Origin of the sequence: Paenibacillus sp. LHD-38, from assembly GCF_031157315.1 — a bacterium.
In the GTDB taxonomy this organism is placed as follows: domain Bacteria; phylum Bacillota; class Bacilli; order Paenibacillales; family Paenibacillaceae; genus Pristimantibacillus.
Map to the genome: position 1 here is coordinate 1 of NZ_JAVIFU010000038.1, position 56,679 is coordinate 56,679.

General features: G+C 46.2%; 69 protein-coding genes, 1 rRNA gene and 1 other annotated feature (1 of these 71 only partly in view). Of the genes, 69 read left to right on the forward strand and 1 reads right to left on the reverse strand.

The genetic code is table 11. From position 1 onward, the window contains the following. From rrf to pssA, 9 genes are all read left to right on the forward strand, one after another. A 5S ribosomal RNA gene (rrf, locus tag RCO25_RS35150) occupies positions 1–82 on the forward strand; the annotation flags it as partial. A 464-nt stretch (positions 83–546) separates the two neighbouring features. After that, a complete protein-coding gene (locus tag RCO25_RS25175) occupies positions 547–1,008 on the forward strand; it encodes a CtsR family transcriptional regulator (protein WP_308998861.1) in 462 nt (153 codons plus the stop codon). 35 nt (positions 1,009–1,043) lie between these two features. After that, positions 1,044–1,565 carry a protein-arginine kinase activator protein McsA gene (mcsA, locus tag RCO25_RS25180; protein ID WP_308998862.1) on the forward strand — a complete coding sequence of 174 codons (522 nt, stop codon included), beginning with the start codon at positions 1,044–1,046 and terminating at the stop codon, positions 1,563–1,565. A 19-nt stretch (positions 1,566–1,584) separates the two neighbouring features. Continuing rightward, positions 1,585–2,673, forward strand: coding sequence for a protein-arginine kinase McsB (gene mcsB, locus RCO25_RS25185; RefSeq protein ID WP_374992162.1), 1,089 nt, complete (start codon positions 1,585–1,587; stop codon positions 2,671–2,673). A 2-nt stretch (positions 2,674–2,675) separates the two neighbouring features. Further along, entirely contained in the window at positions 2,676–5,135 is a 2,460-nt protein-coding gene (gene clpC / locus RCO25_RS25190) for an ATP-dependent protease ATP-binding subunit ClpC (protein WP_308998864.1), read from the forward strand. A gap of 132 nt (positions 5,136–5,267) precedes the next feature. Then, positions 5,268–5,615 carry an antibiotic biosynthesis monooxygenase gene (locus tag RCO25_RS25195; protein WP_308998865.1) on the forward strand — a complete coding sequence of 116 codons (348 nt, stop codon included), beginning with the start codon at positions 5,268–5,270 and terminating at the stop codon, positions 5,613–5,615. 323 nt (positions 5,616–5,938) lie between these two features. Further along, the gene (gene radA, locus RCO25_RS25200; protein WP_308998866.1) at positions 5,939–7,306 is read left to right on the forward strand and encodes a DNA repair protein RadA; all 1,368 of its coding nucleotides are present in this window, start codon (positions 5,939–5,941) and stop codon (positions 7,304–7,306) included. An 11-nt stretch (positions 7,307–7,317) separates the two neighbouring features. Beyond that, a complete protein-coding gene (gene disA / locus RCO25_RS25205; protein ID WP_308998867.1) occupies positions 7,318–8,394 on the forward strand; it encodes a DNA integrity scanning diadenylate cyclase DisA in 1,077 nt (358 codons plus the stop codon). A gap of 88 nt (positions 8,395–8,482) precedes the next feature. Continuing rightward, entirely contained in the window at positions 8,483–9,229 is a 747-nt protein-coding gene (pssA, locus tag RCO25_RS25210; RefSeq protein ID WP_308998868.1) for a CDP-diacylglycerol--serine O-phosphatidyltransferase, read from the forward strand. A gap of 501 nt (positions 9,230–9,730) precedes the next feature. Here pssA and RCO25_RS25215 read toward each other — a convergent pair. Continuing rightward, positions 9,731–10,126: a nucleoside triphosphate pyrophosphohydrolase family protein gene (locus RCO25_RS25215; protein WP_308998869.1), complete on the reverse strand. Its 396-nt coding sequence runs from the start codon at positions 10,124–10,126 to the stop codon at positions 9,731–9,733. A 176-nt stretch (positions 10,127–10,302) separates the two neighbouring features. Between RCO25_RS25215 and RCO25_RS25220 the strand changes: the two genes are divergently transcribed. From RCO25_RS25220 to truA, 60 genes are all read left to right on the forward strand, one after another. Beyond that, a complete protein-coding gene (locus RCO25_RS25220) occupies positions 10,303–11,400 on the forward strand; it encodes a PIN/TRAM domain-containing protein (protein ID WP_308998870.1) in 1,098 nt (365 codons plus the stop codon). Positions 11,401–11,549: 149 nt separating this feature from the next. Beyond that, on the forward strand, positions 11,550–12,269 hold the full coding sequence (gene ispD / locus RCO25_RS25225; protein ID WP_308998871.1) for a 2-C-methyl-D-erythritol 4-phosphate cytidylyltransferase: 720 nt from the start codon (positions 11,550–11,552) through the stop codon (positions 12,267–12,269). Then, positions 12,266–12,748 (forward strand): 2-C-methyl-D-erythritol 2,4-cyclodiphosphate synthase, encoded by a 483-nt coding sequence (ispF, locus tag RCO25_RS25230; RefSeq protein WP_308998872.1) that lies wholly within the window; start codon positions 12,266–12,268, stop codon positions 12,746–12,748. The genes ispD and ispF overlap by 4 nt, the downstream gene beginning before the upstream one ends. 61 nt (positions 12,749–12,809) lie before the next feature. Beyond that, positions 12,810–14,282 (forward strand): glutamate--tRNA ligase, encoded by a 1,473-nt coding sequence (gene gltX / locus RCO25_RS25235; protein WP_308998873.1) that lies wholly within the window; start codon positions 12,810–12,812, stop codon positions 14,280–14,282. A gap of 619 nt (positions 14,283–14,901) precedes the next feature. Beyond that, positions 14,902–15,564, forward strand: a complete 663-nt coding sequence (cysE, locus tag RCO25_RS25240; protein WP_308998874.1) for a serine O-acetyltransferase — start codon at positions 14,902–14,904, stop codon at positions 15,562–15,564. Continuing rightward, entirely contained in the window at positions 15,561–17,000 is a 1,440-nt protein-coding gene (cysS, locus tag RCO25_RS25245; protein WP_308998875.1) for a cysteine--tRNA ligase, read from the forward strand. Before cysE ends, cysS begins: the two co-directional genes overlap by 4 nt. Continuing rightward, on the forward strand, positions 16,997–17,425 hold the full coding sequence (locus RCO25_RS25250) for a Mini-ribonuclease 3 (RefSeq protein WP_308998876.1): 429 nt from the start codon (positions 16,997–16,999) through the stop codon (positions 17,423–17,425). The genes cysS and RCO25_RS25250 overlap by 4 nt, the downstream gene beginning before the upstream one ends. Positions 17,426–17,474: 49 nt before the next feature. Further along, the gene (rlmB, locus tag RCO25_RS25255; RefSeq protein WP_308998877.1) at positions 17,475–18,230 is read left to right on the forward strand and encodes a 23S rRNA (guanosine(2251)-2'-O)-methyltransferase RlmB; all 756 of its coding nucleotides are present in this window, start codon (positions 17,475–17,477) and stop codon (positions 18,228–18,230) included. A 3-nt stretch (positions 18,231–18,233) separates the two neighbouring features. Beyond that, the gene (locus RCO25_RS25260) at positions 18,234–18,758 is read left to right on the forward strand and encodes an NYN domain-containing protein (RefSeq protein ID WP_308998878.1); all 525 of its coding nucleotides are present in this window, start codon (positions 18,234–18,236) and stop codon (positions 18,756–18,758) included. 298 nt (positions 18,759–19,056) lie between these two features. After that, positions 19,057–19,707: an RNA polymerase sporulation sigma factor SigH gene (sigH, locus tag RCO25_RS25265; protein WP_308998879.1), complete on the forward strand. Its 651-nt coding sequence runs from the start codon at positions 19,057–19,059 to the stop codon at positions 19,705–19,707. A 314-nt stretch (positions 19,708–20,021) separates the two neighbouring features. Further along, positions 20,022–20,171 carry a 50S ribosomal protein L33 gene (gene rpmG, locus RCO25_RS25270; protein WP_015847242.1) on the forward strand — a complete coding sequence of 50 codons (150 nt, stop codon included), beginning with the start codon at positions 20,022–20,024 and terminating at the stop codon, positions 20,169–20,171. Positions 20,172–20,189: 18 nt separating this feature from the next. Further along, on the forward strand, positions 20,190–20,399 hold the full coding sequence (gene secE, locus RCO25_RS25275) for a preprotein translocase subunit SecE (RefSeq protein WP_028609673.1): 210 nt from the start codon (positions 20,190–20,192) through the stop codon (positions 20,397–20,399). Between the two features lie 24 nt (positions 20,400–20,423). Then, positions 20,424–20,957: a transcription termination/antitermination protein NusG gene (nusG, locus tag RCO25_RS25280; protein ID WP_053373884.1), complete on the forward strand. Its 534-nt coding sequence runs from the start codon at positions 20,424–20,426 to the stop codon at positions 20,955–20,957. 122 nt (positions 20,958–21,079) lie between these two features. Then, positions 21,080–21,505, forward strand: coding sequence for a 50S ribosomal protein L11 (gene rplK, locus RCO25_RS25285; protein ID WP_028609671.1), 426 nt, complete (start codon positions 21,080–21,082; stop codon positions 21,503–21,505). A gap of 100 nt (positions 21,506–21,605) precedes the next feature. Continuing rightward, positions 21,606–22,298: a 50S ribosomal protein L1 gene (gene rplA, locus RCO25_RS25290; RefSeq protein WP_308998880.1), complete on the forward strand. Its 693-nt coding sequence runs from the start codon at positions 21,606–21,608 to the stop codon at positions 22,296–22,298. Positions 22,299–22,310: 12 nt separating this feature from the next. Continuing rightward, positions 22,311–22,475, forward strand: a sequence feature (ribosomal protein L10 leader region). 57 nt (positions 22,476–22,532) lie between these two features. Then, positions 22,533–23,036, forward strand: a complete 504-nt coding sequence (rplJ, locus tag RCO25_RS25295) for a 50S ribosomal protein L10 (RefSeq protein WP_308998881.1) — start codon at positions 22,533–22,535, stop codon at positions 23,034–23,036. Between the two features lie 91 nt (positions 23,037–23,127). Beyond that, positions 23,128–23,487 carry a 50S ribosomal protein L7/L12 gene (gene rplL / locus RCO25_RS25300; RefSeq protein WP_141503793.1) on the forward strand — a complete coding sequence of 120 codons (360 nt, stop codon included), beginning with the start codon at positions 23,128–23,130 and terminating at the stop codon, positions 23,485–23,487. Between the two features lie 225 nt (positions 23,488–23,712). Further along, complete coding sequence (locus RCO25_RS25305; protein WP_308998882.1) at positions 23,713–24,324, forward strand: class I SAM-dependent methyltransferase; 612 nt, start codon at positions 23,713–23,715, stop codon at positions 24,322–24,324. Positions 24,325–24,696: 372 nt separating this feature from the next. Then, the gene (gene rpoB / locus RCO25_RS25310; RefSeq protein ID WP_308998883.1) at positions 24,697–28,245 is read left to right on the forward strand and encodes a DNA-directed RNA polymerase subunit beta; all 3,549 of its coding nucleotides are present in this window, start codon (positions 24,697–24,699) and stop codon (positions 28,243–28,245) included. 95 nt (positions 28,246–28,340) lie between these two features. After that, positions 28,341–31,967: a DNA-directed RNA polymerase subunit beta' gene (gene rpoC, locus RCO25_RS25315; RefSeq protein ID WP_308998884.1), complete on the forward strand. Its 3,627-nt coding sequence runs from the start codon at positions 28,341–28,343 to the stop codon at positions 31,965–31,967. A 246-nt stretch (positions 31,968–32,213) separates the two neighbouring features. After that, complete coding sequence (locus tag RCO25_RS25320) at positions 32,214–32,444, forward strand: ribosomal L7Ae/L30e/S12e/Gadd45 family protein (RefSeq protein ID WP_308998885.1); 231 nt, start codon at positions 32,214–32,216, stop codon at positions 32,442–32,444. A 257-nt stretch (positions 32,445–32,701) separates the two neighbouring features. Continuing rightward, the gene (gene rpsL / locus RCO25_RS25325) at positions 32,702–33,124 is read left to right on the forward strand and encodes a 30S ribosomal protein S12 (RefSeq protein ID WP_053373892.1); all 423 of its coding nucleotides are present in this window, start codon (positions 32,702–32,704) and stop codon (positions 33,122–33,124) included. A gap of 66 nt (positions 33,125–33,190) precedes the next feature. After that, positions 33,191–33,661: a 30S ribosomal protein S7 gene (gene rpsG, locus RCO25_RS25330; RefSeq protein WP_028609662.1), complete on the forward strand. Its 471-nt coding sequence runs from the start codon at positions 33,191–33,193 to the stop codon at positions 33,659–33,661. 29 nt (positions 33,662–33,690) lie between these two features. Then, positions 33,691–35,766 carry an elongation factor G gene (gene fusA, locus RCO25_RS25335; RefSeq protein ID WP_308998886.1) on the forward strand — a complete coding sequence of 692 codons (2,076 nt, stop codon included), beginning with the start codon at positions 33,691–33,693 and terminating at the stop codon, positions 35,764–35,766. A gap of 113 nt (positions 35,767–35,879) precedes the next feature. Beyond that, the gene (gene tuf / locus RCO25_RS25340; RefSeq protein WP_053373895.1) at positions 35,880–37,070 is read left to right on the forward strand and encodes an elongation factor Tu; all 1,191 of its coding nucleotides are present in this window, start codon (positions 35,880–35,882) and stop codon (positions 37,068–37,070) included. 316 nt (positions 37,071–37,386) lie between these two features. Beyond that, positions 37,387–38,433 (forward strand): ABC transporter substrate-binding protein, encoded by a 1,047-nt coding sequence (locus tag RCO25_RS25345; protein ID WP_308998887.1) that lies wholly within the window; start codon positions 37,387–37,389, stop codon positions 38,431–38,433. Positions 38,434–38,540: 107 nt separating this feature from the next. Continuing rightward, positions 38,541–39,443 (forward strand): ABC transporter permease, encoded by a 903-nt coding sequence (locus RCO25_RS25350; RefSeq protein WP_374992163.1) that lies wholly within the window; start codon positions 38,541–38,543, stop codon positions 39,441–39,443. Then, positions 39,443–40,237: an ABC transporter ATP-binding protein gene (locus tag RCO25_RS25355; protein ID WP_308998889.1), complete on the forward strand. Its 795-nt coding sequence runs from the start codon at positions 39,443–39,445 to the stop codon at positions 40,235–40,237. The genes RCO25_RS25350 and RCO25_RS25355 overlap by 1 nt, the downstream gene beginning before the upstream one ends. Before the next feature lie 547 nt (positions 40,238–40,784). Continuing rightward, on the forward strand, positions 40,785–41,093 hold the full coding sequence (rpsJ, locus tag RCO25_RS25360; RefSeq protein ID WP_017692074.1) for a 30S ribosomal protein S10: 309 nt from the start codon (positions 40,785–40,787) through the stop codon (positions 41,091–41,093). A 41-nt stretch (positions 41,094–41,134) separates the two neighbouring features. After that, entirely contained in the window at positions 41,135–41,758 is a 624-nt protein-coding gene (gene rplC / locus RCO25_RS25365) for a 50S ribosomal protein L3 (protein ID WP_138756286.1), read from the forward strand. 28 nt (positions 41,759–41,786) lie between these two features. Then, positions 41,787–42,410 carry a 50S ribosomal protein L4 gene (gene rplD, locus RCO25_RS25370; RefSeq protein WP_053373899.1) on the forward strand — a complete coding sequence of 208 codons (624 nt, stop codon included), beginning with the start codon at positions 41,787–41,789 and terminating at the stop codon, positions 42,408–42,410. Then, positions 42,410–42,703, forward strand: coding sequence for a 50S ribosomal protein L23 (gene rplW, locus RCO25_RS25375; RefSeq protein WP_053373900.1), 294 nt, complete (start codon positions 42,410–42,412; stop codon positions 42,701–42,703). Before rplD ends, rplW begins: the two co-directional genes overlap by 1 nt. A 17-nt stretch (positions 42,704–42,720) precedes the next feature. Further along, a complete protein-coding gene (rplB, locus tag RCO25_RS25380) occupies positions 42,721–43,551 on the forward strand; it encodes a 50S ribosomal protein L2 (RefSeq protein WP_308998890.1) in 831 nt (276 codons plus the stop codon). Positions 43,552–43,618: 67 nt separating this feature from the next. After that, positions 43,619–43,900, forward strand: coding sequence for a 30S ribosomal protein S19 (gene rpsS / locus RCO25_RS25385; RefSeq protein WP_183571400.1), 282 nt, complete (start codon positions 43,619–43,621; stop codon positions 43,898–43,900). 43 nt (positions 43,901–43,943) lie between these two features. Further along, positions 43,944–44,279, forward strand: a complete 336-nt coding sequence (gene rplV, locus RCO25_RS25390; protein WP_028609649.1) for a 50S ribosomal protein L22 — start codon at positions 43,944–43,946, stop codon at positions 44,277–44,279. A gap of 13 nt (positions 44,280–44,292) precedes the next feature. After that, positions 44,293–44,955 (forward strand): 30S ribosomal protein S3, encoded by a 663-nt coding sequence (gene rpsC, locus RCO25_RS25395; RefSeq protein ID WP_056635969.1) that lies wholly within the window; start codon positions 44,293–44,295, stop codon positions 44,953–44,955. Between the two features lie 2 nt (positions 44,956–44,957). Next, on the forward strand, positions 44,958–45,392 hold the full coding sequence (gene rplP / locus RCO25_RS25400; protein WP_028609647.1) for a 50S ribosomal protein L16: 435 nt from the start codon (positions 44,958–44,960) through the stop codon (positions 45,390–45,392). Then, positions 45,382–45,582 carry a 50S ribosomal protein L29 gene (rpmC, locus tag RCO25_RS25405; protein ID WP_053373905.1) on the forward strand — a complete coding sequence of 67 codons (201 nt, stop codon included), beginning with the start codon at positions 45,382–45,384 and terminating at the stop codon, positions 45,580–45,582. The genes rplP and rpmC overlap by 11 nt, the downstream gene beginning before the upstream one ends. 50 nt (positions 45,583–45,632) lie before the next feature. Continuing rightward, complete coding sequence (rpsQ, locus tag RCO25_RS25410) at positions 45,633–45,896, forward strand: 30S ribosomal protein S17 (protein ID WP_110773989.1); 264 nt, start codon at positions 45,633–45,635, stop codon at positions 45,894–45,896. A 47-nt stretch (positions 45,897–45,943) separates the two neighbouring features. After that, positions 45,944–46,312 carry a 50S ribosomal protein L14 gene (gene rplN / locus RCO25_RS25415; RefSeq protein ID WP_054025318.1) on the forward strand — a complete coding sequence of 123 codons (369 nt, stop codon included), beginning with the start codon at positions 45,944–45,946 and terminating at the stop codon, positions 46,310–46,312. A gap of 46 nt (positions 46,313–46,358) precedes the next feature. After that, complete coding sequence (rplX, locus tag RCO25_RS25420) at positions 46,359–46,712, forward strand: 50S ribosomal protein L24 (protein ID WP_076271424.1); 354 nt, start codon at positions 46,359–46,361, stop codon at positions 46,710–46,712. Positions 46,713–46,743: 31 nt separating this feature from the next. Next, entirely contained in the window at positions 46,744–47,286 is a 543-nt protein-coding gene (gene rplE / locus RCO25_RS25425) for a 50S ribosomal protein L5 (protein ID WP_053373908.1), read from the forward strand. 26 nt (positions 47,287–47,312) lie between these two features. Next, on the forward strand, positions 47,313–47,498 hold the full coding sequence (locus RCO25_RS25430) for a type Z 30S ribosomal protein S14 (RefSeq protein WP_056635963.1): 186 nt from the start codon (positions 47,313–47,315) through the stop codon (positions 47,496–47,498). A 30-nt stretch (positions 47,499–47,528) separates the two neighbouring features. Continuing rightward, positions 47,529–47,927, forward strand: coding sequence for a 30S ribosomal protein S8 (rpsH, locus tag RCO25_RS25435; RefSeq protein WP_053373909.1), 399 nt, complete (start codon positions 47,529–47,531; stop codon positions 47,925–47,927). Positions 47,928–47,958: 31 nt separating this feature from the next. Continuing rightward, complete coding sequence (gene rplF, locus RCO25_RS25440) at positions 47,959–48,501, forward strand: 50S ribosomal protein L6 (RefSeq protein ID WP_308998891.1); 543 nt, start codon at positions 47,959–47,961, stop codon at positions 48,499–48,501. Positions 48,502–48,561: 60 nt separating this feature from the next. Continuing rightward, complete coding sequence (gene rplR / locus RCO25_RS25445; RefSeq protein ID WP_138756279.1) at positions 48,562–48,930, forward strand: 50S ribosomal protein L18; 369 nt, start codon at positions 48,562–48,564, stop codon at positions 48,928–48,930. Between the two features lie 30 nt (positions 48,931–48,960). Further along, on the forward strand, positions 48,961–49,458 hold the full coding sequence (gene rpsE / locus RCO25_RS25450; RefSeq protein WP_054025314.1) for a 30S ribosomal protein S5: 498 nt from the start codon (positions 48,961–48,963) through the stop codon (positions 49,456–49,458). Positions 49,459–49,471: 13 nt separating this feature from the next. Next, entirely contained in the window at positions 49,472–49,651 is a 180-nt protein-coding gene (rpmD, locus tag RCO25_RS25455) for a 50S ribosomal protein L30 (RefSeq protein ID WP_056635953.1), read from the forward strand. A 44-nt stretch (positions 49,652–49,695) separates the two neighbouring features. After that, positions 49,696–50,136, forward strand: a complete 441-nt coding sequence (rplO, locus tag RCO25_RS25460) for a 50S ribosomal protein L15 (RefSeq protein WP_308998892.1) — start codon at positions 49,696–49,698, stop codon at positions 50,134–50,136. Next, complete coding sequence (secY, locus tag RCO25_RS25465; RefSeq protein ID WP_308998893.1) at positions 50,137–51,438, forward strand: preprotein translocase subunit SecY; 1,302 nt, start codon at positions 50,137–50,139, stop codon at positions 51,436–51,438. A 91-nt stretch (positions 51,439–51,529) separates the two neighbouring features. Further along, positions 51,530–52,180 carry an adenylate kinase gene (locus tag RCO25_RS25470; protein ID WP_308998894.1) on the forward strand — a complete coding sequence of 217 codons (651 nt, stop codon included), beginning with the start codon at positions 51,530–51,532 and terminating at the stop codon, positions 52,178–52,180. Continuing rightward, on the forward strand, positions 52,180–52,938 hold the full coding sequence (gene map, locus RCO25_RS25475) for a type I methionyl aminopeptidase (RefSeq protein ID WP_308998895.1): 759 nt from the start codon (positions 52,180–52,182) through the stop codon (positions 52,936–52,938). The genes RCO25_RS25470 and map overlap by 1 nt, the downstream gene beginning before the upstream one ends. An 8-nt stretch (positions 52,939–52,946) precedes the next feature. Then, the gene (locus tag RCO25_RS25480) at positions 52,947–53,228 is read left to right on the forward strand and encodes a KOW domain-containing RNA-binding protein (protein ID WP_308998906.1); all 282 of its coding nucleotides are present in this window, start codon (positions 52,947–52,949) and stop codon (positions 53,226–53,228) included. 3 nt (positions 53,229–53,231) lie between these two features. Next, positions 53,232–53,447 carry a translation initiation factor IF-1 gene (gene infA / locus RCO25_RS25485; RefSeq protein ID WP_053373919.1) on the forward strand — a complete coding sequence of 72 codons (216 nt, stop codon included), beginning with the start codon at positions 53,232–53,234 and terminating at the stop codon, positions 53,445–53,447. Positions 53,448–53,492: 45 nt separating this feature from the next. Next, complete coding sequence (gene rpmJ, locus RCO25_RS25490; RefSeq protein WP_003333770.1) at positions 53,493–53,606, forward strand: 50S ribosomal protein L36; 114 nt, start codon at positions 53,493–53,495, stop codon at positions 53,604–53,606. 19 nt (positions 53,607–53,625) lie between these two features. Further along, a complete protein-coding gene (gene rpsM, locus RCO25_RS25495; protein ID WP_054025308.1) occupies positions 53,626–53,994 on the forward strand; it encodes a 30S ribosomal protein S13 in 369 nt (122 codons plus the stop codon). Positions 53,995–54,013: 19 nt separating this feature from the next. Beyond that, on the forward strand, positions 54,014–54,409 hold the full coding sequence (gene rpsK, locus RCO25_RS25500) for a 30S ribosomal protein S11 (protein ID WP_053373921.1): 396 nt from the start codon (positions 54,014–54,016) through the stop codon (positions 54,407–54,409). A gap of 126 nt (positions 54,410–54,535) precedes the next feature. Further along, entirely contained in the window at positions 54,536–55,480 is a 945-nt protein-coding gene (locus RCO25_RS25505) for a DNA-directed RNA polymerase subunit alpha (protein ID WP_053373922.1), read from the forward strand. 44 nt (positions 55,481–55,524) lie between these two features. Next, complete coding sequence (gene rplQ, locus RCO25_RS25510; RefSeq protein ID WP_308998896.1) at positions 55,525–55,890, forward strand: 50S ribosomal protein L17; 366 nt, start codon at positions 55,525–55,527, stop codon at positions 55,888–55,890. Positions 55,891–56,247: 357 nt separating this feature from the next. Continuing rightward, a protein-coding gene (gene truA / locus RCO25_RS25515; protein WP_308998897.1) for a tRNA pseudouridine(38-40) synthase TruA crosses the window boundary here: on the forward strand, positions 56,248–56,679 show its 5' portion. The gene runs 321 nt beyond the window's last position; the window shows 432 of its 753 coding nt (coding positions 1–432); it begins with the start codon at positions 56,248–56,250; its stop codon lies off the right edge, out of view.

Consider the following 56,679-nt stretch of genomic DNA (forward strand, 5'->3'; position numbering starts at 1 on the left):
CATACCGAACACGACCGTTAAGCCCTCCAGCGCCAATGGTACTTAGACCGCAGGGTCTTGGGAGAGTAGGACGTCGCCAAGCACGAGAGACCTATCGCATGTGATGCGATAGGTTTTTTGTTGTTTTTACAGTCGGTAAACTTAGAGTAAATAGGACTTGAGCTTCATACAATCTCTATAACCTCTTACTATACATAAGACATGCTTCGCCAAAAACTAAGAAATTTTAAAAAAAGGTTTGAGTACAAAAATTATTTATTATTATTCAGCCAAACTTTGGCCTTCGAGCGAAGCGTATCAACGTTTTATCTTCATAATAACGAAGTCCATGTATAAACAGCGGGTTACCGCACCAAGCTAATATAAAAATGAATTTTAATGAGCACTTGACCTTTTTCCAAAATTGCATATAATAAAATCAAAGTCAAAGAAAGTCAAAGTCAGTTGTTCGAATATTCGGTGTATGATGAAATTGGCTGCTTGGACTTCAATGATCTATTGTTTCAACTTTCGTTTTATTGGTTATTTCTCAGGGAGGTTGGTGGTTTGCGTAACATTTCCGATCTCATCGAACAGTATCTTAAGCACATGCTGCAGGACAGTCCAGAGGGCGCAGTAGAAATTCAGCGCAATGACTTGGCTGACAAATTTTCTTGTGTACCTTCGCAAATCAACTATGTCATCAGTACTCGATTTACCATGGAGAAAGGATACATGGTTGAAAGTAAGCGCGGAGGCGGAGGCTATATCCGAATACAACGGATTGATCTTCCGGCACTGAAGGCGATTCAATTCCACATCGAAGAAACGGTAGGAGAATGTGTCGACCAAAGTGCGGCGGAAGGACTTATTTATCAGCTGGAGGAAGCGAGGCTTATCACGAAACGTGAGGGGAACCTGCTTCGAGCAGCGGTACATCGCGATACGATAGCGCTTAAGCTGCCGCTCAGAGATGAACTCCGAGCTCGATTGCTCAGGTCCATGCTTATCTCATTGCTGGTTAAATAACGAGCAGCCGTTTATACCGGGAGGAGGGATCAGGCTTGTTTTGCCAAGAATGCGGTAAAAAGCCCGCTACGCTTCATTTTACAAAAATCATCAATGGCGAGAAAACCGAATTTCACATCTGTGAAAGCTGTGCTCGTGAGAAAGGCGAAGGTATTCCTGGTGCGCCGAATAGTTTTTCCATTCATAGCTTATTGTCAGGACTTCTTGATTTTGAGCAATTAGGCGGTTCGGGAATTGCCGGTATGAAGGAGCCTGCGCTGCGCTGCGAGGAATGCGGACTTACCTATACACAGTTCAGCAAGATTGGTCGATTCGGCTGCAGCTCCTGTTATCAGGCTTTTGAAGCTAAGCTTGATCCGCTTCTCAAACGGGTTCACAGCAGTACTGTACACAGCGGTAAGATACCGAAGCGCTCAGGTGGACAAATCCAGTGCAAGCGCGAAATCGAACAGCTAAGGCGGAATCTGCAAGAGAAGATTGATCAAGAGGAGTTTGAAAGCGCGGCTCAGCTGCGTGATCGAATACGTGAATTAGAACGTAAAATTGCAGACCTGTAGGCTGGTATAGAAGGAGTGAATGTACCTCTTGACTAAGCATCGATTCTCACAGCATGCGCTTAGCGAATGGATGAAGGACACAGGCCCGGAATCCGAAATTGTCATAAGCAGCAGAGTGCGAGTAGCGCGTAATTTACGTCATCAGCCTTTTCCGTTGCTTGCAACGAATCAGCAATCTAAGGATGTCATGGATCAGTTGACTGAAGTGAGCCAAAGCGGTAAGCTGCAGCCCATGGGTTCATTTGAAACCATTGTTTTGTCAGATTTGAGCGAGCTTGATAAAAGGGTGCTTGTTGAAAAGCATTTGATCAGTCCCAATTTAGCGAACGAATCGCGATGCGGGGCCGTTATTTTAAGCGATAATGAATCTGTTAGCATAATGATTAACGAAGAAGATCATTTGCGCATTCAATGTTTGTATCCTGGTTTTCAAATCCAAGAGGCATGGGCATTGGCTAGCGGAATTGACGATATTTTTGAGGAATCTGCCGATTATGCTTTTGATGAAAAACGCGGTTATCTAACGACTTGTCCAACTAATGTTGGCACAGGTATACGGGCTTCGGTTATGATGCATTTACCGGCGCTTGTGCTTACGTCGCAGATCAATCGCATATTATCAGCAGTCACGCAGGTGGGTTTAGCGGTAAGAGGATTGTATGGCGAGGGCAGTGAGGCGCTTGGCAACTTGTTTCAAGTGTCAAACCAAATTACGCTTGGTCAATCCGAGAAAGAAATCATAGACAATTTGTACAGTGTAGCAAGACAAATTATCGAGCATGAGAAAGCAGCGCGTAAGCGCCTCATGCATGATTCAAGGCTGAGAACGGAGGATCGGATAAAGCGATCATACGGGATTTTATCTTATGCACAGATCATGGACTCCAAGGAAGCGGCACAGCGTTTATCGGATGTGCGGCTTGGCGCGGACCTCGGTATTTTATCTGATGTAACGCCGCAAGTGTTGAATGAGCTTTTGGTAATGACTCAGCCTGGATTTTTGCAACAAACCTTCGATGAGAAGATGAGTCCAGAGCAGAGGGATTTTAGGAGAGCAGAACTCATACGCAAGCAATTGCGTGGTGAAAAAGGCCATGGGGGTGCGTAAATATGATGTTTGGAAGATTTACGGAGCGAGCACAGAAGGTGCTTGCATTGGCGCAAGAGGAAGCGGTTCGTCTCGGACATAACAATATAGGAACAGAGCACATTTTGCTTGGCCTTATTCGCGAAGGGGAAGGAATAGCGGCTAAAGCATTGATCGGGTTAGGTCTTGGGCTTGAAAAAATTCAAGATGAGGTTGAAGCTTTAATCGGCCGCGGTCAAGAGCAGCCGAATAACATCGCTTATACGCCTCGTGCAAAAAAAGTGATCGAGCTTTCGATGGATGAAGCCAGAAAGCTAGGACATACGTATGTTGGTACAGAGCATATATTGCTTGGACTGATCCGCGAAGGTGAAGGCGTTGCGGCACGCGTGCTTAACAATCTTGGTATTAGCCTCAATAAGGCGCGCCAACAGGTGCTGCAGCTGCTAGGAAGCAGCGAAGCCGTATCAAGCAACCACGGTTCGCCGACTAATGTAAGTACGCCTACGCTTGACGGTCTTGCAAGAGACTTGACTGCTTATGCGAAAGAAGGAAATCTCGACCCTGTTATTGGACGCAGCAAAGAAATCGAGCGCGTTATTCAAGTGCTAAGCCGTCGGACCAAAAACAATCCCGTGCTAATCGGGGAGCCTGGCGTAGGTAAAACAGCGATTGCCGAAGGCCTTGCTCAAAAAATTATCGAAAATGAAATTCCTGAAACTTTGCGCGATAAACGAGTAATGACGCTGGATATGGGGTCTGTGGTTGCGGGTACGAAATACCGCGGCGAGTTCGAGGACCGTCTGAAAAAGATCATGGATGAGATTCGCCAAGCAGGCAATATCATTCTATTCATTGATGAGCTTCATACACTGATCGGTGCTGGCGGAGCAGAAGGCGCGATTGATGCATCGAATATTTTGAAGCCGTCTTTAGCACGCGGCGAGCTTCAGTGCATCGGGGCTACGACACTGGATGAGTACCGTAAATACATCGAGAAGGATGCAGCGCTTGAGCGCCGCTTTCAGCCGATTACGGTCGATCAACCGTCTCCTGAAGAAGCCATTCAAATTTTGTACGGCTTACGTGATCGTTACGAAGCTCATCACCGTGTGAAAATTACGGATGAAGCAATTGTGCAGGCAGTTAAACTTTCTGATCGTTACATTCCAGATCGGTTCTTGCCGGATAAAGCCATCGATCTTATCGATGAAGCAGGATCGAAGGTACGCTTGCATTCTTACACGGTACCGCCGAATTTGAAGCAGCTTGAGAATCGTCTGGAGGATATCCGCAAGGAGAAGGATGCAGCGGTTCAGAGCCAAGAATTCGAGAAAGCGGCAGCCCTTCGAGACACAGAGCAAAAAATTCGCGAAGAGCTCGACATAACCAAAAACCAGTGGAAAGAAAAACAAGGACGTACGGATTCCGAAGTAACCCCAGAGGATATCGCTCAGGTTGTAGCCAGCTGGACGGGAATTCCGGTAAGTAAAATGGCTGAAGGTGAGACCGAGCGTCTGTTGAAAATGGAAGATATTCTTCATGACCGTATTATCGGACAGGAAGACGCAGTCAAATCGGTATCGAGAGCGATTCGCCGCGCGCGTGCCGGCCTCAAGGATCCGAAGCGTCCAATCGGTTCATTCATTTTCTTAGGGCCAACGGGCGTTGGTAAGACAGAGCTGGCAAGAGCGCTTGCTGAAGCGATGTTTGGCGATGAGAACGCGGTTATCCGCATTGACATGTCGGAATACATGGAGAAGCATTCGACTTCACGTCTAGTCGGAGCGCCTCCGGGCTATGTCGGCTATGAAGAAGGCGGACAACTGACGGAGAAAGTACGCCGCAAGCCTTATTCCGTAGTCCTGCTCGATGAGATCGAGAAAGCACATCCAGAAGTGTTCAATATCTTGCTTCAAGTGCTTGAGGATGGTCGTTTAACCGATTCGAAAGGACGCGTTGTTGATTTCCGCAATACGTTGATCATTATGACTTCCAATGTCGGAGCCGATCAAATCAAAAAGAATTCTTCCCTTGGCTTTACTGCCGTTCAAGATGCAGGGCGCGACTTCCTGCAAATGAAGGACAAAGTTATGGCTGAGCTCAAGAAAAGCTTCCGTCCAGAGTTCTTGAACCGTATTGATGAGAGCATCGTGTTCCATTCGCTTGGCGAAGAGCATATTGCCCGAATCGTTACGTTGATGTCGGAGGAGCTCCGCAAGCGTCTACGTGAGCAGGAGGTTGATTTCGTACTAACGGATGCAGCAAAAGCGTTCCTTGCTAAGGAAGGCTACGATCCGCAATACGGAGCGCGTCCGCTTCGCCGGGCGATCCAAAAGCATATCGAGGACCGTCTGTCCGAAGATTTGCTTATGGGTAAAATCCAAAAAGGCGACACGTTCACCATTGACGAAAAAGATGGCGGCTTAACGGTCAGCAAGTCCATCCCAGAACAAGAGCCTGAAGAATCGACAACGAAATAAACGATAATATCTAACTGTCCCGCAACCAGATAAGCTGTTTGCGGGACAGTTTTTATTATCGCAAATAATTAACAATGAGAATCATTATCGTATAATGAGGGGATAGCATTACATAGAATGGGAGGAACAACGATGATAGTTGTTACTAATACAATTAAGGTGAAAAAGGGTCACGGGGAGACGGTAGCCAAGCGTTTTCAAAACTCGAAAGGTATTGATTTATCTCCAGGCTTTATCCGCATGGAGGTATTGTTTACAGAAGGGTTAGAGGAAATTGACGAGCTTAAGGTCAGCACGACATGGGAAGATAAAGCTTCGTTTGAAGGATGGGTAAACAGTGATTCCTTCCGGCAGGCGCATGCTCATAGAGGCGGACAGCAGCCGGGCGCAGAGGGTCAGCAAACGGAAAGCGTAATGCTCGGCTCGCAGTTGTCCACGCATCGCGTTTTAGTCGCCCGCCAGGCCGGAATAGAAGGGTAAACCGCACGCTCTCTTATCCACAGTGGATAACGGGAGCGTTTTTTTGTTGATTTCGAATAAACAGATTGTGGGGATATGTTGATGACTTGTGGATAATGTTGATAAGTTGTTGGCAAATCTGTGGATAACTATGATGGGAAATGAAATGGATAGGTTTAGCTGTGGGAAACGAATAATAGTAAGGGTATCGTCTTTTTTCATTCACAATGTGGGTTTATAGATGGGGGATAAAATGGTAAACTTTATGTAGTGTCATTTTAAGCATAATCGCTAGGGATGGCTTCATCTATTTTTGCTAGCCCATAACGTTTAAGGAGTACAGAATGGCCAAAATAAAATCGAAGTTTGTTTGTACGGAATGCGGTACCGAATCGGCAAAATGGCTGGGGAAATGCCCTGGTTGCCATGCTTGGAATTCAATGGTGGAAGAGAAAGAAACGGTTGTGAAGACGAAGGGCGTCGGATTGTCTTCGTTTCATGCGAAAGAAAAGCCGCAGTCCATCATACATATAGAAAGTGGGCAAGAGCCTCGTATTGAGACGAGAATGCTTGAGCTTAATCGTGTGCTCGGCGGAGGCGTCGTTCCTGGCTCGCTTATCCTTGTAGGCGGGGACCCCGGTATCGGGAAATCGACGCTGCTGCTTCAAACCTCTCATGCCCTAGCGGTGAAAGGGCTGAAGGTTCTCTATATTTCCGGGGAGGAGTCAGTGCGGCAAACGAGGCTTCGGGCGGACCGCCTCGGCGCTCTGACGGAATCGCTGTATGTATTATGCGAGACCAATATGGAGCAAATTAACGATGCGATTGAATCGGTACAGCCGGATTTTCTCGTCATCGACTCGATTCAAACCGTTTATGATCCTAATGTTCAATCAGCTCCCGGCAGTGTGTCGCAGGTTCGCGAGTGTACGGCGCATTTTATGAGAGTTGCCAAAATTAAAGGGATCGCAACGGTGCTGGTCGGGCATGTCACGAAAGAAGGAGCAATTGCCGGGCCTAGGCTGCTTGAGCATATGGTGGACTGTGTCCTTTATTTTGAAGGGGAGCGTCATCATACGTACCGGATTTTACGCGCAGTAAAAAACCGCTTTGGATCGACGAATGAAATCGGTATTTTTGAGATGGGCGAGGATGGCTTGCGGGAGGTTTCCAATCCTTCTGAATTGTTTTTATCTGAGCGTCCGCTTGGCGTTTCCGGTTCGACGGTTGTCGCTAGCATGGAGGGCACGAGGCCTGTGCTTGTAGAGCTTCAAGCGCTTGTGGCTACAACCAACTTCCCTTCACCAAGAAGAATGTCCACCGGTATTGACCACAACCGGATGGCGCTTATCATTGCGGTATTGGAGAAACGAAACGGCATGTTTCTACAAACGCAGGATGCTTACTTGAACGTAGCGGGAGGCGTGAAGCTTGATGAGCCGGCAGTCGACCTTGCTGCCGCGGTCAGTATTGCCTCCAGCTTTCGGGATGCGCCGACGAAGCCCTACGACGTTATTTTTGGCGAGGTGGGGCTGACAGGAGAGGTTCGTGCGGTGTCGCGAGCGGAGCAGCGGGTGAAAGAAGCGGAGAAATTAGGATTCAAACGAGTTATTATGCCGGAAAAAAGCTTAAAAGGGTGGAAGCCGCCCGCAGGCATAGAAATCATTGGCGTAACCACAGTGTCGGAAGCACTTAAGGCTGCGCTTGGATAGGGGGGCAGACGATGAAGGAACCTACTCAGCTTGAAATTATGAATCAATTATTGCAATTAGTCGCACCAGGTACCCCTTTTCGTGATGGGCTTGAAAATGTGCTTCGGGCGAAAACGGGGGCTTTGCTTGTAGTGGGCTACAGTCCAGAGGTGATGGAGGTTGTGGATGGAGGATTCTCCATTAATTGCGACTTCTCGCCCAACTATTTATATGAGCTTGCAAAAATGGATGGCGCGATTATTTTGAGCGAGGATATGCGCCGGATATTGTATGCGAATACGCAGCTTATTCCGAACAGCTCTATCCCGTCGATTGAAACAGGTATACGTCACCGTACGGCGGAGCGTGTAGCGAAGCAAACCGGAAAGCTGGTCGTTTCCATCTCACAGCGACGCAACATTATCACGCTGTACCAAGGCAACCTTCGTTATTCACTGAAGGATATGGGCGTAATTTTGACGAAAGCGAATCAAGCGATCCAAACGCTCGAGAAATATAAAGCAGTGCTAAGCCAATCGTTTACGAATTTGTCAGCGCTTGAGTTTGAGGAGCTTGTTACCCTTCAGGAAGTAGCCCATGTTATCCAACGTGTTGAGATGGTGCTGCGCATCAAGATGGAAATTAAACGTTATGTGAACGAGCTGGGTACGGAAGGCCGCCTCATCAGCATGCAAATGGATGAATTGGTGGGCGGTGTCGAAGAGGATGCTTGGTACTTACTTAAGGATTATGCAAAAGAGAATTCGGATGAGAAGATTCGGGAAATTCGGGCGGGCCTGAAAAAGCTGAGCTCAGAAGAGCTGCTTGACGCGCCGCCGATCATCCGTCTAATCGGATACCCACATACGAGTAATATGAGCGATGAATCGGTTTCCCCCCGCGGCTACCGTCTGCTTAACAAAATTCCGAGATTGCCGCTAATTATTATGAATAATTTGATCGAGCGTTTTGGACGTTTGCCTCATATTCTGATGGCGACGATCGAAGAATTGGATGAAGTTGAAGGCATTGGCGAGGTACGGGCACGGGCCATTAAGGAAGGTCTCAAACGGATCCAGGAGCAGATGTTCATTGACAGGCAAATCTAAATCCCATACAATGGATTGAATGTGGTCCTTTAACGCGGATATACATTCGTTAAGGGTTTTGGGGCATAGTAGAGAAGAGGTGGAAAAGATGATCGCAAAATCGATACCGAGCCTTCTCACGGTGGGGAACTTATTCTTAGGAGTAATCGCCATCATTCTTGTATTCAACGAAAAACCAGATACAGCGGCTATGATGGTGTTAATCGCCATGCTGCTTGACGGTGTAGACGGACGCGTTGCTCGGGCGCTGAACGTTCAAAGTGAATTCGGTAAGGAGCTTGACTCGTTATCCGATGTGATTTCGTTTGGCGTAGCACCGGCTTTTATTATGTATGTGGTCGCTTTTCAGGATCTTAATCCAGCCTTTGCTTGGATCGTTACGGCGTTGTTTCCCATATGCGGGGCATTACGGCTTGCTCGCTTCAATGTCATTTCAAGTGCACCAGGGTACTTTATCGGTCTTCCGATACCAGCTGCCGGCGGTGTGCTAGCCACGCTCGCATTGTTCAAAGATGATATTTACGTATCGGTGCTGCTTACGAGCACGGTTGTTCTTTCATTGCTAATGGTCAGTACGATCAAATATCCAAACTTTAAGAAAGTCGGTATTCCGAAGAGTGCGATTTGGGTTGTACCAATTGTCATCGTTGTTGCCGTGGTACTTGGCTTATTTTTCAAAAATGAACTTTCCAAAATATTGTTTGTACCGCTGCTGTTATATGCGCTGTACGGCCTAAAAAAAAACGTTGATCGCCGATTGCCAAAGCGGAATCGGAAACGCAAGAAACACGACGAGATTGTGGACGATACAGTTCAATCAGAGAAGCCGGCGTGACATGCTGATATTGAATATGCAATACAAAAATAACGAGTCTAAGCACAACTAAATGTGTTTAGACTCGTTATTTTTTGTTTATTATTTAGATTATTGCTTGTTATAAGCGGTTTTAAATTCAAATAAGAAAACAATATAATATTTATAAAATGAAAGTCGCATAATAACAGTTATACGACAAAATAAGACACAAAAACTAATTTTCCACTTGCTATTATATGACAATAATACCATATTAACAACGTTTGTCGTAGTTGTCCAGGTAAAAAGAACCTTTCGATCTAGTCTGTTAGATATAGCCGATTACGCAGAACTGTATCGAAACCGAAACACACCATTTGACGCTGCTATCGTAGATCTGGTAATGCAATTACCCTAGGATGAAATCGCATTGTACTTCAGCTGCATTCATAACATAACAAAGTGAAATAGGCCTGAAATAAAAGAAGCTTAGAGGAGACGAACTCCTCTAAGCTTCATGTTGATTACAATAGTTTTATTCTACGTTAAATTAAACAGACCTAGAGTCGAGCATTTGTCGTATTCATCCGCAATCACTTCGTCCAGTTGAATATTGAGAAGATTACATAAAGCAGTCATGTAAAACAGGTTGCGGCCCAGATCGTTCTTAAGCGCGTCGCGACAATGCTCGCACACGGCTCCGGTGAGATGACTTTGCAGCGTCGTTTTGGCATTTTCGAGATTCAGGTCATCCGAGTATTGCTGCTTGCGGGCATTTAATTCGATACAGCCGCAATCAGTTACTGCTTTCGTGACTGCGCGATTAACAGAAGCACCCGACTGTCCGAATTTGGACATTACATCTAACAAACTGCGGTGACGAAGCAGCAATTCGGATACTTGCTGCTGAAATTGATCCAGTGTAGGAGCGCTCATCGGTTCCACCTCTTTCACCCACCTCTTTTGTTGTTATCTTAATTTCCATTATAAGCTTCATCCCGTCCGTTTACAAAATGTGAATTATTAAAATTTATAAATGTTTGCAATTAATAGGGTCACCCACGGTTAGCAAGGCAATTATTGGAACATAATTGTAGTGGAGGTGAACCATAATGGTTAGACGAATAATTCAACTAATGGGAATGTTGTTCGGTGGTATGGCAGGCGGTGAAGTATATGGATGGATAAATGGAGCGGCCGTATGGTCAGGCTCATCCTTCGGCATGCTACAGCGATCCGGCACTTATTACATGAATGTAGCAATTGGCGCGGTTTTTGGTGTGGTTGTGGCAACGATGTTAGCAGGACAAATCATCCGTTTTATGCAGAAGGGTGCGGAGCAGACTGCAGCACTGCCGATGCAGCAGCTCATTGCCGGGGCAGGAGGACTTCTTGCAGGTTTATTGCTTACTGTTTTGATCTATCCCGCTGTATCTGGCTTAGAGGGGATAGGGAGCCTTATTCCTGCTGCTATGATGGTATGTTTCGGATATTTGGGCATGCGTATTGGTTTGCATAAGCAGCAAGAGCTGGCAGAAGGCTTTGCTGCCTTGCTGGAGAAGCGCAGAATCGCACCGGCTGCTGATGAAGCGGGCGGCTATGAAGAGCATAAGATACTCGATACGAGCGTTATAATCGATGGACGGATTGCAGACATCTGCAAAACTGGTTTTATTGAAGGTACGCTTGTCATTCCGGAGTTCGTGCTTGAGGAGCTTCAACACATTGCAGATTCATCTGATTTGCTGAAGCGCAATAGGGGACGCCGCGGGCTCGATATTTTGAACAAAATTCAAAAAGAGCTTGATGTGAAGGTTCTTATTTACGAAGGTGATTTCGAAGAAATCGGCGAAGTGGACAGCAAGCTTGTGAAGCTCGCTAAGGCGCTTCACGGCAAGGTTGTTACGAATGATTTTAATTTAAACAAAGTTTGCGAGCTGCAAGGTGTCTCGGTGCTCAATATCAATGACTTGGCAAATGCGGTTAAGCCAGTTGTCTTGCCTGGAGAAGAAATTATCGTACAAGTGATAAAAGACGGCAAAGAGCATGGCCAAGGCGTCGCCTATTTGGATGACGGAACGATGATTGTCGTTGAGGGCGGTCGCGAATATATTGGAACAACAATGGAGGTGCTCGTAACGAGCGTATTACAAACCTCTGCGGGCCGAATGATTTTTGCAAAGCCGAAGCTGTTGGAAAAAGCGCTGTAACAAGGTATGATAGTACTATTGTTCGAGCGCAAACGGCTAACGCCGCTCTGTAGCGGCAAAAGCTCGTTTCGCGGTGAAAAATAAGCCTATAATGAGAGTGAATCTTATAAGCGCTTATTTTTTAACACAGTGTGAGGCGGGTTGAAGGCATGGGAGCAGATTGGGGAGTTATCATCGTAGCGGCCGGACGAGGCACGCGGATGGGGACGAAGGAAAGCAAGCAATATTTGCAGCTGGGGGACAAGCCCATACTTGTTCATACGCTAGAGCTGTTTCAGTCGATGGATTCGGTCAAGGAAGCGGTACTGGTCGTTGGTAGCGACGATGTGGAGCGCTGCCGTAATTGGGTGACGCAATATGGAATTTCAAAGGTAACGGCTGTTGTAGCCGGGGGTAAAGAACGCCAGCATTCCGTATATTGCGGGCTGCAGCAGCTGTCAACAGACTGGGTGATGGTCCATGACGGGGTGCGGCCGCTGGTAACTGCGGATGCTGTACGTGCTTGCTGCAAGCAGGCTGAACAAAGCGGTGCTTCCGTGTTAGCCGTTCCAGTTAAAGATACGATTAAACAAGTAAATGAAGCGGGTGTGATCGTTTCGACACCGGACCGCCGAAGCTTGTGGGCGATACAAACGCCGCAAGCTTTTCGACGTGTCCTGCTGCTGGAAGCGCATGAACGCGCGCTCGAAGAGCAGTTCATCGGAACGGATGACGCGATGGTTGTCGAGCGTTTAGGCGCAAACGTCACTGTTGCGGAAGGCGAATATACCAATATTAAAATTACGACGCCTGAAGATTTACCGTGGGCGGAATTTCTGCTTGCGAAGCGTCGTGCCGACATGGCAGAGGGGAACGGTGAGCAAGGATGATTCGAGTTGGACAAGGATTTGATGTGCATCAGTTGGTAGAAGGACGTCCCTGTATTATCGGGGGGGTAACGATTCCTTATGAGAAGGGCCTGCTCGGTCATTCAGACGCGGATGTGCTGCTGCATGCGATAACAGATGCGATTCTGGGTGCTCTGGGACTTGGTGATATTGGCAAACATTTTCCTGATACGGATGCCGCATATAAGGACGCAGACAGCTTAAAGCTGCTAGAAGAGGTATGGAAGCTTGTACGCGAGCGCGGTTATAAGCTTGGCAACATTGATTCCACTATCATTGCACAGAAACCGAAAATGCTGCCTTATATTCCGCAAATGGCCGAAATCATTGCCAAGGCACTTGAGGCTGACATCACACAGGTGAACGTAAAAGCGACAACCACCGAGCAGCTTGGATTCACGGGACGCGGCGAAGGAATTGCGGCGCAATCCGTTGTTTGTCTAATCATGGATGTGATATGATCGGATTTATTGCTTACGAAGCTAGCTTTTGCTTCGCAAAACTTTTAGGAGGTATATTGAAATGACAGCAGAAGTTCGAGTTCGTTATGCCCCATCTCCGACGGGTCATTTACATATAGGGAATGCAAGAACGGCCTTATTCAATTATTTGTATGCAAGAAATCAAGGCGGTAAATTCATCATTCGAATCGAAGATACAGACGTGAAGCGCAATGTTGCGGGCGGAGAAGAGAGCCAGCTAAAATACTTGAAATGGCTTGGCATCGATTGGGATGAAAGCATCGATATCGGAGGCGGATACGGGCCTTACCGCCAGACCGAGCGTCTTGATATTTACAAAAAATATTGGCAAGAGCTTCTCGACCGTGGTCTTGCTTATCGCTGCTATTGCTCGGAGGAAGAGCTGGAGCAGGAGCGGGAAGAGCAAACAGAGCGTGGAGAAACCCCGCGTTACTCCGGATGGCACCGCGATCTGACAGAGGAGCAGCGTCAAGCTTTCGAAGCAGAAGGACGCGTGCCGAGTATTCGTTTTCGTGTCCCGGAAGGCCGTACTTATGCTTTTGACGATATCGTTAAAGGTTCGATCAGCTTCGATACCGCCGAGATGGGTGATTTCGTAATTGTTAAGAAAGACGGTATCCCAACGTATAACTTTGCGGTTGTGCTGGATGATTATTTGATGAAAATCAGCCATGTATTGCGCGGAGAAGACCATATCTCGAATACGCCTCGCCAGCTGATGATTTATGAAGCACTAGGATGGGAGCCGCCGCAATTTGGCCATATGACGCTGATCGTGAATGAGCAGCGCAAAAAGCTAAGCAAACGCGACGAGTCTATCATCCAGTTCATCTCACAGTACGATGAACTAGGCTATTTGCCAGAAGCCATGTTCAACTTTATTACGCTGCTTGGTTGGTCGCCGGAAGGCGAGCAAGAGATATTTACGCGTGAAGAGCTGGTGTCAGTATTTAATCCGGAGCGCCTAAGTAAAAGTCCTGCTGTATTTGATACGCAGAAGCTGAGCTGGATGAACAATGAATATTTGAAAAAAGCGGATTTGGAGCGGGTGGTTGACCTATGTTTACCGCATTTGCAGCGTGCCGGCCGTACAGCTGGCGACCTTGACGCGGAAGGCAGAGCTTGGGTGACGGATCTTGTGGCGCTGCATCAGGACAAGCTGCGCTCTGCTTCGGATATCGTGCCTATGACTGAGCTTTTCTTCCGAGATACCGTAGTGGATGAGGAAGAGGCTGTCGCAGTGCTTGCCGAGGAGCAGGTTCCAACCGTGCTTCAAGCCTTTTTAACTCTTGTTGAAGCGGGCGAAACGCCGTTTCAGGTTGATGGGATCAAAGAGATGATTAAGGCAGTGCAGAAAGAAACAGGCTTCAAAGGGAAGCAGCTCTTTATGCCGATTCGTGCAGCGCTTACTGGACAAACACATGGTCCGGACCTCAACCAGTCACTTGCTCTGCTCGGCAAAGAAAAAGTGATAAAGCGTCTCCGTGATCGCTTAGCCGGCAAAACGGTGTAGCTTTTCTGCACTCGACTATTTGAGAAACATAATACCCTTGTCACAATTTTGGGTATTCGGTATACTATGACTTATAAGTGAATGAATTGAACGGCCATGAACAGGAGAAGTACGTTTGCTTGTGGATTCGCAGAGAGGACAACCGTCATTCGAATCGGCGTCACATTATGGTGTGGCAAAAGAGACAGAATGGGGCTGAAAGTTGTCTGGTCCGCCGAACGGAAATATGCACCTGGGAGCTTTGTTCCGAGCTGCTTCAGCATGTAATGCACAACCATATGGATTAGGCGGAGACGCTGTATCATTCATGTGACCAAGAGCGTACATTGTGCTGGGCAAGGTAGGCAGCAACGTGTCGTCTGCGTTAAAGACGATGAGATGAACAATCGACAGCTGGTAGCTGCCTGGTTCGTTCAAGCAGAGTGGAACCGCGAGATTACACGCCTCTGCAGCATAATATGCTGCGGAGGCTTTTTTTATATATAAGAATTTATAAGTTAGTTGTCACTAATAAGTGTGCTTATATATTTTCGCGAAACGAGCTTTTTCCGCCAAAGGGCGGCTGCAGCCGTTTACGCTTGTTTAGAAAATTATGAGTGTATGATAAGGAGCATTGCTTATGTTTCGTCATTTTCGATCGGACATCCAGGCGGTATTTGAGAATGATCCGGCTGCACGCAGCCGTTTTGAGGTTGTGTTCACCTATTCAGGTTTGCATGCCATATGGGCACACCGCATTGCTCATCCTTTATACCGCAGAGGCTGGTTTACGGTAGCGCGCATGATCTCTCAGGTGAGCCGGTTTATGACGGGCATTGAGATACACCCGGGCGCACAGATCGGCGATCGGTTGTTTATCGATCACGGCATGGGCGTAGTCATTGGTGAAACCTGCGAAATCGGTGATGACGTCGTTATTTATCAAGGCGTCACTTTAGGCGGTACCGGAAAAGAAAAAGGTAAGCGTCACCCGACAATTGGCAATAATGTTGTTATTGGCTCAGGAGCGAAGGTGCTGGGTTCCTTTCAAGTAGGCGAGTTTTCCAATATTGGATCGAATGCTGTTGTGCTTCGGGAAGTGCCGACGAATTGCACGGTTGTCGGAAATCCGGGTCGTGTCGTGAAACGAAACGGGGAGCGGGTTGGCGACCGGCTGGATCATACGCAGCTTCCTGACCCGGTCATCGAAATGTTTCGCACGATGCAGAAGGAAATTGATGATTTGAAAACCGAACTGAAGCAGCTTCGGAAACCTGTAGCTGGAGGAGAAATAAGAAAATGACAGTATCTATTTATAATACGGTGTCAAGGCTGAAGGAGCCTTTTACAGTGCAAGAGCCGGGCAAAGTGAAAATGTATGTTTGCGGACCAACGGTCTATGATTACATTCATATCGGCAATGCGCGTCCGGTTATTTTCTTTGACGTCGTTCGTCGTTATTTAGAGGATATAGGGAACGAGGTTCAATATGTCGTTAACTTTACGGATGTTGACGATAAGCTTATTCGCAAAGCCGAGCAGCTTGGTACGACCGTACCGGAAGTAGCGGAAACGTTTATTGAGGCATTTTATGCAGATATCGAAGCGCTTGGTGTTCATAAGGCGACGCTGAATCCGCGCGTTACGGAGCATATTCCGCAGATTATTACGTTTATTCAAGGGCTAATAGACAAAGGCTATGCTTATATGAGCGATGGCGATGTTTATTACCGTACGGCTGCATTCTCGGATTACGGTAAGCTCTCTCATCAGAATATCGAAGAGCTGCAGTTCGGTATTCGGGTTGAGATTGGCGACCGCAAAGAGAATCAACAGGACTTTGTCTTATGGAAAGGCGCGAAGCCGGGAGAAATTAAATGGGAAAGCCCTTTTGGCGATGGACGCCCTGGATGGCATATCGAGTGCTCGGCTATGGCCCGCACATATCTTGGCGATACGCTTGATATCCATGGCGGCGGACATGATTTGCAATTTCCGCATCATGAATGCGAAGTGGCACAATCCGAAGCGCTGACAGGCAAGCCGCTTGCGAACTACTGGATGCATAACGGCTATATCCATATCAACAACGAAAAAATGTCTAAATCGCTCGGCAACGGCATTACGGTTCATGAACTGGTGAAGCGGGTTAAGCCGCATGCTATCCGCTACTTTATGCTATCCACTCATTATCGAAGCCCGCTTAATTTCAGCGATGATACGGTTGCCCAAGCGGAGAATAGCGTTGAGCGGATTGCTAACTGCGCGGCCAATCTCAAGCATAGGCTTTCCGCGGCTAAAGCTGATTTTTCTGAAGCCGTTGAAAGCGAGAATGGTCTTGTTTCATCCGGAGATGAGGCGTTGGATGCGAAACTTAAAGCTATACATGAGCAATTTCATGCGAAAATGAGCGATGATTTCAACACGCCGGATGCGATTACCTCTGTATTCGATTTAGTGGGCGAGGCAAATCAATATCTCAACCGTGCCGATGCGGCCCATAGCGGCATTCACGCATTGCTGACGCTTCTAGAGCGTATGGATGCCGTGCTGGGATTGCTTCCGCAGGAAGCCGGCGCTGAGCTGTTGGATGCGGATATTGAACAGCTTATTGTGGAGCGGACAGAAGCGCGGGCGTCCAAAAACTGGGCGAGAGCCGATGAAATACGTGACCTGCTTACGGAATTGAATATCGTGCTCGAGGATACGCCGCAAGGTATCCGTTGGCGGCGCAAATGAGCGAGCGAAACGATACGAACATGCTGCTATTCCATCCTCCCTCCAAATCACCGCAGCTGATGAATCCCGTTATTCTGGCTTATATGGGAGACGCGGTGTTTGAGCTTCTTGTAAGGCAATATTTAATTTCGCTTCCAAACCAGAAGTCCCATCATATCCACCGCGAAGCGACGAAGTTCGTTTCAGCAAAGGGACAAAAAAGAACGCTGGATCTTTGGCAGCCGCATTTGACGGAGGAGGAGGCGGACATTGTCCGCCGCGGACGCAATTCTAAATCAGGCGCTCCTCCCAAAAATGCAGACCTTGCCGATTACCGTCTTGCAACTGCTTTGGAGAGTTTAGTCGGCTATCTCTATTACGAAGGCCGAATAAATCGCATACATGAACTATTTTCGATCGCGATCGGGAAGAAAGAAGATCTATAAGGCTTTAACAGCCATTTTGTATAGGAAAACCATATGAGGAGGGTAACCGATGACTGAAGAAACCGTTCAAGATGAGATGATTGCCGGTAAACACCCGGTGCTGGAAGCGTTGCGTTCCGGCCGTGAAATTAATAAGATTTGGATTGCTGACGGCGCACAGAAGACGTTGACTCAGCCGATTGTCGCAGAAGCCAAAAAATTCGGTATCGTCGTGCAGTTTGTGGATAAGAGAAAACTGGACAGCCTGACTCCGGGAGTTACACATCAGGGGGTTGTTGCTCAGGCGGCGGCCTTCGCTTATGTGGAGGTAGAGGAGATTCTCGAGCGTGCGAAGCAGAAGGACGAGCTCCCTTTTATATTGCTGCTGGATGAGATCGAAGACCCGCATAATCTAGGCTCGATTTTGCGTACGGCTGAATGCACGGGCGTTCATGGCGTTATTATTCCAAAAAGACGTTCCGCCGGATTAACGGCGACCGTTCTTAAGACATCGGCGGGAGCAGCGGAGCATGTGCCTGTTGCACGCGTGACGAACCTCGCGCAAACCATTGATAAGTTAAAGGAAGCGGGCGTATGGGTAGCGGGAACAGACCTAAGTGCTACGCAGGATGTTTATAAAATGAAATTCGATATGCCGCTAGTCGTTGTAATCGGTAATGAAAGTAAAGGAATGGGAAGACTCATTAAGGAAAAATGTGATTTTCTCGTGAAATTGCCGATGCTTGGCCAATTGAACTCACTGAACGCTTCTGTTGCCGCAGGCGTTCTTATGTATGAGGTCGTGCGTCAGCGCCGGAGCATTTAGGTTATGAACCGGCGCGACGATATTTTATTAGTCGACGGTTATAACATGATTGGTGCTTGGCCGGTTCTGGAGAAGCTGAAGGAGTATGATTTGGAGGAAGCCCGGGATAAGCTGCTGGATATGATGGCAGATTATCAAGGTTTCACAGGCATGCAGGTTTACGTCGTGTTTGATGCGCATCAGGTTCCGGGTCTAGGTGCTACTTATCGGCATCATAAGCTGATGATCGTTTACACGAAGGAAAAAGAAACAGCGGATGAATGCATCGAACGCCTTTGCTCGGAGCTTTACGTTCGCCGCAGGAACATATATGTTGCGACATCTGATCTAGTGGAGCAGCATGTTGCCTTCGGCAAGGGCGCACTACGCGTCTCTGCCCGCGAGCTCCTTATTGATATTGGCCAAAACCGTAAAAATATTGAGCAATCACTACGCGAGGATAAGCCTGGAAAACGTAATTCGGTAGACGGGATCGTCAGTCTCGAAGTCCGCAGCCAGCTAGAGAAGCTTCGGCGCGGAGAGAAATAAAGGAAATAGATGTTTTTTATTGCTGCTAGAGTAGGGCATAATGTTTCAGTATGTTCCACAAAGTTACAAAATTGCTAGTAAAACGATAGCTTTCGGACCCCTGATTGGTTGACGGTGGAAGGTTACATAATGTATACTGGCTCTAATATTAGCGATAAGAACGTGTTGATTTTAGACAGTGTACATTCTTATCTTTTGATGCAAATCGCTGTTGAGCCCATGTGTTTGGGAGTAGCAGGATAGGTTTGCTTGAATATGAATCTAGCGGTGTACGCCTTGCAGGCCGGAGGGATAGTTCGTGAGTATCGACCTCAAAGAATGGAGTACGCTCGAGTATGACAGCAGTACGGACGAGGAAATCGTCGAAGCGGTCCGCAATGGCGACAGCATAGCGTTGGAATATTTGATTAATAAGTATAAGAATTTTGTGAGAGCCAAAGCGCGCTCGTATTTTCTTATCGGTGCGGATCGTGAAGATATCGTGCAGGAGGGTATGATTGGTCTATACAAAGCAATTCGTGATTTTAAAGGGGACAAGCTAGCTAGCTTCAAGGCCTTTGCAGAATTGTGTATAACTAGGCAAATTATTACCGCCATCAAAACAGCCACGCGTCAGAAACACATCCCGCTTAATTCCTACGTATCGCTCGATAAGCCTATTTATGATGAAGATTCGGATCGCACGCTGCTTGATGTCATTTGTGGAACGCGAGTATCTGATCCTGAAGAGCTAATTATCAATCAAGAAGAATTCGTTGGCCTAGAAGATAAGATGTCCGAAATATTAAGCGATCTTGAACGTAAGGTTCTTATGCTTTATTTGGACGGAAGATCGTATCAGGAAATTGCCGTCGACTTGGATAGGCATGTGAAATCCATAGACAACGCGCTTCAAAGGGTAAAGCGCAAGCTTGAACGTTACTTGGAAGTCAGAGACATTAGCGGTTAAACGCATTCATACGTAAATCGTCATTAATGAGGGCTGTCTTCCATCTGGCGGTGTCCAGGTGGAATATAGGTCCTTTCTGTTTTAAATGGGCTTAAGTAGACTATAATGGTAGAAACGAGCCCGATGCTCTTGTGATTACCAGTTTTTCGCAGGCTTGACACTTATCTTTTACATTGACATCAAAATTGCTGTATGATAAAGTGTTTAGGTAGGCCTAAAATCGAGGTTTTTTTTCGTTTTGGCGTTGGAATCAATGAACTTCCAAATAGAGCTTCATGATTCGTATTTTGTAGCAGTTCGGGAGGTGTAATTCAATGCGGGTAATTATCACGTTGGCATGCACAAACTGCAAACAGAGAAACTATGCGAGCAGCAAGAACAAACGCAATCACCCCGACCGCATCGAGTTGAAGAAGTTTTGCAAGTTCTGTAACGAGCAGACTCCTCATCGCGAGACGAGATAGTCAATTGGAGGTGTGAACGTGGCATTTTTGGCTAAACTAAAGCAAAGCTTTGGTACAACGTTTAGTTTTTTTGCCGACAGCTGGGCGGAACTTAAGAAGGTTCGCTGGCCAAGCCGTAAAGAGTTGACAAGCTATTCGATCGTAGTTTTGCTCACGATCACGTTTGTAACGATTTACTTCTGGCTTCTTGACATCGGGATCTCGTCTCTGGTTGAACTCATTGTTTAAGAAGGGTCCAAAGGTGGATTTGTGATGGAAAAAAGATGGTACGTCGTGCATACCTACTCAGGTTATGAGAACAAGGTGAAAGCCAATTTGGAACGCCGTGTTGAATCAATGGGCATGGAAGACAAAATCTTTCGTGTGCTTGTTCCTATGGAAGATGAAGTGGTAGAGAAGGACGGTAAGAAGAAGACTGTCCAACGTAAAGTCTATCCCGGCTATGTTCTTGTGGAAATGGTTCAAACCGACGATTCATGGTACGTTGTTCGTAATACGCCTGGCGTAACTGGATTCGTAGGATCAACAGGTTCCGGTTCAAAACCGATTCCTCTTTTGCCTGATGAGGTTGAGCAAATTCTCAAGCACATGGGCATGGAAGAACCAAAACCGAAAATCGAGTTCGATCTGAAGGAAACGGTTCGCGTCAAAGTAGGTCCTTTCGCAGATTTTGTTGGTACAGTAGAAGAAATTTTACTGGACAAAGCGAAGTTGAAGGTTCATGTAAACATGTTTGGCAGGGAGACCCCACTGGAGCTGGATTACACTCAAGTGGAGAAGATATAATATCTGGTTTCTAAAGCCCACCTGGGTTAAACCGGTGGAGGTTTGGACGCGAAGTGGCAATGCCTCTTCTAAAGTGGCATATGCTATTTACGCATGGAATAAAGGGTTAGGAGGTGTCCGTCATGGCAAAGAAAGTCATCAAGATGGTCAAACTGCAAGTTCCTGCAGGTAAAGCAAACCCAGCGCCGCCGATCGGTCCAGCACTTGGTCAAGCAGGCGTTAACATTATGGCGTTTTGTAAAGAGTTTAATGCTCGTACAGCAGATCAAGCAGGCTTGATTATTCCAGTCGTTATTACAGTGTTCGAAGACCGTTCTTTTACTTTCGAAACAAAAACGCCACCGGCAGCAGTATTGCTACGTGTCGCAGCTGGTATCGAAAAAGGTTCAGGCGAACCGAACAAGAAAAAGGTCGCTACTGTGAAACGTGACAAAGTTCGCGAAATCGCTGAGCAAAAAATGCCGGATCTTAACGCGGCTTCTGTTGAAGCAGCAATGCGTATGGTTGAAGGTACTGCTCGCAGCATGGGCGTAACTATTGTTGACTAATACCGCGAGGTAGCTTGCTTTGCGAAGCTTCGGCTTTCGCGAGTGGGAGGATCATCCTTAGGAGGATTTTCCGCTACAACCACATAAGGAGGAAATTACAATGGCTAAACAAGGTAAAAAATATCTAGAAGCTGTTAAGCTTATTGACAGCGAAGCAACATACGAGCCTTTGGAAGCGATCGAGCTTGTGAAAAAGGCAGCGACAGCTAAATTCGACGAGTCCGTTGAAGTAGCAGTTCGTTTGGGTGTTGACCCGCGTAAACAAGACCAAGCCGTTCGTGGCGTAGTTGTACTACCACACGGAACTGGTAAAACAAAACGCGTTCTCGTTTTCGCAAAAGGCGAAAAAGTGAAAGAAGCGGAAGCTGCGGGTGCTGATTTTGTCGGCGATGCAGACATGATTAACAAAATCCAACAAGGCTGGTTCGAATTCGACGTTTGCGTAGCAACGCCGGACATGATGGCTGAAGTTGGTAAACTTGGACGTATCCTCGGCGGTAAAGGTTTGATGCCTAACCCTAAAGCAGGAACAGTAACGTTTGACGTTGCTAAAGCCGTTCAAGAAATTAAAGCCGGTAAGATTGAATACCGTCTTGATAAAGCAGGTCAAATCCATGCTCCAATCGGTAAAGTATCATTTGATGCTGAGAAACTCAACGAGAACCTCAAATCATTGATCGATGCACTTAACCGTGCTAAACCGGCTGCTGCAAAAGGTATTTACCTGAAAAACATCGCCGTTTCTTCAACAATGGGCCCTGGCGCTCGTGTTTCTACAGCGGTTTATCGCTAAGAAGAACGGAACTAAATTCGAATACGCATACCGTAGACAGTAGGTGCCATAAGGCTTAATTTCCTACCGAGGTGTTATGATAAAACGTTTGTAAGCAACATTCGACCTTTCTGGTTGATGCGCGATAACGACATCATGGCCTTCGCAGTGTCTGCGAAGGCCTTTCTCATGCATCGAGGCGTGGAAAGCCCGTCGTAATTAACGGAATGTATACTATTACGGGAGGTGTACAGTTTGGCTAACGCAAATATCATCCAAGAGAAACAAGAGGCAGTTGCCGTAATCGCGGCGAAAATTGCTGCTAGCTCCAGTACAGTTGTAGCTGACTATCGTGGATTGAACGTTGCGCAAGTTACTGAACTTCGGAAACAGCTTCGTGAAGCAGGTATTGAATTCCAAGTTCTTAAAAACTCGCTCGTTCGCCGCGCAACTGAAGGTACGGATTTCGTAGAATTGAATAACATTCTTACAGGTCCTACTGCAATTGCATTCGGTAAAGAAGACGCTGTTGCTCCAGCTAAAATTTTGAACGATTTTGCTAAGAAAAACGATGCTTTGAAACTTAAAGGCGGCGTTGTTGAAGGTAAAGTCGTATCTCAAGAGGAAATTAAAGCTCTTGCGGAACTTCCGTCTCGCGAAGGTTTGCTCTCTATGCTCCTCAGCGTATTGCAAGCTCCAGTGCGCAACTTCGCGCTTGCAGTTAAAGCAGTCGGTGAAAAGCAAGAAGCTGGCGTTTAATTTCAGTCTCAAGTCACTAACAGCATTGAACCGGTGCAAACCGGCTGTATGATAAACAAAAAAAATAAACCATATTCCCGGAGGTATAATCATGTCTAAAGAACAAATCTTAGAAGCGATTAAAGTTATGAACGTTCTTGAACTGAACGAGCTGGTTAAAGCAATTGAAGAAGAATTCGGCGTAACTGCAGCAGCTCCAGTAGCAGCAGCAGGTGCTGGCGCAGCTGTTGAAGCTGAGCAAACTGAATTCGACGTTATCCTTAACGGCGCTGGCCCTTCGAAAATCAACGTAATCAAAGTAGTTCGCGAAATCACAGGTCTTGGCCTGAAAGAAGCGAAAGACTTGGTTGACAGCGCTCCTAAAGCTGTTAAAGAAAAAGTTGCTAAAGAAGAAGCAGAAGCAGTTGCAGCTAAGCTTACTGAAGCTGGCGCTTCCGTAGAAGTTAAGTAGTATTGTTTTAACAAAATAAGCTGATCATGCGATTGAACGATGAGTCGGCTGGCGAGCCCCTTGAATCCGTCAGGTTTCAAGGGGTTCGTTGTATGTTAAAAGATAAGAAGGTATAAGTGAATATCTTATACCTTCTTATCTTTCAACGCGAAGCTTGCCTTCTGCCATGGCTTGGTAATTGCATGCTGCGTGAAGGCGCATTGGAAGAACGGGGAGTGATGAATCATGTCGAATCACTATTACTCACAGAGCCCAGATGTGAAACATAATCGTCAAGTTCACGAAGTTTCTCTTCGAGGCTTTTCCTTCCGTTTTATGACGGATGCAGGCGTATTCTCGAAATCGGGTGTCGATTATGGGAGTCAGGTGTTGATTGACGCGTTGGAACTAAGCGCAAACGCGAAGGTGCTTGATGTCGGCTGCGGTTACGGCCCAATTGGTTTAACATCAGCAAAGCTCGCTGATCAGGGTCGAGTAACGATGATTGATATAAATGAAAGAGCGGTAGAACTTTCGAAAGAAAACGCGAAGCTTAATCAGATTTCGAATGTGACTGTTTTACAAAGCGATTTATTTGAAGCGGTTAAAGAAATGAAATTTGATGTCATCGTAACCAATCCTCCGATTCGTGCTGGAAAATCAGTTGTACATCGCATTTTCGAAGAAGGCTTTGGTTTGCTTGAGCAAGGCGGCAGTATGTGGGTTGTAATTCAGAAGAAGCAAGGCGCACCTTCCGCGAAGGCAAAGCTGGAGTCTTTGTTCGAAGAGGTAGAAGAAGTAACGAAGGACAAGGGCTACCGTATTTTCCGAGCTGTAAAAGGTTTGTTAAATAAGTAAAAAGATGTTTTGAAAATATCTTTGAAAACAGAAGAAAAATTATTGACTTGACATTTTAGATATGGTAAAATTATAAAATGTCAGCATTAAATTGGGCTCGATCTCTTTAGTTAACTAAAATGTCAAGTGTGAATTTTAAGCGCGGAATGCATAAGTATTACACATTTGACGTATAATGTTTACGTTTTGGGTAAAATTATTTGATATGAGACTATCACGGCCGCGCTGTGATTGGTTAGCTGCCGGAACATGCTCTTTTTTCGAACTATTCGATAAGGGCTTTTCTTTATTTGACTATATAGACGGCTGGTCCGTTTATAGTGACGCAGTGATTATCGATGCTGTGATACAGACATGAGGGGTGAGGTTAAGTTGGCAGGACAACTTGTTCAGTATGGTCGGCGCGCGCGCAGAAGCTACGCCAGGATCAACGAGGTGCTGGAAGTCCCGAACCTGATTGAAATCCAACAAAAATCGTATGAGAAGTTTTTGGATAGCGACTTGATTGAGTTGTTCCAAGATATTTCTCCGATTTCGGACTTTACGGGCAATCTATCGCTTGAGTTTATCGACTATAGCTTAGGCGAGCCGAAATATTCGGTCGATGAATCAAAAGAGCGCGACGTGACGTATGCGGCTCCTTTACGCGTTAAGGTACGACTTTTTAACAAGGAGACCGGCGAAGTAAAGGAACAAGAAGTTTTCATGGGTGATTTCCCGCTTATGACAGAGACAGGCACGTTTATTATTAACGGGGCTGAGCGTGTCATAGTTAGCCAATTGGTTCGATCCCCGAGTGTGTACTTCAGCACGAAGGTCGATAAAAACGGGAAGAAAAATTACACAGCGACGGTTATTCCTAACCGTGGCGCTTGGTTAGAGCTTGAAACAGATGCGAAAGACATTATCTACGTTCGTATTGACCGGACCCGGAAAATACCGGTAACGGTACTTTTGCGTTCGTTAGGCTTTGGTACTGATGCTGAAATTCTTGAGCTGCTGGGGCATGATGAGTACATTCGCAACACGCTAGACAAAGATAACACGGATTCCACGGAGAAAGCGCTGATTGAAATTTATGAGCGTCTTCGTCCGGGCGAGCCTCCGACTTTGGATAACGCGAAGAGCTTGCTTGTTGCTCGCTTCTTTGACCCGAAACGTTATGACTTGGCCAATGTAGGCCGTTACAAAATAAACAAAAAACTCCATATCAAGAACCGTTTGTTTAATCAGCGCCTTGCGGAAAATTTAGTTGATCCTACGACTGGCGAGATTATCGCTGAATCGGGACAAATGATTGACCGTCGTTTGCTTGATGAAATACTCGAGAAGCTTGAAAAGGATGTTGGGTTCAAAACGTATCATGTTGCTAATGGCGTTTTGGATGCTGATAGTATTCCACTACAAACGATCAGCGTATTCTCGCCATATGACGAAAGCAAAGTTATCAAGGTAATTGCCAATGGCATTATTGATAAATCCGTGAAGCATATTACGCCTGCGGATATCATTTCTTCCATCAACTACTTTATTAACTTGCTGCACGGCGTTGGCAGCACGGATGATATCGATCATCTAGGGAACCGTCGTCTTCGTTCTGTAGGCGAATTGCTTCAAAATCAATTCCGTATTGGTTTATCTCGTATGGAGCGCGTTGTGCGCGAGAGAATGTCCATTCAAGACGCGAATGCGATTACGCCGCAAGCGCTAATCAACATTCGGCCGGTCATTGCATCTATAAAAGAGTTCTTCGGCTCCTCGCAGCTGTCCCAGTTTATGGACCAAACGAATCCGCTTGCTGAATTGACGCATAAGCGTCGTTTATCCGCACTCGGACCCGGCGGTTTGACTCGGGAACGCGCGGGCTTTGAAGTTCGTGACGTCCATCACTCCCACTATGGGCGGATGTGTCCGATCGAGACGCCAGAGGGCCCGAATATCGGTTTGATCAACTCCTTGTCTTCTTTTGCCCGCATTAACGAATATGGCTTCATTGAAGCGCCATACCGTTGGGTAGATCCGAAGACTGGAATTGTTACGGAGCAAATTGCGTATTTGACTGCTGACGAAGAAGATAACTACGTAATCGCGCAAGCGAATGCGAAGCTGACTCCGGAAGACAAGTTTGCAGAAGAGAATACGATCGTTCGTTACAATAAACAAGCCGATAACATTTTGACAATGCCTAGCGATCGCGTTGACTACATGGACGTATCACCAAAGCAGGTTGTATCCGTTGCGACAGCGTTAATTCCATTCTTGGAAAACGATGACTCCAACCGTGCCCTCATGGGATCGAACATGCAGCGTCAAGCGGTACCGCTTCTTATCCCGAGATCACCGCTTGTTGGTACGGGTATGGAACATAAGGCAGCGAAAGATTCCGGCGTTTGTATCGTTGCGAAACATGACGGTATAATCGAACGTTCTTCCGCTAATGAAATTTGGCTTCGTCGCGTTGAGCAAATCGATGGCAAGCCGGTTACAGGTGACTTGGTAAAACATAAGCTACACAAGTTTATGCGTTCTAACCAAGGAACGTGCATCAACCAGCGTCCACTTGTGCGTAAAGGCGATGTAATTAAAAAAGGTGATATCCTTGCAGACGGTCCTTCCACTGAAAAGGGCGAATTGGCTCTTGGACGCAACGTAGTCGTTGCTTTCATGACGTGGGAAGGCTACAACTATGAGGATGCGATCCTGCTTAGTGAAAAACTTGTGAAAGAGGATGTTTATACATCCATTCACATTGAGGAATATGAGTCTGAAGCCCGTGATACGAAGCTTGGACCGGAAGAAATCACTCGCGATATCCCGAATGTCGGCGAAGAAGCTCTTCGCAATTTGGATGAGCGCGGCATTATTCGTGTCGGCGCGGAAATTGGCGCTGGCGATATACTCGTTGGTAAAGTAACGCCGAAGGGTGTTACGGAGCTGACTGCGGAAGAAAGATTGCTGCACGCTATTTTCGGCGAGAAAGCTCGTGAAGTTCGTGATACATCGCTACGCGTACCGCATGGTACGGACGGTATCGTTGTTGACGTGAAAGTATTTACCCGTGAGAACGGCGACGAATTGCCGCCTGGCGTTAACCAATTGGTGCGTGCCTACATTGCTCAAAAACGGAAAATTTCCGAAGGTGACAAAATGGCCGGACGTCATGGTAACAAAGGGGTTATCGCCCGTATCATGCCTGAAGAAGATATGCCTTTCCTACCGGATGGCACACCTGTAGAGGTTGTTCTTAACCCGCTCGGGGTTCCGTCGCGGATGAACATCGGTCAGGCACTTGAAGTCCACTTGGGTATGGCTTGTAAGCATCTCGGCATTCATGCCGCTACGCCTGTATTTGACGGCGCGCGTGAGAATGACGTTTTCGATACGATGGAAGAAGCAGGCATGCAGCGTAACGGTAAGACCGTACTGTATGACGGACGGACAGGCGAAAACTTCGAACGTGAAGTTACGGTTGGTGTCATGTACATGATCAAACTGGCTCACATGGTCGACGATAAAATCCATGCCCGTTCAACTGGTCCTTACTCACTTGTTACACAACAGCCGCTCGGTGGTAAAGCACAGTTCGGTGGACAACGTTTCGGGGAGATGGAGGTATGGGCGCTTGAAGCATATGGCGCTGCATACACGCTTCAAGAAATATTGACGGTTAAATCCGATGACGTGGTTGGTCGTGTGAAAACGTACGAATCCATCGTCAAAGGCGAAAACGTACCAGAACCAGGTGTTCCGGAATCGTTTAAAGTTTTGATCAAAGAGCTTCAAAGCTTAGGTATGGATGTTAAAATCCTGTCTGAGAACGAAGAAGAGATCGAAATGAAGGAAATGGACGATGAAGATGAGGCGACGGGCGATAAGCTCAACCTCAATATAGAAGGTGCCGAAGTCGGCGCTGCTGAATAAACTAGTTGCTGGATTCCGTCACATGGTCACGCGCCTATGACGGAATCTAGCTGATTAGATAGACATTGTCATACATGACGGAGGAGGGTTGCTCCTTGTTGGACGTGAACAACTTCGAGTATATGAAAATCGGTCTGGCATCGCCGGATAAAATTCGCTCGTGGTCCCGCGGAGAAGTTAAAAAACCGGAGACGATCAACTATAGGACCTTAAAGCCGGAGAAGGAAGGTCTCTTCTGCGAGAAAATTTTTGGACCTACAAAAGACTGGGAATGTCATTGCGGTAAATACAAACGTGTACGCTATAAAGGTGTCGTTTGTGATCGCTGTGGCGTTGAAGTAACTCGCGCTAAGGTTCGCCGTGAGCGTATGGGTCACATTGAACTGGCTGCTCCAGTTTCTCATATTTGGTATTTCAAAGGGATTCCAAGCCGTATGGGTCTTGCACTAGATATGTCGCCTCGTTCGCTTGAGGAGATCATTTATTTTGCATCCTATGTGGTAACAGACCCTGGTGATACGCCGCTTGAGAAAAAACAACTCCTTTCGGAGAAAGAATACCGCAGTTATCGGGAGAAATACGGGTATGGATTCCATGCCGGTATGGGTGCTGAAGCTGTTAAAAAGCTTTTGCAAGATATCGACGTTGACAAAGAGCTTGAGCAATTGAAGGAAGAACTGCGTACGGCTCAAGGGCAACGACGCAACCGTGCGATTAAACGCCTTGAAGTCGTAGAAGCATTCCGTAATTCCGGTAACGAGCCGGAATGGATGATTCTAGACGTGCTTCCGGTCATTCCTCCTGAGCTTCGTCCGATGGTACAGCTTGATGGCGGTCGTTTTGCGACTTCTGACCTTAATGATCTGTATCGCCGTGTTATTAACCGTAACAACCGTCTGAAGCGTCTGCTTGATCTTGGCGCTCCTGATATCATCGTGCAAAATGAAAAACGGATGCTGCAGGAAGCGGTTGATGCTTTGATCGATAACGGTCGTCGCGGTCGCCCTGTAACAGGTCCTGGTAACCGTCCGCTTAAATCCCTCAGCCACATGCTGAAAGGTAAGCAAGGGCGTTTCCGTCAGAACTTGCTCGGTAAACGGGTTGACTACTCTGGTCGTTCGGTTATCGTTGTAGGTCCTAACCTCAAAATGTTCCAGTGCGGTCTCCCGAAGGAAATGGCACTTGAATTGTTCAAGCCTTTCGTTATGAAAGAGCTTGTTAATAAAGGCTTAGCACATAATATCAAGAGTGCGAAGCGCAAGGTTGAACGCGTAAGCCCAGAGGTTTGGGATGTTCTTGAGGAAGTTATCAAGGAACACCCGGTACTGCTTAACCGTGCCCCGACGCTGCATAGACTAGGTATTCAAGCATTTGAGCCTATTCTGGTTGAAGGTCGCGCTATTAAGCTTCATCCGCTCGTTTGTACAGCTTATAATGCTGACTTCGACGGTGACCAAATGGCCGTTCACGTTCCGTTGTCTGCAGAAGCACAAGCAGAAGCACGTTTGCTCATGCTGGCATCAGGCAATATCCTTAACCCGAAAGACGGCAAGCCAGTCGTTACTCCTTCACAGGATATGGTTCTAGGAAGCTTCTACTTAACGATGGATAACAAAGAAGCTAAAGGCAGTGGTTCCGTATTCGGTACCATTAACGAAGCGATCTCTGCTTACCAACGTGGTATTGTTTCCTTGCACGCTAGAATTTTCATTCCAGTGCGTGTACTCAAAAAAGTTAATTTCACTGAGCAACAACAAAACTCGCTACTCGTAACTACGGTTGGTAAAGTTATCTTCAACGAGATTTTCCCTGAAGATTTCCCTTATATCAACGAAGCAACGAAAACGAACTTGTTGCACGGTACACCTGATAAATATTTCGTTTACGAAAAAGGTGCCGATCTTCCTAAATTTTTGGATGCAATCGACACGCCAGGCGCGGTAGGTAAGGATTATCTCGCATTAGTCATTGCGGAATGCTTCCGTCAATACCACACCACGCTTACTGCGATGCTTCTTGACCGTATTAAGCAGCTTGGCTTTACTTACTCGACTAAGGCTGGTATCACGATCGGCGTATCAGACGTTATCATCCCGAAAGAGAAAGACGAAATCATGAAACGCTCCGATGAGAAGGTTTCTACCGTTATGAATCAATACCGCCGTGGTTTGATTACAAACGAAGAGCGTTATGACCGCATCATCAGCATTTGGAGTAAATGTAAAGACGAAATCACCGATGTTCTTATGAAATCGATGGATCGTTACAATAACATCATGCTCATGGTGGACTCCAAAGCACGGGGTAACAAATCTCAAATTACACAACTTGGCGGTATGCGTGGTCTGATGGCGAATCCATCCGGTCGTATCATCGAGTTGCCAATTAAATCAAACTTCCGTGAAGGCCTTACTGTACTCGAGTACTTTATCTCGACTCACGGAGCGCGTAAAGGTTTGGCGGATACAGCACTTCGTACAGCCGATTCCGGTTACCTGACACGTCGTCTAGTCGACGTGGCACAAGACGTGATCGTGCGTGAAGATGATTGCGGTACGGACAAAGGGTTCTCCGTTAGCAAAATTCAAGATGGTAAAGAGGTTATTGAAGATCTCTATGACCGTATTGAAGGACGTTATGCGTTTGAAACGGTTCGTAATCCAAAAACAGGCGAAATCATTGTTAACCGCAGCGAGCTTATTGATTCCAATAAAGCCGATGCGATTATCGATGCTGGCGTTGAAAAACTGCAAATTCGTTCCGTACTGAGCTGCCGTGCTCGTCATGGCGTATGTAAGATTTGTTACGGACGTAACCTTGCTACTGGTAAACACGTTGAGATTGGTGAAGCGGTTGGTATTATCGCAGCTCAATCCATCGGGGAGCCAGGAACACAGCTGACTATGCGTACGTTCCATACGGGCGGCGTTGCCGGCGATGATATTACACAAGGTTTGCCGCGTATCCAGGAGTTGTTTGAGGCGCGTAATCCGAAAGGTCAAGCGATTATCTCCGAGCTTGACGGTGTAATTAAAGAAATTCGTGAAGCTAAAGACCGTCGCGAAATCGAGGTTCAAGGCGAAGCGGAATCCAAAGTGTATGCTGTTACTTATGGTTCGCGTATCCGCGTAACGCAAGGTCAACAAATCGAAGCCGGCGATGAGCTGACTGATGGTTCAATTGACCCTAAAGATATGCTGCGCATCAAAGGTATCCGTGGCGTTCAAAACTACATTTTGCAAGAAGTACAGCGCGTTTACCGGAACCAAGGGGTAGAGATCAATGACAAGCACGTCGAGGTCATGATTAAGCAAATGCTCCGTAAAATCCGTATCGTAGACGCAGGCGGTACGACTCTGCTTCCTGGCGCTTTTGTTGACATTCATGAATATGAATCTCAAAACCGCGCTGCGATTTTTGCAGATCTCGAACCAGCTGTCGCAAAACCGGTTTTGCTCGGTATTACGAAGGCATCGCTTGAGACAGATTCATTCTTGTCAGCAGCTTCCTTCCAAGAAACAACTCGCGTATTGACTGATGCGGCTATCAAAGGCAAAGTTGACCAGTTGCTTGGACTCAAGGAAAATGTTATTATCGGTAAGTTGATTCCAGCAGGTACTGGAATGGCTCGTTACCGCAACATTCGCTTTGCTGGACTAGAAGATGAAGCTACTACTGTAGTTGAAGGTGAATTGGAAACGGAAGCCGTTACTGTCGACTAGTTGACAGTATCGGATCATGTTTTATAGCCGGAAGCTAAACAATATCGAAGGAGCGTTATATCTTCCGCTTCATTAGGAAGCGGAAGATGATCGCTCTTTTGCATGTTTACAGTGAGAATTTCATTAACAAAATGTTTGCAAATGAATATCCTTGAAGTTTCTTGACACAAGCACAGTATAGGTGTTAATATATCGAAGTGTGCCTAATTGTGTGATCGCTGAATGGAAGAATTGAAGGTGATTTTCATGCAATTCAAAGTCGGCGCAAAGCAGACGACCAAGATGCTCGAGCAGCAAAGGGCCATTGAAGTCTATGTTGCACGAGATGCAGATCCGCAGATGAAAGAGAGAATTGTTCATCTATGTGAGCGGGCGGGAGTTCCGGTTAAATGGATCGATACGATGGATGAGCTTGGGGAAACCTGTGGCATCGATATCGGGGCCGCAATGGCAGCGCTCGTAACCGAAGAAGAATAACGCAATAGCCGTTTTTGTTAGTTGATTATTTAACGATGATTGACTGGCGAGAACTTTTGTTTGTTCTTTTATGAACCGCCTGGATCTGTGGGCTTAATTTTAGGTAAAATGTCTACCATACAAGCGTATACGGCTGTTGCCGTCTTTTGGTGGAAAGAGTTCGTTGCGCAAAAGAAATATAAGTAGATTTATAAACAATCAGCTTTATAAATGCTTATATTTTCAAAAGACATGAATATAGGGAAGGGGGTGGCAACATGCCAACAATTAACCAGCTAGTCCGTAAAGGACGCCAAGCGAAAGTCGTTAAATCGAAATCGCCGGCATTGCAAAAAGGTTTCAACGCATTGAAACGTGAAGCTACAAACATCAGCGCTCCTCAAAAACGCGGTGTGTGCACTCGTGTAGGTACAATGACTCCTAAGAAACCGAACTCCGCGCTTCGTAAGTATGCGCGTGTACGTCTAACTAACCGCGTAGAGGTTACAGCGTACATTCCGGGTATCGGACACAACCTGCAAGAGCATAGCGTTGTATTGATTCGTGGCGGACGGGTAAAAGACCTTCCAGGGGTTCGTTATCATATCGTTCGTGGCGCACTTGATACTGCAGGTGTTAATAACCGTAACCAATCTCGTTCGAAATACGGAACGAAACGTCCGAAAGTTAAAAAATCATAAGTATAACCCTAACGGGTCATTGAAATGCTAGAAATAGCGACTATTAGAAGAAAGGGGGACTTTCTCATGCCACGCAAAGGTCCTGTAACGAAACGCGATGTGCTTCCAGATCCGTTGTATAACAGCAAACTGGTAACACGCCTAATCAACCGCATTATGCTTGACGGTAAAAGAGGCGTTGCACAAACACTATTGTATGATGCTTTCAAACTGATTCAAGAACGCACGGGTAAAGATCCGATGGAAGTGTTCGAAGCTGCTTTGAAAAATATTATGCCAGTACTTGAGGTTAAAGCACGCCGTGTCGGCGGTGCAAACTATCAAGTGCCTATCGAAGTTAAACCAGAGCGCCGTACGGCACTTGGTCTCCGTTGGCTCGTGAACTACTCACGTAACCGCGGTGAGAAAACGATGGAAGAGCGTTTAGCTGCTGAAATCACAGATGCATCCAATAACACTGGCGCAGCTGTTAAAAAGCGCGAAGACACTCACAAAATGGCTGAAGCAAACAAAGCATTCGCCCACTACCGCTGGTAGGATTCTAACATTCGAGAGGAGACCATTTTATGTCAAGAGAGTTCTCCTTGAACAATACGCGTAACATTGGGATCATGGCGCATATTGATGCTGGTAAAACTACTACAACTGAACGGATCTTGTTCTTCACGGGCCGTACCCACAAAATCGGAGAAGTGCATGAAGGTGCAGCTACGATGGACTGGATGGAACAAGAACAAGAGCGCGGTATTACGATTACGTCTGCCGCGACAACCGCTCAATGGAATGGACACCGCATCAATATTATCGACACCCCGGGACACGTTGACTTCACAGTAGAAGTTGAGCGTTCCCTGCGCGTTTTGGACGGGGCCGTTGGAGTTTTCAGTGCGAAAGAAGGAGTCGAGCCACAGTCCGAGACTGTATGGCGTCAAGCTGACCGTTACAACGTTCCGCGGATCGCATACGTCAACAAAATGGACATCATTGGTGCTGACTTCCTAAACGTTATCAAAGATATGCGTGAGCGTCTTCAAGCAAACGCTGTTGCCATTCAAATTCCGATTGGCGCTGAGTCTGACTTCGTCGGCGTTATCGATATCGTTGAACGTGTAGCGTATAAGTATAAAGACGACACAGGTAAAGATCCTATTCAAGTTGAAATTCCTTCGGAGTATGCTGACCAAGTGGAAGAGCTTCGTACGGAATTGATTGAAAAGGTAGCAGAGCTTGACGAAGAGCTGACAATGAAATATCTGGAAGGCGAAGAAATTTCAATTCCAGAAATCAAAGCAGCGCTACGTAAAGGTGTTTGCGAAGTTAAAATCTTCCCTGTAATCGTTGGATCTTCATACCGCAATAAAGGTGTTCAATTGATGTTGGATGCGGTTGTCGATTATCTTCCATCTCCTCTTGATGTACCTGCAATCAAAGGTACGCTTGAAGACGGAGAAGAAGGTGAACGTCCATCATCCGATACTGAGTCTTTCTCAGCATTGGCATTCAAAATCATGACGGATCCTTATGTAGGTAGATTGACTTTCTTCCGTGTGTATTCAGGAATTCTGAAATCCGGTTCTTATGTTCTTAACTCAACTAAGGGCAAACGCGAACGGATTGGACGTATTCTTCAGATGCATGCGAACGCTCGTCAAGAGATTTCTGAAGTTTATGCAGGCGATATCGCTGCAGCAGTTGGACTTAAAGATACTACGACAGGGGACACTCTTTGCGACGAGAAGAACATTATCATTCTTGAATCAATGAACTTCCCTGAGCCAGTTATCTCGGTTGCTATCGAACCAAAAACGAAAGCTGACCAAGACAAACTAGGTATCGCTATTTCCAAGCTGGCAGAAGAAGATCCTACTTTCCGTGCACATACGGACGAAGAAACAAACCAAACGATTATTTCTGGTATGGGTGAGCTTCACCTTGAGATTCTCGTTGACCGTATGTTCCGTGAATTCAAAGTTGAAACGAACGTTGGTAAACCGCAAGTTGCTTACCGCGAAACGTTCCGTGAAGCTGCGAAGGTTGAAGGTAAGTTCGTTCGTCAGTCTGGTGGTAAAGGTCAATTTGGTCATTGTTGGGTTGAATTCTCACCACTTGAACCAGGTACAGGCTTTATTTTCGAGAACAAAACAGTTGGTGGATCAATTCCTCGTGAATTTATCGCTCCTATCCAGGCTGGTATCGAAGAGTCAATGAAGAACGGTGTAGTAGCCGGCTTCCCGCTCGTTGATGTCAAAGCTGTTGTTGTTGACGGATCTTACCATGATGTTGACTCCTCGGAGATGGCGTTTAAAATTGCAGGTTCGATGGCGCTTAAAGCTGCCAAAGAAAAATGTAAGCCAGTTCTTCTTGAGCCAATCATGAAGGTAGAAGTTACTGTTCCTGAAGAGTACATGGGCGATGTTATGGGTATGCTTAACTCCCGTCGTGGTCGTATCGAAGGTATGGATACTCGTGCCGGTGCACAAATTATCCGTTCCAAGGTACCTCTCTCCGAGATGTTTGGTTATTCCACAACACTACGTTCCGGTACACAAGGACGCGGCGTATTCTCCATGGAGCTTTCTCACTATGAAGAAGTTCCAAAATCAATCTCTGAAGAGATCATTGCTAAGAACAAAGGCGAGTAATCGCATTTGTCCTTCTAAACCATTTGCTTTTGGCCGTCACCTAAGTTTGCTTGCAAACCAGTTGCCGGCCCACACATAAAAAATTCATGATATATTGAGGAGGCTCAAGTTCAATGGCTAAGGCTAAATTTGAACGTAACAAACCGCACGTTAATATCGGTACTATCGGTCACGTCGATCACGGTAAAACGACTTTGACTGCAGCTATCACAACTGTACTTTCCAAAAAATACGGCGGTGCAGCAATCGCATTCGACCAAATCGATAAAGCTCCAGAAGAGCGCGAGCGCGGTATCACGATCTCGACAGCTCACGTTGAGTATGAGACGCCAGCTCGTCACTACGCACACGTTGACTGCCCAGGTCACGCCGACTATGTAAAAAACATGATCACTGGTGCTGCTCAAATGGACGGAGCTATTCTTGTAGTATCCGCTACTGACGGTCCTATGCCACAAACTCGTGAGCACATCTTGCTTTCGAAACAAGTAGGCGTACCTTACATCGTTGTATTCTTGAACAAATGCGACATGGTTGAAGACGAAGAGCTTCTTGAATTGGTAGAAATGGAAGTTCGTGACCTTCTTTCCGAGTATGAGTTCCCAGGCGACGACACTCCGATCATTCGTGGTGCAGCTCGTGAAGCTCTTGCTAACCCAGAAGGCCCTTGGGCTGAAAAAATCATCGAGCTCTTCGAGCAAGTTGATACTTACATCCCAACTCCTGAGCGCGACACAGCTAAGCCTTTCCTTATGCCTGTCGAGGACGTATTCACAATCACTGGCCGTGGTACAGTTGCTACTGGTCGCGTAGAGCGTGGCGTTATCAAAGTCGGCGACGAGGTGGAAATTATCGGTCTTGCTGAAGAATCCCGTAAGTCCGTAGTAACAGGCGTTGAAATGTTCCGTAAATTGCTTGACTCCGCTCAAGCAGGGGACAACGTAGGTGCATTGCTTCGTGGTGTAGACCGCAGCAACATCGAGCGTGGACAAGTTTTGGCTAAACCGGGTTCGGTTAAACCACACACTAACTTCACTGCACAAATCTACGTTCTTACAAAAGAAGAGGGTGGCCGTCACAAGCCTTTCTTCACAGGCTACCGTCCACAGTTCTACTTCCGTACAACTGACGTAACAGGTATCATCAACCTGCCAGAAGGCACTGAGATGGTTATGCCTGGCGACAACATCACTGTAACGGTTGAGCTTATCGCTCCAATCGCTGTTGAAGAGGGAACTCGTTTCTCTATTCGTGAAGGCGGCCGTACAGTAGGCGCTGGCGCTGTAGCTTCTATCCAAAAATAATTGATGGCGGCTTAGCCGCTGTGAATAACAAAAGCCCTCACTTCGGTGAGGGCTTTTGATTTTTTTATTTTTTTGTGGGATTCGACGCGTAATAGCTCTTTGCTTATTTTTACTAATAACTTATGATTGACTGCATACTCTAGCACATTTAATATTAGGGAATAGTATGTAAAGGTCGTCCAAGCTCGTTAAGATTCAGTCACTCACGTATAGGCATAAGCTTTAATGAGAGAAAGCGATGATGCTTTGCTGTATATGATTAATCCCTAAAGGGCTTCATTTCAAGACGACTTATATGATGAGAGGGGTTTAATGAATGAACAGAAAGTTTTGGCTTACGCTGGCATTGGCTTCGTTTATGGTTGTAACGGCGGCATGCGGTGCGAATTCAGGAAAAACGAATAATGAGAATAAAGGTAATACTGCAGGCTCTGGCAATACGGCTGAAAAAACGTATACGATCGCTGTATCACAAATCGTAGAACACCCGTCGCTTGATGCAACATACGACGGTTTTGTCGCTGCCCTTAAGGATGCAGGAATCGAAGAAGGAAAAAACCTGGAAATCGATTTCAATAATGCACAAGGCGATTCCGCTAATATTAAAACCATTTCTCAAAAAATCGCCAATAGCAAAAGTGATCTAGCTTTAGGTATTGCAACGCCTACAGCACAAGCTCTTGCAGATGACGTAAAAGACATGCCGGTATTGTTTGCGGCTGTAACAGATCCTATTGATGCGGGTATCGTAACGCAATTGGAAGCGCCAGGCGGCAATATTACAGGTGCATCGGATACAAATCCAGCTGCGATTACAGAAACAATGGACTTTATTGCTACTCAAATTCCTAATGTTAAGAATGTTGGTCTTATTATAAATGAAGGTGAGCAGAATGCGGTTATTATGGGTGACATTGCGGAGAAAGCACTTGAGAAGCATGGCATTAAGCTGATCAAAGCCTCTGTAGCAAATTCCTCTGATGTGAAGCAGGCCGCAGATTCACTAGTCGGCCGTGTTGATGCGCTCTATATCACGTTAGATAATATGGTTGTTACCGGCGCTGACGCGATTATCGAAGTGGCCAACGAAAATGATATTCCATTTTTCTCAGCGGATCGCGATACCGTTGAAAAAGGTGCTTTTGCTGCTGTAGGTTTCAAATATTATGACCATGGTTATGAAGTTGGACAAATGGCAGTAGAAATTTTGAAAAACGGCAAGAACCCGGGCGAGATGAACGTAACGGTTCCACAAAAGCTTGATTTCATTTTCAATATGAAAGCAGCTGCTGAGCAAGGCATTTCAGTTACAGACGAGATGAAAGCTCTTGTTAAAGACCAAGAAAACAACATTATTGAGTAACTTCTAAAGATTAGCTCAAAATAAAACGAATCATGTACACATGGGGTGATCGGGCTACTCGTTCACCCCCTTGTTATGAAAAGGAGGGATGTCATTTGTTCGCATCAATGCAAGGAGCTGTGGAGAGCGGGTTATTGTATGCGCTTATGGCTCTTGGAGTATATATAACATTTCGAATACTTGATTTTCCGGATTTAACGGTGGATGGAAGTTTTACAACAGGTGCAGCTATCGGTACGGTGATGACCGTTAATGGAACAGAGCCGTGGCTTGCAGTTTTATGTGCTTTTATAGGTGGTGCTATAGCGGGTACCTGTACGGGTCTGCTGCATACAAAAGGTAAAGTTAATGGACTTTTATCCGGTATTATTATGATGATTGCATTGTACTCCATTAATCTAAGAATTATGGGTAAGCCGAATTTATCATTAAGAGGACATGACAATCTTTTTGAAAACGTACCGACGCTTGCGGTTATGATTGTGTTTGTTGTGATTGTAAAGCTTGTGCTCGATTTATTTTTCCGTACCGATATCGGTTTGAGTCTACGGGCTACCGGTGATAATTCGCGCATGATTCGCAGCTTTGGCGCTAATACCGATATTACGACGATTTTCGGCATTGCTTTGTCTAATGCGCTTGTTGCGACATCTGGGGCATTGGTAGCACAGTACCAAAAGTATGCTGATAACAGCATGGGCATCGGTATGATTGTGATCGGTCTTGCGTCGGTAATTATCGGTGAAGCGATCTTCGGAGCGAAAACAATATTCAGAGCGACATTAGCAGTTGTGCTTGGATCTATTATTTATCGGATTATTTATGCGTTCGCACTTCGTGTAGAGTGGTTAGAAGCATCGGATATGAAGCTGATTACGGCTATTATTATTATTTTTGCATTGGTTGTTCCTTCTGCCCGCAGAGTGTGGAAGCAAAAAAATATTGCACGGAAACGAACGACTGAAATGCTTGCTGCATTAGATAAAGCACAACCGGGAGGTGGGCGCTAATGTTGGAAATCGCAAAAGTGTCCAAGCTGTTTAACCCCGGCACGGTAGATGAGAAAACGGCGCTAGTTGGCGCTAACCTTACCATGAAGCCAGGAGACTTTATAACGGTGATCGGAAGCAACGGCGCTGGTAAGTCGACATTAATGAATATCATATCAGGCGTAATGAAACCAGATGCCGGAGAAGTTCGGATCGATGGTCAAAATATAAGCCAGCTTACCGAATACCAACGCAGCCGCTGGATTGGACGCGTATTCCAAGATCCAATGGCAGGCACTGCGCCGCGCATGTCGATTGAAGAGAATTTGGCTATTGCTTATGCTCGCGGTAAATCACGTGGATTCTCATTTGGCGTGACACGGGCAAGACGTGCGATATTCAAGCGAGAGCTTCAGCGCCTCGGTATCGGCTTAGAAAATCGGCTGGGTGCAAAAGTAGGCATGTTGTCAGGCGGTGAGAGACAAGCTCTGAGCCTTCTTATGGCTACTTTTACAAGACCGCAGATTCTTTTGTTGGATGAACATACTGCAGCGCTTGACCCTTCAAGGGCAGAGCTCATTACGAGTTTGACGGAAAGCCTTGTACGTGAAATGAAATTGACAACACTGATGGTCACTCACAATATGGAGCAGGCCATTCGTCTTGGCAACCGTCTCATTATGATGGATAAAGGGCGTATTATTCTTGATGTGCCTGAAGATCGCAAAAAAGATCTTACTGTTGAGCAGCTGCTTGGCGAATTCGAACTAATCAGCGGGAAGAAGCTTGCAGATGACCGCATTGTATTAGGATAATTCGATCTCGTTCGATTTGCTATGTATCAATTAACGCAACGACCTGTGGTCGTTGCGTTTTGTATGTTGGCGTTATTTGGCGGTGTCATTTCGGCCAGATGCTGTATATAATCATTAAGGGCCCATTAAGTCCGTTGTTATAAAAAGCTATGTTCTAAAACATTGTAATAAGGGACATAATGGGCCGTATGTGGCTTAGGTTATAGAATTCAATTTGATTTAGATGTGTTTCTTCTATAAAAAATGTTCCTAAGCTTTGTTTGCTGGTATTGATGAGCTTATCTGTAACAGAAAGTGTTGCGGTGATAAATAATTGCTTTAGATTTCAATTTATAGTGTGTAACAACCAGAATTAACGAGTTTATAATGTTCTTAAATTTAATGTTGCAATTGCCTATTAGATTCGGTATAATATTGACTGTTGGTCTGACGTTGCGATGATGTGAGAGGTTGCCGACACACCCGGCCCCTTTGCCATGGGGCATGTGCAGGGTTTTCTTACGGAGTATGTCCGATAATAAATTGGGCGAAAGAAGGAGGGACTTATATGGCAAAGCAAAAGATTCGTATCCGCTTGAAAGCATACGATCACAGAATTCTTGATCAATCCGCAGAGAAAATCGTTGAAACTGCAAAACGTTCCGGTGCAGGCGTATCCGGGCCGATTCCGTTGCCAACGGAAAAGCAAATCATCACCATTCTACGTGCGGTACACAAGTACAAGGATTCCAGGGAGCAATTCGAACAACGCACTCATAAGCGTTTGATCGACATTGTAAACCCAACGCCGCAAACGGTTGATGCGTTGATGCGCTTGGATTTACCATCCGGTGTAGATATCGAAATCAAACTGTAATATCAGCATATGCGATCATAGAAAGGAAATGAGGTGTCAACATGAAAGGTATCTTAGGAAAAAAACTTGGTATGACTCAAGTGTTCACTGCTGAAGGTAACGTTGTTCCAGTAACGGTTATCGAAGCTGGACCTTGCGTAGTACTTCAGAAGAAAGACCAAGAGAACGATGGCTACGAAGCTGTTCAGTTCGGTTTCTCTGACAAGAAAGAAAGCAGATCGAACAAGCCAGAAGCTGGTCACGCTAAAAAAGCTAACGCAACACCTAAGCGCTACGTTCGTGAAATTCGCGGAATTAACCTGGGTGATTATGAAGTTGGCCAAGAAGTGAAAGCTGACCTATTCACAGAGGGCGAATTCGTTGACGTAACAGGTATTTCAAAAGGTAAAGGCTTTGCCGGCGTTATCAAACGTTGGGGACAAAGCACGGGTCCTATGTCTCACGGTTCCCGTTACCACCGTGGACCAGGTTCGATGGGTTCTATCCAAGCGAACCGTGTACCGAAAGGCAAACGCCTTCCAGGACATATGGGTCACGAAACAATCACGATCCAAAAACTTGAAGTTATCCGTGTAGATGTAGAACGTAACGTTCTTCTAATAAAAGGTTCGATTCCGGGCCCGAAAAACGGATTCGTAAAAGTTAAACAAACAGTTAAGAACTAATTGCTCTTAAAGAAAGGAGGAACAGGATATGCCTAAAGTAACAGTATATAACGTGAGCGGCGCGCAAGTGGGCGAACTAGAACTGGCTGAAACGGTTTTCGGTATTCAACCAAATGTTCATGTTTTGCACAGTGCTGTTGTTAATCAACAAGCATCTGAACGCTTCGGTAATCACAAAACTAAAGGACGCTCCGAAGTACGCGGCGGCGGTCGTAAACCTTGGAAACAAAAAGGTACTGGCCGTGCTCGTCAAGGTAGCATTCGCTCCCCGCAATGGGTTGGCGGCGGTGTTGTATTCGGACCGACTCCACGCTCATACGGATTCAAGCTTCCTAAGAAAGTTCGTCGTCTAGCGATTAAATCAGCATTGTCTTCGAAAGTGATCGCAAACGAAATTATCGTTTTGGATCAACTGACATTTGCAGCTCCTAAGACGAAAGAATTCGCAGCAATCCTAAGCAACCTTAAAGTTGGCCGTAAAGCTCTTGTAGTAACGGCTAATTACGAAGATAACGTAGCATTGTCTGCTCGTAACATCCCAGGTGTTAAATTCGTTGCAGCTGACGGCATTAATGTTCTGGATGTATTGGTGCATGACAACCTTATCATCACTAAAGAAGCAGTAGAGAAAGTACAGGAGGTGCTTGCGTAATGAAAAATCCACGCGATATTATCAAGCGCCCGGTTATCACGGAACGTACGAGCGATTACATGGTTGATAAAAAGTATGTGTTTGAAGTAGATCTTCGTTCAAACAAAACTGAAATCAAACTTGCAATTGAGCAAATCTTTAAAGTAAAAGTAACCGGCGTTAACACAATGCGTGTTGCGGGTAAACCAAAACGTTATGGTAAACATAGCGGATACAGACCGGATTGGAAAAAAGCGATCGTTCAACTGAGCGCTGACAGCAAAGAACTTGAATTCTTTGAAACGTCTGTTTAGAAAAGGAGGGAATCGAAGTGCCTATTAAAAAGTACAAACCGACATCTCCAGCTCGTCGTAACATGTCCGTCTCGACTTTCGAAGAGATCACGACAAGTACACCGGAGAAATCGTTGCTTGCTCCACTTTTCAAAAAAGCTGGACGTAACAACCAAGGTAAAATTACGGTTCGTCACCATGGCGGCGGACACAAACGTAAATACCGTATTATCGACTTCAAACGTACTAAAGATGGTATCGTTGGTAACGTAGCATCGATCGAATACGATCCGAACCGTTCATCCAACATTGCTTTGATCCATTACGCAGATGGTGAGAAAGCATATATCATCGCACCAAAAGGCTTGAAAGTTGGAGATCAAATCACTTCTGGTGTTGGCTCCGATATTAAACCGGGTAATGCTTTGCCACTTGTTAATATCCCAGTCGGTACAGTTATCCACAACATCGAATTGAAACCAGGCAAAGGCGGACAACTTGTTCGTGCAGCTGGAACTAGTGCTCAACTTCTTGGTAAAGAAGATAACTACGTTTCCGTTCGTTTGTCTTCAGGTGAAGTTCGCCGTATTTTGAACACTTGCCGTGCAACAATTGGTTCTGTTGGTAACGAAGATCACGAACTCGTGAAAATCGGTAAAGCCGGCCGTAACCGTTGGCTCGGAAATCGTCCACAAGTACGTGGTGTTGTAATGAACCCTAACGATCACCCACACGGTGGTGGTGAAGGCCGTGCACCAATCGGACGCAAATCGCCAATGTCGCCTTGGGGTAAACCAACTCTTGGTTACAAAACGCGCAAGAAGAAAAAAGCATCGAGCCAATACATTATTCGTCGTCGCACGAAATAATAGCAGCTTGATAAAAACCGCGTGATACGAAAGTATCGCTACCGCTTAGGTGAAGGGAGGAACACAAATGGGTCGCAGTTTAAAGAAAGGGCCGTTTATTGACGGTTACCTGCTTAAAAAAGTCGAGGTATTGAACGAAAGTGAGAAAAAAGTCGTTATCAAAACCTGGTCCCGCCGCTCGACCATTTTCCCGCAATTCATTGGTCACACGTTTGCAGTGTATGACGGACGCAAGCACGTACCGGTATATGTAACGGAAGATATGGTTGGACACAAGCTTGGTGAATTTGCACCAACTCGTACGTATAAAGGCCATGCTGGTGAAGACAAAAAAACGGGCAGACGTTAATTTGCCCTTAAACATCTCTAACTGAACGAGAGGAGGTTCCTACATGCCAGAAGCTAAAGCGCACGCTAAATTTATCCGTATTGCTCCCCGTAAAGCACAGCTTGTTGCGGATTTGATTCGCGGCAAACAAGTTGGCGAAGCAATCGCGATTTTGCGTCACACGCCTAAGTCTGCATCCCCAATTTTGGAGAAGCTGCTGAACTCTGCAATTGCTAACGCTGAGCATAACTATCAGCTTGACGTAAACAAATTGTTTATCTCGCAGGCCTTCGTTAACCAAGGGCCAACGATGAAACGTTTCCGTCCTCGTGCGATGGGTCGCGCAAGCCGGATCAATAAAAGAACCAGCCACATTACCTTGGTGGTATCTGAAAAATAAGGAGGGATTACGTGTGGGTCAAAAGGTAAATCCAGTAGGCTTCCGGGTCGGAGTTATCCGTGATTGGGAGTCCAAATGGTTCGCGGGCAAAGATTTCGGCGATCTTCTTATGGAAGACGTTAAAATCCGTGAATACTTGAAAAACAAGCTGAAAGACGCAGCAGTTTCTCACATCGAGATCGAACGTGCAGCTAACCGCGTGAACGTAACGATCCAAACCGCAAAACCAGGTATGGTTATTGGTAAAGGCGGTTCCGAAGTAGAAAACCTTCGTACTGAGCTTGGTAAAATCACTAAAGGCAAAAAAGTACACATCAACATCTCTGAAATCAAACATGCAGATCTTGACGCTATTCTTGTAGCTGAAAGCATCGCACAACAACTTGAGCGTCGTGTATCTTTCCGTCGCGCATTGAAGCAAGCAATTCAACGCTCCATGCGTTCGGGTGCTAAAGGGATCAAAACCGCAGTTAGCGGTCGTCTCGGTGGCGCGGAAATCGCACGTTCGGAAGGCTACAGCGAAGGAACAGTACCACTTCATACACTACGCGCTGATATTGATTACGGCACGGCTGAAGCGGCTACAACATACGGCCGTATCGGCGTAAAAGTATGGATCTATCGCGGCGAAGTCCTTCCGACTAAGAAGAAAGCTCCCCAGGAAGGAGGCAACTAATCATGTTGGTACCTAAACGTGTCAAACACCGCAAACAACAACGCGGTCATATGAAGGGTCGCGCTAAAGGCGGCACTACAGTAGCATTCGGTGAATTTGGTCTTCAAGCTCTAGAACCATCATGGATCACTAACCGTCAGATCGAAGCGGCTCGTATTGCAATGACTCGCTACATCAAACGTGGCGGTAAAGTTTGGATCAAAATTTTCCCTGCCAAACCAATTACTCAAAAGCCTCTTGAAGTGCGTATGGGTAGTGGTAAAGGTAACGTTGAGAAATGGGTAGCCGTAGTTAAACCAGGTAAAATCCTGTTTGAACTTGCTGGTGTATCCGAAGAAACCGCTCGTGAAGCGATGCGTCTTGCGGCTCATAAATTGCCAATCAAGACTAAATTCGTGAAGCGTGAAGAAGTGGGTGGTGAAGCAAATGAAAGCTAGTGAATTTAGAAACCTAACCTCTGCTGAGCTTGAACAACAGGTCGCTGGTTTTAAAGAAGAGCTTTTCAATCTTCGTTTCCAACTGGCTACTGGCCAATTGGATAACCCGACTCGGATCCGTGATGTGCGTAAAGGAATCGCTCGTGCTAAAACGATTTTGCGTGAAAGAGAACTCGGAATTAGCAGCTAGTTTATCCCTTACATGAATGCATAAACACGGCTGAAGGAAGGAGGAAGAACATGAGCGAACGCAATGCCCGTAAAGTTCTAATTGGCAAAGTGGTAAGCGACAAGATGGACAAAACAATCGTGGTTGCTATCGAAACATACAAAAAACACGATTTGTACCATAAACGCATTAAAGTTACGAAAAAATTTAAGGCGCATGATGAGAACGGCCAAGCAAAAATTGGCGACATCGTGAAAATCATGGAGACTCGTCCGCTATCGAAAGACAAACGCTTCAGACTTGTAGAAGTTGTTGAAGTTGCTGTTATTATCTAATGAGCGTATGCAGTGCCTGAGCATTTTTCCGAAAGGAGGACGTTGAAATGATTCAACCATTTTCGCGCTTAGCGGTTGCTGACAACTCCGGCGCAAAACAATTGATGTGTATCCGTGTACTCGGTGGAACAGGACGTCGCGTTGGTCACATCGGCGATTTGATCGTTTGCTCAGTAAAACAAGCAACACCTGGCGGCGTTGTCAAAAAGGGTGACGTTGTTAAAGCGGTTATCGTTCGTACAAAACGTTCGGTTCGTCGTAAAGACGGTTCGTACATCGCGTTTGACGAAAACGCAGCTGTAATTGTTAAAGAAGATAAAAGCCCACGCGGTACTCGTATCTTTGGACCAGTTGCCCGTGAACTTCGCGATAAAGATTTCATGAAAATCGTATCGCTAGCACCAGAAGTAATCTAAGAACCAATATAAGCTTGAAAGCACAAGCGTGCAGGAGGTGTAACTCATGCCAAGGCTGAAAAAAGTACTCGAATCCCATAACAATAAATTGCACGTGAAAAAAGACGACACGGTTATCGTAATTACCGGTAAAGACAAAGGTAAGAAGGGCCGCGTTATCGCTGCGTATCCGCGTGAAAACCGCGTACTCGTAGAAGGTGTTAACACTGTTAAGAAACATACTCGTCCATCGCAAGCTAATCCACAGGGCGGTATTATCGAACAAGAAGCGCCAATTCACGTTTCTAACGTTATGCATATCGATCCGAAAAGCGGTAAAGTAACACGTATCGGATACAAAGTGCTCGACAACGGCAAGAAAGTTCGGATCGCGAAACGTTCCGGAGAAGTAATCGACTAATCGTTACGGTAGGAAAGGAGGTCCATGATCAATGGCAGCAAGATTGAAAGGTCGTTTCTTAAACGAAATAACTCCTGCTCTTATGCAGAAGTTCAACTATACGTCTGTTATGCAAGTGCCGAAAATTGAGAAGGTAGTTATCAACATGGGGGTAGGCGAAGCGGTTTCCAATTCGAAAATCCTTGATGTAGCAGTTGAAGAACTACGTATCATCTCCGGTCAAAAACCAGTCGTTACTCGTGCGAAGAAGTCTATTGCAGGCTTCAAGCTTCGTGAGAACATGCCAATCGGGGTTAAAGTTACATTGCGCGGCGAGCGTATGTATCATTTCCTTGATAAACTGTTCAACATTTCTCTACCGCGTGTACGTGACTTCCGCGGTGTATCGAACAAAGCTTTCGACGGCCGTGGTAACTATACGCTTGGCTTGAAAGAGCAATTGATATTCCCAGAGATCGAGTACGATAAAGTCGATAAAGTGCGCGGTATGGACATCGTCATCGTCACGACGGCAAAAACGGACGAAGAATCTCGTGAATTGCTGACCCAAATGGGCATGCCGTTCACGAAGTAATCCACTTTTAGGAGGTGTAATACCCAGTGGCAAAAACTTCGATGAAAGTGAAGCAACAACGCGCCCCGAAATTTAAAGTGCGTGCATATACGCGCTGTGAGCGTTGCGGCCGTCCGCATTCTGTTTTGCAAAAGTTTAAAATTTGCCGGATTTGTTTCCGTGAGTTAGCACATAAGGGCCAGATTCCTGGCGTTAAAAAAGCAAGCTGGTAATCAGCCTAGTTTGGGAAGGAGGTTAACACAATGGTTATGTCTGATCCGGTTGCAGATATGTTGACGCGCATTCGTAATGCGAATGTTGTTCGTCACGAGACCGTGGAAATGCCCGCTTCGAAAATGAAGAAGCAAATCGCTGAGATTTTGAAGCGCGAGGGTTTTATCCGCGACGCTGAATATATCGAAGACAACAAACAAGGGATTATCCGTATTTTCTTGAAATACGGCCCTAACCAAGAGCGCGTAATTACTGGCTTGAAACGTATTTCGAAACCAGGCCTTCGCGTTTATACACAATCAACTGAAATCCCTCGTGTACTCGGTGGACTTGGAATTGCAATTATTTCCACTTCCAAAGGGATTATGACTGATAAAGAAGCTCGTCAAGTTAAATCTGGCGGCGAAGTAGTTTGCTACGTTTGGTAAGTAACAAGTCACAAAGATAGGAGGTGTAACAATGTCCCGTATTGGTCGCAAACCAATCCAAGTGCCTAACGGCGTAACAATCAACTTGGACAACACAGTAATTACTGTAAAAGGACCTAAAGGATCGCTTTCCCGTGAAATTCACAAAGATATGAAAGTGAATGTAACGGAAACAGAAATCCTAGTAGAACGTCCTTCCGATAATAAATTGCATCGCTCGTTGCACGGAACAACTCGCAGCATCATCGCTAACATGGTGAGCGGAGTTACTGATGGCTTCTCCAAAAACTTGGAGCTAGTGGGCGTTGGTTACCGTGCAAATAAAGCTGGGGATAAAATCGTACTTAACGTAGGTTACTCTCACCCAGTCGAGATTGCTCCAGATAATGGAATCGAGTTCGAAGTACCAGCAAACACGAAAATCACTGTTCGCGGTATTGATAAAGAACTCGTTGGTGCAACTGCAGCAAAAATTCGTTCCGTACGTGAACCAGAACCGTATAAAGGTAAAGGTATTAAGTACGAAGGCGAACGCATCATCCGTAAAGAAGGTAAAGCTGGTAAGAAAAAATAAGCAAACAGTCCGTTTGCTTAAGATAGCGTCTTAAGGCTGAAAGAAAGGAGTGAACTTTGTATGATTACGAAAGGCGACAAAAACAAGGCTCGTCTAAAAAGACACCTTCGTGTTCGTAAAAAAATTAACGGTACAGCTGCACGTCCGCGTCTATCTGTATTCCGTTCCTCCAAGCATATGTATGCTCAATTAATCGACGATGTTTCAGGCGTAACAATCGTTTCTGCATCCACACAGGATAAAGAATTGACTGAAGCAGTTGGCAACGGTGGCAACATCGATGCAGCGAGCAAAGTCGGAGAATTGATTGCGAAACGCGCTCAAGCTAAGGGTGTAACCCAAGTAGTATTTGATCGCGGCGGTTACTTGTATCACGGCAGAATTCAGGCACTTGCTACAGCAGCTCGCGAAGCTGGCCTAGAATTCTAATCGACTTTATTTATAAGGAGGTTAAACGACTTGCGTGTAGATCCAAATACGTTAGAACTGACTGAAAAAGTTGTTAATATCAATCGCGTTTCTAAAGTTGTAAAAGGCGGACGCCGTTTCAGCTTTAGTGCACTTGTAGTAGTCGGCGACGGTAAAGGCTACGTTGGCGCAGGGATCGGTAAAGCAGGCGAAGTACCTGATGCAATCCGCAAAGGTATTGAAGATGCTAAGAAAAACCTGATCCATGTTCCAATCGTTGGCACGACTATCCCTCACCTTGTTCTCGGACATTTCGGAGCAGGTGAAGTTCTTCTGAAGCCAGCTTCTGAAGGTACTGGCGTTATCGCCGGCGGCCCGGTTCGTGCAGTTCTCGAACTTGCTGGTGTCGGCGACATCTTGACGAAATCGCTAGGTTCTTCGAACTCCATGAACATGGTTAACGCAACGCTTGAAGGTCTTTCCCGTCTTAAACGCGTGGAAGAAGTTGCAAAGCTTCGTGGAAAAACAGTCGAAGAGCTGTTACGCTAAGGAGGGAAATAAGATGGCAAAATTGCAAATCACCCTCGTTCGCAGTTTAATCGGTCGCAACGAGAAACAACGTGCAACGGTTGAATCTTTCGGTCTAAAAAAGATTCGTCAGGCAGTTGTTTTGAACGATAGCCCAGCTATCCGTGGCATGGTTAACACTGTTAGTCACTTGGTAAAAGTAGAAGAAGTATAAGAATAGATTTTGTTCCAAGAAATAAATAAGGAGGTGCACGAACGATGAAATTGCATGAGCTAGCACCAGCACCGGGCTCAACCCAAGCGCCAAAGCGCAAAGGTCGCGGTATCGGTTCCGGTAACGGTAAAACGGCCGGTAAAGGTCACAAAGGTCAAAACGCTCGTTCCGGCGGCGGCGTTCGTCCTGGTTTCGAGGGCGGACAAAATCCTTTGTATCGTCGAGTGCCGAAGCGCGGTTTCAATAACCCCTTCCGCAAAGAGTACGCAATTGTCAACATTGAAGAACTTAACGCGTTTGCAGCAGGAACTGAAGTCACTCCAGAAGTTCTCATCGAGACTGGTATCGTAAAGAACCCGCTCGCAGGAATTAAAATTTTGGGCAATGGTGAAGTTAACGTTACACTTACTGTAAAAGCAAACAAGTTCTCTCAATCTGCGGTAGAGAAAATCCAGGCTGCCGGCGGTAAAACCGAGGTGATCTAATTGTTCAAGACCGTGTCCAATATCTGGAAAGTGGCGGATCTTCGTACAAGGATCCTCTTCACCCTTTTCATTCTTTTTATATACCGCATCGGGTCCTTTATTCCAGTACCCGGTGTAAACAAAGATGTGTTTAAGCAGGTTGATGCAGCCGGTGCGGATCTGTTCGGCTTGCTTAACACGTTTTCCGGCGGTGCTTTGTTCCAATTCTCCATTTTCGCAATTGGTATTACGCCATACATTACAGCGTCGATTATCGTTCAGCTGTTGTCTATGGATGTTATTCCTAAGTTTGCGGAGTGGGCTAAGGAAGGCGAGAACGGTAAACGTAAGCTCGCACAAATCACTCGTTATGGAACGGTTATCCTTGGTTTAGTCCAAGGTTTCGCTACAGCAATCGGCTTTAACCGTCAATACGGTTATGAAATGGTTGTTGGCGCGACATTCGTTGACTATTTAGTTATCGCGATCATCTTGACTGCAGGTACTGCATTCTTGATGTGGCTCGGTGAGCAAATTACGGAAAAAGGGATTGGAAATGGTATTTCCATTCTCATCTTTGCAGCAATTGCAGCTGGTATTCCTGGACACATTCGTACGATCGTCGAAGATCAGTTCGTAGGTGCCCAAGATCAACTGTTTTTGAACATTATCAAAATGGTGCTGATCCTGATTGCGATCATCGCAATCATTGTCGGTGTTATATTCGTACAACAAGGTATTCGTAAAATTCCGGTTCAATACGCTAAACGCGTGGTTGGACGGAAAATGTACGGCGGACAATCGACTCACATTCCGATGAAAGTGAACGGCGCAGGCGTTATTCCGGTCATTTTCGCGGTATCGCTTGTCATGTTCCCGATTACGATTGCGCAGTTCTGGTCTACTCAGGCCTGGGCAACCTGGATTATCGACAATATGAACTATGACAGACCGCTTGGTATGGTATTGTACGTATTGTTAATTATCGGGTTTACCTTCTTCTATACATTCGTGCAAATTAATCCGGTTCAAATGGCTGATCAGATGAAGAAGAACGGTGGCTATATTCCTGGCATTCGCCCAGGTAAGCCTACCTCGTCATACCTAACACGCGTTATGTCGCGTATTACATTGACAGGTGCGATCTTCCTGGCTGTCATCTCTGTACTTCCAGTGTTCTTCGGAACACTTGCAGGATTACCGCGCTCAGTGCAGCTAGGCGGCACCTCGCTCTTAATCGTTATCGGTGTTGCACTGGATACGATGAAGCAAATCGAGAGCCAGTTGATCAAACGCCATTACAAAGGGTTTATCAATAAATAACAATAGGTTCTGACCGGGCTTCCGCGTTCGTCAACATGCGCTCTGCGGCAGCCCGCCCGAGCCTATTGTGCTTAAAGCGAGGAACTCAGCAATGAACATTTTATTCATGGGCCCTCCGGGAGCCGGTAAAGGTACACAAGCTGAACGGATCGTTGAAGAGTTCGGTATTCCCCACATTTCCACTGGCGATGCTTTCCGCCTCGCTATGAAAGAAGGAACCGCACTTGGAATCAAAGCGAAGGAGTATGTCGATCAAGGCCTACTCGTTCCCGATGAGATCACGAACGGTATTGTAAAGGAAAGACTTGAACAAGACGATTGCAAAAGTGGATTCTTGCTCGACGGGTTTCCTCGCACACTGCAGCAAGCAGAAGCACTTGATGTTATGCTTGCGGAGCTCGGTCGCAGTATTGACCATGTTGTAAATCTAAAGGTTGACCGCAGTTTGCTGCTTGCTCGTTTAACGGGCAGACGCATATCGAAAACGACTGGTACGACTTATCATGTAATCTTTAACCCACCTAAAGTTGAAGGAATCTGCGACAAAGACGGCGGGGAATTGTATCAACGTTCAGACGATACAGAGGAAAAGGTTGGAACTCGTTTAGATGAATATTCATCCAAAACAGCGCCTCTACTCGATTACTACAGTGCTAAAGGTCTCCTTCGCGAAGTCGACGGCGAGAAGGACATTGATGTTGTAACATCCGACATTATTTCCAACTTGAGAGGTTCATTGTAATGATAATTTGCAAATCCGATTCGGAGCTGCGATATATGAGGGAAGCAGGACGCATTGTTGCGGAAACGCATCGATTGATGGCGGAGGCTGTGAAACCAGGCATCACAACTCGTGAGCTTGACCAAATCGCTGAAACGTTCATTAAGAGTCAAAATGCGATTCCTTCCTTCAAAGGTTACAATGGTTTTCCTTCCAGCATTTGTGCTTCTGTGAATGACGAGCTGGTGCACGGCTTCCCTGGTTCACGCAAGTTGAACGAAGGCGATATAATTAGTATCGATATCGGTGCGCAGTATGAAGGCTTCCACGGTGACTCGGCTTGGACCTATGCGGTTGGAGCAGTGACGCCTGAAGTTCAGAAGCTGCTTGAGGTAACGGAAGCATCGCTTTACGCGGGGCTTGCGCTCATCAAACCAGATATTAGACTATATACAATTTCGCACGCTATTCAAAAGGTAATTGAAGATGCAGGATTCTCCGTAGTAAGGGAATACGTAGGGCACGGAATCGGCGCGGACCTCCATGAGGAACCACAAATACCGAACTACGGCATACCAGATCGCGGACCTCGTCTGAAGACCGGAATGGTGCTTGCAATCGAACCAATGGTTAATATCGGTGAACGATATGTCCGTACGCTCGAAGACAATTGGACGGTTGTAACGGAAGACGGTTCATGGTGCGCTCATTTTGAGCATACAGTAGCCGTTACAGAGGACGGCTTTGAAATATTGACCATTTTGCCGCAGCAGACATAAGTATGACGATGGATGCTCGTCCCCAGATTGGTCAGTTCGTCAAAGTGCTTCGCGGTAAAGATGAGGAAAGCTATGCTGTTATCCTAGCGGTCATTGATGAACGTTTCGTCATGATTGCCGATGGCCATAAGCGCCGATTCGATCAGCCGAAGAAAAAGAACGTTCTACATCTCGAGTTACAGCCTGCAATTAGTTCGGAGGTTTCTGGCAGCATGCTAGAAACCGGCAGGGTGACCAACGCAAAGTTACGTTATGCAATTCAGAAGTATGTTAATGCGAAAGGAGAATGACGCTTGGCTAAGGAAGACATCATTGAGGTCGAAGGTACGGTTATAGAGCCGTTGCCGAATGCCACGTTCAAGGTGGAGCTGGAGAACGGTCACCAAATTCTCGCACATGTTTCCGGTAAGCTCAGAATGCACTTTATCCGCATCCTGACAGGAGACAAGGTGGTTATACAGTTATCGCCTTATGATTTATCAAAAGGGCGCATCACCTATCGTAAGTAAGCTGAAGTATCAGCTTGTTTACGAAAGATTCGGGAGGTAATCACAATGAAGGTTAGACCTTCGGTAAAGCCGATCTGCGAAAAATGCAAAGTCATTCGTCGCAAAGGCAACGTTATGGTGATTTGTGAAAATCCGAAACACAAACAAAAACAAGGATAGAAGGAGGGGAATATAGCCTATGGCACGTATAGCTGGTGTAGACTTGCCGCGTGATAAGCGCGTCGAAATCGCCCTGACATACATTTTCGGTATCGGCAAAACAACGTCGCAAAAACTTTTGAATACTGCTGAAGTTAGCTACGACACTCGTGTTCGTGACTTGACAGAAGACGAACTTGCTCGCCTTCGCGAAGCAATCGATAAATCTGTTAAAGTAGAAGGCGACTTGCGTCGTGAAATTTCACTTAACATTAAACGTCTGACTGAAATCGGATGCTACCGTGGTCTTCGTCACCGTCGCGGCTTGCCTGTTCGCGGTCAACGTACGAAAACAAATGCGCGTACGCGTAAAGGTCCTCGTCGGACTGTAGCTAACAAGAAGAAATAAGAAGGGAGGATAATGGACAATGGCTAAACCAAAAAAAGTCGTTCGTACGAAACGTCGCGACCGGAAAAATATTGAGACTGGCGTTGCGCACATTCGCTCGACATTCAACAATACGATCGTTACGATCACGGATCCGCACGGCAATGCGATTTCATGGGCAAGCTCTGGTAACATGGGCTTCAAAGGCTCACGTAAAAGCACGCCTTTCGCAGCTCAAATGGCTGCTGAGACGGCTGCCAAAGCAGCAATGGAGCATGGCATGAGAACAGTCGAAGTGATGGTAAAAGGACCAGGCGCTGGCCGTGAAGCAGCAATTCGCTCGCTTCAAGCAGCTGGATTGGAAGTTAACCTCATTAAAGACGTAACACCAGTTCCTCACAACGGATGCCGTCCTCCGAAACGTCGTCGCGTATAGTTGGATCCGTGTGGTATCAAATAACAACAACTTGTGAATAATGGTTGTGAAGGTTTGGCATACTACAAGATTTGACTTAAAATAACGGTAAGCTAACGGAGCGACGTTTGAAGGAGGGTACTATTAGTGATTGAGATCGAAAAGCCGAAAATCGAAACCGTAGAACTGAATGATGAGGGAACATACGGACGTTTCGTCGTCGAGCCGCTTGAACGCGGATATGGCACGACGCTTGGAAATTCGCTTCGCCGAATTTTATTGTCTTCGTTGCCGGGTGCAGCAGTAACCTCGGTTCAAATCGATGGAGTGCTTCACGAGTTCTCTACGGTTCCCGGAGTGATTGAGGATGTTACCGAAATCATTCTGAACCTGAAGGGCCTCTCGTTGAAAATCCACTCCGATGAAGAAAAGGTGTTGGAAATCGACGCGGATGGCGAAGGGAATATTACAGCGGGCGACATTCGAGCAGACAGCGATGTCGAGATTTTAAGCCCTGATCTTCACATCGCAACCTTGGCTTCCGGCGCGCGGCTCCATATGCGGGTTTTTGCTAATCGGGGACGCGGTTACGTGCAAGCGGACCGCAACAAGAAAGACGAACAACCGATTGGGGTAATTCCCGTTGATTCGATATACACGCCAATTACTCGTGTAAATTACAGCGTTGAAAATACGCGTGTTGGTCAAGTTACTAACTACGACAAGCTCACGCTTGAAGTATGGACTGACGGCAGTATTAGACCGGAAGAGGCTGTAAGCCTCGGCGCTAAAATTTTGACCGAGCATTTGGACCTGTTCGTTGGATTGACCGATGAAGCCAAAGATGCGGAAATTATGGTTGAGAAGGAAGAAGATAAGAAAGAGAAAGTTCTAGAGATGACGATCGAGGAACTTGATCTTTCCGTCCGTTCTTACAACTGCTTGAAACGCGCGGGTATCAACACGGTTCAAGAGCTAATCACGAAATCCGAAGAGGACATGATGAAGGTTCGTAACCTCGGACGTAAATCACTTGAGGAAGTTCAAGAGAAGCTTGAAGAGCTCGGTTTGGGCCTTCGCATGGAAGAGTAGTAACCAACTAGTGAAGACAAAAGAGCAAGGGAGGGGAAAACAAGATGGCATATCAAAAATTAGGACGTGACGCTAGTGCACGGAAAGCTTTGTTCCGTGACCTCGTTACTGACTTGTTCCTTTATGAGCGTATTCAAACGACTGAAGCAAAAGCGAAAGAAGTTCGTTCTATCGCTGAGAAGCTGATCACTAAAGCTAAGCAAGGTGATCTTCATGCTCGTCGTCAAGTAGCTGCTTATGTTCGTCGCGAAACGGTTGACGGTCAACAAGACGCTATTCAAAAGCTATTCTCCGAGCTGGCTAGCCGTTACTCGGAGCGTGCAGGCGGCTACACGCGTATTCTAAAACTAGGACCCCGTCGCGGCGATGCTGCGCCAATGGTATACCTAGAATTGGTTGACCGCGCGTAGTAACCTAATAAATGTATAAGCTTGTCCACAGCGTTAAACCTTGTCCAAGCTTTATACGCGAGCGTAAACGTCTTATGCCTGCCTCTGGGCGGTATAAGAACGCTAACGCTATGAGATATAAGTGAGTGTATGGTTTCCGTGTACCCTCTTGTATTTTAGTGAAAAGGGTGGACCCTTGAGGCCACCTTTTTTTATTTGCAAAATAGGCTTGTTAGTCTTGTTGACTGAATATAGCCAGGGACGACAGATGAGCTTGTGCGACATCTCCTAGGTGTCCAGAGGGCGCAGCTCTTAAGTTCCATCTTGATAAGGAATTTAGAACATGTAGGAATCCCTTTAGCTAAAGGGGGGAAAAGGTTGAGGAATATATGCGTAAAGGTCAGCTATGACGGGGCCGGCTTTAACGGTTTTCAAACGCAGCCATACGGCAGAACGGTTCAAGGTGAAATTGAGAAGGCTATTAAGAAGCTTACGGGCGAAACGACTATTATTATTGGTTCGGGTCGTACGGATGCGGGAGTGCATGCACAAGGACAAATATTCAATTTCTATACGGAGTCCACGATTCCGACAGAAAGATGGGCGATCGCGCTTAATACGCGGCTGCCTAAGGATATTGTCATTATTGAAGCATTCGATGTGCCCGAGCATTTTCACGCAAGAAGATCCGCAAAGCGCAAAACGTATCGCTATACGATTGATACCGGTAAGTTTCCTGATGTTTTTGGCCGCCAGTATCGCTTTCATCATCCGACGCCGCTTGATGTGGATGCGATGCGTGAGGGACTA

Coding starts and splice junctions, on each gene's coding strand:
- mcsB (WP_374992162.1), top strand. CDS start 1,585: ATGTACCTCTTGACTAAGCATCGATTCTCACAGCATGCGCTTAGCGAA.
- clpC (WP_308998864.1), top strand. CDS start 2,676: ATGATGTTTGGAAGATTTACGGAGCGAGCACAGAAGGTGCTTGCATTG.
- RCO25_RS25195 (WP_308998865.1), top strand. CDS start 5,268: ATGATAGTTGTTACTAATACAATTAAGGTGAAAAAGGGTCACGGGGAG.
- radA (WP_308998866.1), top strand. CDS start 5,939: ATGGCCAAAATAAAATCGAAGTTTGTTTGTACGGAATGCGGTACCGAA.
- disA (WP_308998867.1), top strand. CDS start 7,318: ATGAAGGAACCTACTCAGCTTGAAATTATGAATCAATTATTGCAATTA.
- pssA (WP_308998868.1), top strand. CDS start 8,483: ATGATCGCAAAATCGATACCGAGCCTTCTCACGGTGGGGAACTTATTC.
- RCO25_RS25215 (WP_308998869.1), bottom strand. CDS start 10,126: ATGAGCGCTCCTACACTGGATCAATTTCAGCAGCAAGTATCCGAATTG.
- RCO25_RS25220 (WP_308998870.1), top strand. CDS start 10,303: ATGGTTAGACGAATAATTCAACTAATGGGAATGTTGTTCGGTGGTATG.
- ispD (WP_308998871.1), top strand. CDS start 11,550: ATGGGAGCAGATTGGGGAGTTATCATCGTAGCGGCCGGACGAGGCACG.
- ispF (WP_308998872.1), top strand. CDS start 12,266: ATGATTCGAGTTGGACAAGGATTTGATGTGCATCAGTTGGTAGAAGGA.
- gltX (WP_308998873.1), top strand. CDS start 12,810: ATGACAGCAGAAGTTCGAGTTCGTTATGCCCCATCTCCGACGGGTCAT.
- cysE (WP_308998874.1), top strand. CDS start 14,902: ATGTTTCGTCATTTTCGATCGGACATCCAGGCGGTATTTGAGAATGAT.
- cysS (WP_308998875.1), top strand. CDS start 15,561: ATGACAGTATCTATTTATAATACGGTGTCAAGGCTGAAGGAGCCTTTT.
- RCO25_RS25250 (WP_308998876.1), top strand. CDS start 16,997: ATGAGCGAGCGAAACGATACGAACATGCTGCTATTCCATCCTCCCTCC.
- rlmB (WP_308998877.1), top strand. CDS start 17,475: ATGACTGAAGAAACCGTTCAAGATGAGATGATTGCCGGTAAACACCCG.
- RCO25_RS25260 (WP_308998878.1), top strand. CDS start 18,234: ATGAACCGGCGCGACGATATTTTATTAGTCGACGGTTATAACATGATT.
- rpmG (WP_015847242.1), top strand. CDS start 20,022: ATGCGGGTAATTATCACGTTGGCATGCACAAACTGCAAACAGAGAAAC.
- nusG (WP_053373884.1), top strand. CDS start 20,424: ATGGAAAAAAGATGGTACGTCGTGCATACCTACTCAGGTTATGAGAAC.
- rplK (WP_028609671.1), top strand. CDS start 21,080: ATGGCAAAGAAAGTCATCAAGATGGTCAAACTGCAAGTTCCTGCAGGT.
- rplA (WP_308998880.1), top strand. CDS start 21,606: ATGGCTAAACAAGGTAAAAAATATCTAGAAGCTGTTAAGCTTATTGAC.
- rplL (WP_141503793.1), top strand. CDS start 23,128: ATGTCTAAAGAACAAATCTTAGAAGCGATTAAAGTTATGAACGTTCTT.
- RCO25_RS25305 (WP_308998882.1), top strand. CDS start 23,713: ATGTCGAATCACTATTACTCACAGAGCCCAGATGTGAAACATAATCGT.
- RCO25_RS25320 (WP_308998885.1), top strand. CDS start 32,214: ATGCAATTCAAAGTCGGCGCAAAGCAGACGACCAAGATGCTCGAGCAG.
- rpsL (WP_053373892.1), top strand. CDS start 32,702: ATGCCAACAATTAACCAGCTAGTCCGTAAAGGACGCCAAGCGAAAGTC.
- rpsG (WP_028609662.1), top strand. CDS start 33,191: ATGCCACGCAAAGGTCCTGTAACGAAACGCGATGTGCTTCCAGATCCG.
- fusA (WP_308998886.1), top strand. CDS start 33,691: ATGTCAAGAGAGTTCTCCTTGAACAATACGCGTAACATTGGGATCATG.
- tuf (WP_053373895.1), top strand. CDS start 35,880: ATGGCTAAGGCTAAATTTGAACGTAACAAACCGCACGTTAATATCGGT.
- RCO25_RS25345 (WP_308998887.1), top strand. CDS start 37,387: ATGAACAGAAAGTTTTGGCTTACGCTGGCATTGGCTTCGTTTATGGTT.
- RCO25_RS25350 (WP_374992163.1), top strand. CDS start 38,541: ATGCAAGGAGCTGTGGAGAGCGGGTTATTGTATGCGCTTATGGCTCTT.
- RCO25_RS25355 (WP_308998889.1), top strand. CDS start 39,443: ATGTTGGAAATCGCAAAAGTGTCCAAGCTGTTTAACCCCGGCACGGTA.
- rpsJ (WP_017692074.1), top strand. CDS start 40,785: ATGGCAAAGCAAAAGATTCGTATCCGCTTGAAAGCATACGATCACAGA.
- rplC (WP_138756286.1), top strand. CDS start 41,135: ATGAAAGGTATCTTAGGAAAAAAACTTGGTATGACTCAAGTGTTCACT.
- rplD (WP_053373899.1), top strand. CDS start 41,787: ATGCCTAAAGTAACAGTATATAACGTGAGCGGCGCGCAAGTGGGCGAA.
- rplW (WP_053373900.1), top strand. CDS start 42,410: ATGAAAAATCCACGCGATATTATCAAGCGCCCGGTTATCACGGAACGT.
- rpsS (WP_183571400.1), top strand. CDS start 43,619: ATGGGTCGCAGTTTAAAGAAAGGGCCGTTTATTGACGGTTACCTGCTT.
- rplV (WP_028609649.1), top strand. CDS start 43,944: ATGCCAGAAGCTAAAGCGCACGCTAAATTTATCCGTATTGCTCCCCGT.
- rplP (WP_028609647.1), top strand. CDS start 44,958: ATGTTGGTACCTAAACGTGTCAAACACCGCAAACAACAACGCGGTCAT.
- rpmC (WP_053373905.1), top strand. CDS start 45,382: ATGAAAGCTAGTGAATTTAGAAACCTAACCTCTGCTGAGCTTGAACAA.
- rpsQ (WP_110773989.1), top strand. CDS start 45,633: ATGAGCGAACGCAATGCCCGTAAAGTTCTAATTGGCAAAGTGGTAAGC.
- rplN (WP_054025318.1), top strand. CDS start 45,944: ATGATTCAACCATTTTCGCGCTTAGCGGTTGCTGACAACTCCGGCGCA.
- rplX (WP_076271424.1), top strand. CDS start 46,359: ATGCCAAGGCTGAAAAAAGTACTCGAATCCCATAACAATAAATTGCAC.
- rplE (WP_053373908.1), top strand. CDS start 46,744: ATGGCAGCAAGATTGAAAGGTCGTTTCTTAAACGAAATAACTCCTGCT.
- rpsH (WP_053373909.1), top strand. CDS start 47,529: ATGGTTATGTCTGATCCGGTTGCAGATATGTTGACGCGCATTCGTAAT.
- rplF (WP_308998891.1), top strand. CDS start 47,959: ATGTCCCGTATTGGTCGCAAACCAATCCAAGTGCCTAACGGCGTAACA.
- rplR (WP_138756279.1), top strand. CDS start 48,562: ATGATTACGAAAGGCGACAAAAACAAGGCTCGTCTAAAAAGACACCTT.
- rpmD (WP_056635953.1), top strand. CDS start 49,472: ATGGCAAAATTGCAAATCACCCTCGTTCGCAGTTTAATCGGTCGCAAC.
- rplO (WP_308998892.1), top strand. CDS start 49,696: ATGAAATTGCATGAGCTAGCACCAGCACCGGGCTCAACCCAAGCGCCA.
- RCO25_RS25470 (WP_308998894.1), top strand. CDS start 51,530: ATGAACATTTTATTCATGGGCCCTCCGGGAGCCGGTAAAGGTACACAA.
- map (WP_308998895.1), top strand. CDS start 52,180: ATGATAATTTGCAAATCCGATTCGGAGCTGCGATATATGAGGGAAGCA.
- RCO25_RS25480 (WP_308998906.1), top strand. CDS start 52,947: ATGGATGCTCGTCCCCAGATTGGTCAGTTCGTCAAAGTGCTTCGCGGT.
- rpmJ (WP_003333770.1), top strand. CDS start 53,493: ATGAAGGTTAGACCTTCGGTAAAGCCGATCTGCGAAAAATGCAAAGTC.
- rpsM (WP_054025308.1), top strand. CDS start 53,626: ATGGCACGTATAGCTGGTGTAGACTTGCCGCGTGATAAGCGCGTCGAA.
- rpsK (WP_053373921.1), top strand. CDS start 54,014: ATGGCTAAACCAAAAAAAGTCGTTCGTACGAAACGTCGCGACCGGAAA.
- rplQ (WP_308998896.1), top strand. CDS start 55,525: ATGGCATATCAAAAATTAGGACGTGACGCTAGTGCACGGAAAGCTTTG.